The 52,114-nt window shown below is 72.2% G+C and carries 48 protein-coding genes and 1 pseudogene (1 of these 49 running past the window's edge); 21 read left to right on the top strand and 28 right to left on the bottom strand.

All coding sequences use genetic code 11. The features are described from left to right. A protein-coding gene (gene uvrC, locus AB0F77_RS21940) for an excinuclease ABC subunit UvrC (protein ID WP_361951064.1) crosses the window boundary here: on the bottom strand, positions 1–1,194 show its 5' portion. It extends 855 nt beyond the left edge of the window; 1,194 of the gene's 2,049 nt are visible here — the first part of the coding sequence; the start codon lies at positions 1,192–1,194; its stop codon lies off the left edge, out of view. Between the two features lie 546 nt (positions 1,195–1,740). On the opposite strand from uvrC, the gene AB0F77_RS21945 reads away from it, so the two are divergent. Further along, positions 1,741–2,688 carry a hypothetical protein gene (locus AB0F77_RS21945; protein ID WP_361951067.1) on the top strand — a complete coding sequence of 316 codons (948 nt, stop codon included), beginning with the start codon at positions 1,741–1,743 and terminating at the stop codon, positions 2,686–2,688. Positions 2,689–2,758: 70 nt separating this feature from the next. Here AB0F77_RS21945 and AB0F77_RS21950 read toward each other — a convergent pair whose 3' ends face one another. Beyond that, positions 2,759–3,190 (bottom strand): Rieske (2Fe-2S) protein, encoded by a 432-nt coding sequence (locus AB0F77_RS21950; RefSeq protein WP_361951070.1) that lies wholly within the window; start codon positions 3,188–3,190, stop codon positions 2,759–2,761. 243 nt (positions 3,191–3,433) lie between these two features. Between AB0F77_RS21950 and AB0F77_RS21955 the strand changes: the two genes are divergently transcribed. Both AB0F77_RS21955 and AB0F77_RS21960 read left to right on the top strand, forming a co-directional pair. Further along, on the top strand, positions 3,434–4,645 hold the full coding sequence (locus tag AB0F77_RS21955) for a LacI family DNA-binding transcriptional regulator (protein WP_361951073.1): 1,212 nt from the start codon (positions 3,434–3,436) through the stop codon (positions 4,643–4,645). Continuing rightward, the gene (locus AB0F77_RS21960; protein WP_361951076.1) at positions 4,642–5,553 is read left to right on the top strand and encodes a carbohydrate kinase; all 912 of its coding nucleotides are present in this window, start codon (positions 4,642–4,644) and stop codon (positions 5,551–5,553) included. Before AB0F77_RS21955 ends, AB0F77_RS21960 begins: the two co-directional genes overlap by 4 nt. 192 nt (positions 5,554–5,745) lie before the next feature. On the opposite strand, the gene uvrA is transcribed toward AB0F77_RS21960, so the two are convergent. Then, entirely contained in the window at positions 5,746–8,742 is a 2,997-nt protein-coding gene (gene uvrA / locus AB0F77_RS21965; protein WP_361951079.1) for an excinuclease ABC subunit UvrA, read from the bottom strand. Between the two features lie 223 nt (positions 8,743–8,965). Between uvrA and AB0F77_RS21970 the strand changes: the two genes are divergently transcribed. The 5 genes from AB0F77_RS21970 to AB0F77_RS21990 all read left to right on the top strand — a co-directional run bounded on the left by AB0F77_RS21970 (position 8,966) and on the right by AB0F77_RS21990 (position 13,176). Further along, a complete protein-coding gene (locus AB0F77_RS21970; protein WP_361951082.1) occupies positions 8,966–9,655 on the top strand; it encodes a maleylpyruvate isomerase family mycothiol-dependent enzyme in 690 nt (229 codons plus the stop codon). 46 nt (positions 9,656–9,701) lie between these two features. Next, positions 9,702–10,358, top strand: coding sequence for an MBL fold metallo-hydrolase (locus AB0F77_RS21975; protein WP_361951085.1), 657 nt, complete (start codon positions 9,702–9,704; stop codon positions 10,356–10,358). Positions 10,359–10,679: 321 nt separating this feature from the next. Further along, complete coding sequence (locus tag AB0F77_RS21980; protein WP_361951088.1) at positions 10,680–11,555, top strand: ABC transporter substrate-binding protein; 876 nt, start codon at positions 10,680–10,682, stop codon at positions 11,553–11,555. Further along, the gene (locus tag AB0F77_RS21985; RefSeq protein ID WP_361951091.1) at positions 11,552–12,427 is read left to right on the top strand and encodes an amino acid ABC transporter permease; all 876 of its coding nucleotides are present in this window, start codon (positions 11,552–11,554) and stop codon (positions 12,425–12,427) included. Before AB0F77_RS21980 ends, AB0F77_RS21985 begins: the two co-directional genes overlap by 4 nt. Beyond that, on the top strand, positions 12,424–13,176 hold the full coding sequence (locus AB0F77_RS21990; protein ID WP_361951094.1) for an amino acid ABC transporter ATP-binding protein: 753 nt from the start codon (positions 12,424–12,426) through the stop codon (positions 13,174–13,176). Before AB0F77_RS21985 ends, AB0F77_RS21990 begins: the two co-directional genes overlap by 4 nt. A 72-nt stretch (positions 13,177–13,248) precedes the next feature. On the opposite strand, the gene aroQ is transcribed toward AB0F77_RS21990, so the two are convergent. The 7 genes from aroQ to AB0F77_RS22025 form a co-directional block, all read right to left on the bottom strand. After that, a complete protein-coding gene (gene aroQ / locus AB0F77_RS21995) occupies positions 13,249–13,722 on the bottom strand; it encodes a type II 3-dehydroquinate dehydratase (protein WP_361951097.1) in 474 nt (157 codons plus the stop codon). Positions 13,723–13,884: 162 nt separating this feature from the next. Next, on the bottom strand, positions 13,885–14,985 hold the full coding sequence (locus AB0F77_RS22000; protein WP_361951100.1) for an ionic transporter y4hA: 1,101 nt from the start codon (positions 14,983–14,985) through the stop codon (positions 13,885–13,887). A 70-nt stretch (positions 14,986–15,055) separates the two neighbouring features. After that, the gene (locus AB0F77_RS22005; protein ID WP_361951103.1) at positions 15,056–16,099 is read right to left on the bottom strand and encodes a TerC/Alx family metal homeostasis membrane protein; all 1,044 of its coding nucleotides are present in this window, start codon (positions 16,097–16,099) and stop codon (positions 15,056–15,058) included. A 222-nt stretch (positions 16,100–16,321) separates the two neighbouring features. Continuing rightward, on the bottom strand, positions 16,322–18,397 hold the full coding sequence (locus tag AB0F77_RS22010) for a TerD family protein (protein ID WP_361951106.1): 2,076 nt from the start codon (positions 18,395–18,397) through the stop codon (positions 16,322–16,324). A 55-nt stretch (positions 18,398–18,452) separates the two neighbouring features. Then, a complete protein-coding gene (locus tag AB0F77_RS22015; protein ID WP_361951109.1) occupies positions 18,453–19,031 on the bottom strand; it encodes a TerD family protein in 579 nt (192 codons plus the stop codon). 157 nt (positions 19,032–19,188) lie between these two features. Next, positions 19,189–21,336, bottom strand: a complete 2,148-nt coding sequence (uvrB, locus tag AB0F77_RS22020) for an excinuclease ABC subunit UvrB (RefSeq protein ID WP_361951112.1) — start codon at positions 21,334–21,336, stop codon at positions 19,189–19,191. Positions 21,337–21,376: 40 nt separating this feature from the next. Further along, entirely contained in the window at positions 21,377–22,273 is an 897-nt protein-coding gene (locus tag AB0F77_RS22025) for an MHYT domain-containing protein (RefSeq protein ID WP_361951115.1), read from the bottom strand. 279 nt (positions 22,274–22,552) lie between these two features. Here AB0F77_RS22025 and AB0F77_RS22030 point away from each other — a divergent pair, with 279 nt between their 5' ends. Together AB0F77_RS22030 and AB0F77_RS22035 are read left to right on the top strand one after the other, a co-directional pair. Beyond that, on the top strand, positions 22,553–23,425 hold the full coding sequence (locus AB0F77_RS22030) for a glycerophosphodiester phosphodiesterase family protein (protein ID WP_361951118.1): 873 nt from the start codon (positions 22,553–22,555) through the stop codon (positions 23,423–23,425). A gap of 81 nt (positions 23,426–23,506) precedes the next feature. Further along, the gene (locus AB0F77_RS22035; protein ID WP_361951121.1) at positions 23,507–24,061 is read left to right on the top strand and encodes a methylated-DNA--[protein]-cysteine S-methyltransferase; all 555 of its coding nucleotides are present in this window, start codon (positions 23,507–23,509) and stop codon (positions 24,059–24,061) included. 9 nt (positions 24,062–24,070) lie between these two features. On the opposite strand, the gene AB0F77_RS22040 is transcribed toward AB0F77_RS22035, so the two are convergent. Next, on the bottom strand, positions 24,071–24,499 hold the full coding sequence (locus tag AB0F77_RS22040; RefSeq protein ID WP_361951124.1) for a VOC family protein: 429 nt from the start codon (positions 24,497–24,499) through the stop codon (positions 24,071–24,073). Between the two features lie 99 nt (positions 24,500–24,598). Here AB0F77_RS22040 and AB0F77_RS22045 point away from each other — a divergent pair, with 99 nt between their 5' ends. Both AB0F77_RS22045 and AB0F77_RS22050 read left to right on the top strand, forming a co-directional pair. After that, a complete protein-coding gene (locus AB0F77_RS22045; protein ID WP_361951127.1) occupies positions 24,599–25,507 on the top strand; it encodes a pseudouridine-5'-phosphate glycosidase in 909 nt (302 codons plus the stop codon). Continuing rightward, entirely contained in the window at positions 25,504–26,472 is a 969-nt protein-coding gene (locus AB0F77_RS22050; protein WP_361951130.1) for a sugar kinase, read from the top strand. Before AB0F77_RS22045 ends, AB0F77_RS22050 begins: the two co-directional genes overlap by 4 nt. A 74-nt stretch (positions 26,473–26,546) precedes the next feature. Here AB0F77_RS22050 and AB0F77_RS22055 read toward each other — a convergent pair whose 3' ends face one another. Then, positions 26,547–27,341, bottom strand: a complete 795-nt coding sequence (locus AB0F77_RS22055; protein WP_361951133.1) for a methyltransferase — start codon at positions 27,339–27,341, stop codon at positions 26,547–26,549. Between the two features lie 414 nt (positions 27,342–27,755). Between AB0F77_RS22055 and AB0F77_RS22060 the strand changes: the two genes are divergently transcribed. Next, entirely contained in the window at positions 27,756–28,883 is a 1,128-nt protein-coding gene (locus AB0F77_RS22060) for a magnesium and cobalt transport protein CorA (RefSeq protein ID WP_361951136.1), read from the top strand. A 34-nt stretch (positions 28,884–28,917) separates the two neighbouring features. Here the strand turns inward: AB0F77_RS22060 and AB0F77_RS22065 are convergent, their stop codons facing one another. Further along, positions 28,918–29,352, bottom strand: coding sequence for a CBS domain-containing protein (locus tag AB0F77_RS22065; RefSeq protein ID WP_361951139.1), 435 nt, complete (start codon positions 29,350–29,352; stop codon positions 28,918–28,920). A gap of 113 nt (positions 29,353–29,465) precedes the next feature. After that, positions 29,466–30,107, bottom strand: a complete 642-nt coding sequence (locus AB0F77_RS22070; protein WP_361951142.1) for a uridine kinase — start codon at positions 30,105–30,107, stop codon at positions 29,466–29,468. Between the two features lie 250 nt (positions 30,108–30,357). Between AB0F77_RS22070 and AB0F77_RS22075 the strand changes: the two genes are divergently transcribed. The 3 genes from AB0F77_RS22075 (at position 30,358) to AB0F77_RS22085 (ending at position 33,293) form a co-directional block, all read left to right on the top strand. After that, positions 30,358–31,059, top strand: a complete 702-nt coding sequence (locus tag AB0F77_RS22075) for a DUF2293 domain-containing protein (RefSeq protein ID WP_361951145.1) — start codon at positions 30,358–30,360, stop codon at positions 31,057–31,059. Positions 31,060–31,182: 123 nt separating this feature from the next. Then, on the top strand, positions 31,183–31,662 hold the full coding sequence (locus tag AB0F77_RS22080; protein WP_361951199.1) for an anthrone oxygenase family protein: 480 nt from the start codon (positions 31,183–31,185) through the stop codon (positions 31,660–31,662). Positions 31,663–31,802: 140 nt separating this feature from the next. Next, positions 31,803–33,293 (top strand): glutamate synthase subunit beta, encoded by a 1,491-nt coding sequence (locus AB0F77_RS22085; protein WP_361951148.1) that lies wholly within the window; start codon positions 31,803–31,805, stop codon positions 33,291–33,293. Positions 33,294–33,495: 202 nt separating this feature from the next. Here AB0F77_RS22085 and AB0F77_RS22090 read toward each other — a convergent pair whose 3' ends face one another. Further along, the gene (locus AB0F77_RS22090; protein WP_361951151.1) at positions 33,496–33,771 is read right to left on the bottom strand and encodes a DUF397 domain-containing protein; all 276 of its coding nucleotides are present in this window, start codon (positions 33,769–33,771) and stop codon (positions 33,496–33,498) included. Then, complete coding sequence (locus AB0F77_RS22095) at positions 33,772–34,632, bottom strand: helix-turn-helix transcriptional regulator (RefSeq protein WP_361951154.1); 861 nt, start codon at positions 34,630–34,632, stop codon at positions 33,772–33,774. A gap of 255 nt (positions 34,633–34,887) precedes the next feature. Between AB0F77_RS22095 and AB0F77_RS22100 the strand changes: the two genes are divergently transcribed. The 3 genes from AB0F77_RS22100 (at position 34,888) to AB0F77_RS22110 (ending at position 38,201) form a co-directional block, all read left to right on the top strand. Then, positions 34,888–35,538, top strand: coding sequence for an ATP-binding protein (locus tag AB0F77_RS22100; RefSeq protein WP_361951157.1), 651 nt, complete (start codon positions 34,888–34,890; stop codon positions 35,536–35,538). Then, entirely contained in the window at positions 35,529–35,963 is a 435-nt protein-coding gene (locus AB0F77_RS22105) for a hypothetical protein (RefSeq protein WP_361951160.1), read from the top strand. The genes AB0F77_RS22100 and AB0F77_RS22105 overlap by 10 nt, the downstream gene beginning before the upstream one ends. 309 nt (positions 35,964–36,272) lie before the next feature. Further along, positions 36,273–38,201 (top strand): ABC transporter ATP-binding protein, encoded by a 1,929-nt coding sequence (locus tag AB0F77_RS22110; RefSeq protein WP_361951202.1) that lies wholly within the window; start codon positions 36,273–36,275, stop codon positions 38,199–38,201. A 24-nt stretch (positions 38,202–38,225) separates the two neighbouring features. Here the strand turns inward: AB0F77_RS22110 and AB0F77_RS22115 are convergent, their stop codons facing one another. From AB0F77_RS22115 to AB0F77_RS22150, 8 genes are all read right to left on the bottom strand, one after another. Continuing rightward, entirely contained in the window at positions 38,226–38,396 is a 171-nt protein-coding gene (locus AB0F77_RS22115; RefSeq protein WP_361951162.1) for a hypothetical protein, read from the bottom strand. 160 nt (positions 38,397–38,556) lie between these two features. Next, positions 38,557–39,909, bottom strand: coding sequence for an amidohydrolase (locus AB0F77_RS22120; RefSeq protein WP_361951165.1), 1,353 nt, complete (start codon positions 39,907–39,909; stop codon positions 38,557–38,559). A gap of 479 nt (positions 39,910–40,388) precedes the next feature. After that, a complete protein-coding gene (locus AB0F77_RS22125; RefSeq protein ID WP_361951167.1) occupies positions 40,389–41,120 on the bottom strand; it encodes a hypothetical protein in 732 nt (243 codons plus the stop codon). A 64-nt stretch (positions 41,121–41,184) separates the two neighbouring features. Then, on the bottom strand, positions 41,185–41,658 hold the full coding sequence (locus AB0F77_RS22130; protein WP_361951170.1) for a DUF4913 domain-containing protein: 474 nt from the start codon (positions 41,656–41,658) through the stop codon (positions 41,185–41,187). A gap of 36 nt (positions 41,659–41,694) precedes the next feature. After that, entirely contained in the window at positions 41,695–45,957 is a 4,263-nt protein-coding gene (locus AB0F77_RS22135) for a hypothetical protein (RefSeq protein ID WP_361951173.1), read from the bottom strand. Between the two features lie 15 nt (positions 45,958–45,972). Then, entirely contained in the window at positions 45,973–46,281 is a 309-nt protein-coding gene (locus tag AB0F77_RS22140) for a trypco2 family protein (RefSeq protein WP_361951176.1), read from the bottom strand. A 141-nt stretch (positions 46,282–46,422) separates the two neighbouring features. Further along, positions 46,423–47,019, bottom strand: a complete 597-nt coding sequence (locus tag AB0F77_RS22145) for a hypothetical protein (RefSeq protein WP_361951205.1) — start codon at positions 47,017–47,019, stop codon at positions 46,423–46,425. A 4-nt stretch (positions 47,020–47,023) separates the two neighbouring features. Next, positions 47,024–47,539: a hypothetical protein gene (locus AB0F77_RS22150; protein ID WP_361951179.1), complete on the bottom strand. Its 516-nt coding sequence runs from the start codon at positions 47,537–47,539 to the stop codon at positions 47,024–47,026. 179 nt (positions 47,540–47,718) lie between these two features. On the opposite strand from AB0F77_RS22150, the pseudogene AB0F77_RS22155 reads away from it, so the two are divergent. Next, a pseudogene (locus tag AB0F77_RS22155) lies at positions 47,719–48,008 on the top strand (hypothetical protein). Here AB0F77_RS22155 and AB0F77_RS22160 read toward each other — a convergent pair. Then, positions 47,990–48,742 carry a uracil-DNA glycosylase gene (locus AB0F77_RS22160; RefSeq protein WP_361951182.1) on the bottom strand — a complete coding sequence of 251 codons (753 nt, stop codon included), beginning with the start codon at positions 48,740–48,742 and terminating at the stop codon, positions 47,990–47,992. The pseudogene AB0F77_RS22155 and the gene AB0F77_RS22160 overlap by 19 nt on opposite strands. Before the next feature lie 124 nt (positions 48,743–48,866). Between AB0F77_RS22160 and AB0F77_RS22165 the strand changes: the two genes are divergently transcribed. Next, positions 48,867–49,487: an RNA-binding S4 domain-containing protein gene (locus AB0F77_RS22165; RefSeq protein ID WP_361951185.1), complete on the top strand. Its 621-nt coding sequence runs from the start codon at positions 48,867–48,869 to the stop codon at positions 49,485–49,487. A gap of 114 nt (positions 49,488–49,601) precedes the next feature. On the opposite strand, the gene AB0F77_RS22170 is transcribed toward AB0F77_RS22165, so the two are convergent. The 3 genes from AB0F77_RS22170 to AB0F77_RS22180 form a co-directional block, all read right to left on the bottom strand. Next, positions 49,602–50,090: a DoxX family protein gene (locus tag AB0F77_RS22170; protein WP_361951188.1), complete on the bottom strand. Its 489-nt coding sequence runs from the start codon at positions 50,088–50,090 to the stop codon at positions 49,602–49,604. Between the two features lie 89 nt (positions 50,091–50,179). Next, positions 50,180–50,899, bottom strand: coding sequence for a class I SAM-dependent methyltransferase (locus AB0F77_RS22175; RefSeq protein ID WP_361951191.1), 720 nt, complete (start codon positions 50,897–50,899; stop codon positions 50,180–50,182). A 182-nt stretch (positions 50,900–51,081) separates the two neighbouring features. Beyond that, positions 51,082–51,987: an acyltransferase domain-containing protein gene (locus tag AB0F77_RS22180; protein ID WP_361951194.1), complete on the bottom strand. Its 906-nt coding sequence runs from the start codon at positions 51,985–51,987 to the stop codon at positions 51,082–51,084. Between the last annotated feature and the right edge of the window lie 127 nt (positions 51,988–52,114).

A 52,114-nucleotide genomic window follows, 5' to 3' on the forward strand; every position in this document is an offset into this window, starting at 1 on the left:
GTCCAGGTCGAGGGCGTCGGCGATCTCCTCCAGGGCGCGGGAGCGCGTCGTCAGGTCGGAGGCGCGCTTGGTCTTGTGCAGGGCGAGTGCCTGCTGGGCGTTGCGCTGCACGGTCTCCATGAGGGCCTTCTTGTCGCCGCGCTGCGGTATGCGCAGCGACACTCCGGAACCACGGCGGTCGGTCAGCCATTCCTGCACGGGCTCCACCGGCTCGGGCAGGGCGGGGACCAGGACCTCCTTGGGGACGCCCTCGCCGCTCTCCTCCCCGTACAGCTGCTGGAGCGCGTGCTCGACCAGGGCGCCGGTGGTGACCTCCTCGACCTTGTCGGTGACCCAGCCGCGCTGGCCGCGCACCCGTCCGCCGCGGACGTGGAAGATCTGGACGGCGGCCTCCAGCTCGTCCTCGGCGACCGCGATGAGGTCGGCGTCGGTCGCGTCGGCGAGCACGACCGCGTTCTTCTCCATGGCCTTCTTCAGGGCCTCGATGTCGTCGCGCAGCCGGGCGGCCCGCTCGTACTCCATCTCCTCGGCCGACTCCATCATCCGCTTCTCCAGACGGCGGAGATACGTGCCGGTGCGGCCGACCATGAAGTCGCAGAACTCCTCGGCCAGTTCGCGGTGCTCCTCGGCGGTGACCCGCTCGACGCAGGGGGCGGAGCACTTGCCGATGTACCCCAGCAGGCAGGGGCGGCCGGTGCGGGCGGCGTTCTTGAAGACGCCGGCGGAGCAGGTGCGGACGGGGAAGACGCGCAGCAGCAGGTCGACCGTGTCCCGGATGGCCCAGGCGTGTCCGTACGGCCCGAAGTACCTGACGCCCTTCTTCTTGTGACCGCGCATCACCTGCACACGCGGGAACTCCTCGTTCATCGTCACCGCGAGGTAGGGGTAGCTCTTGTCGTCGCGGTACTTGACGTTGAACCGGGGGTCGAACTCCTTGATCCAGGAGTACTCCAGCTGCAGGGCCTCGACCTCCGTGGACACCACGGTCCACTCCACGGACGCGGCCGTGGTGACCATCGTGCGGGTGCGCGGGTGGAGGTTCGCCAGGTCCTGGAAGTAGTTCGCCAGGCGCTGGCGCAGGCTCTTCGCCTTTCCGACGTAGATCACCCGGCGGTGCTCGTCGCGGAACTTGTAGACCCCGGGGGTGTCCGGGATCTCACCCGGCATGGGGCGGTAGCTGGAGGGGTCGGCCATGTCTCACACCCTACTGTCGTGGGCGGACACTCCGACGGGCCTGTGGACAGCCGACGCGCCGGGTCGGAAGCGGTCGGGCGCCGCGGGGCGGAGCCTGTGGACGGCCGCGGGGCTGGGCCCGTGGACGAGGACGTCCGTCGGCCGTCGTGGGGAGGGGCAGGGGCAGCCGTCCGGCCGGAGACCGGCGTCGGCCAGTTTCGGGTGCGCCCTCGGTGATCACCGGGCGGAGCGCGTCCGCCGTCCCGTCGGCCGTCGCCGCCGGAAGGGGACGTGGAAAGCGCTCACCGGGTGCCGGTCGCCGGGCCGGCACGGGGGCGGTGATCCCGCCCCGGAGGGTCGCCGCTCGGCCACGTGTTCGCCGCGGTGGGGCCCGAGGTGTTGTCGGGGATGGGTCAACACGCTTCAATGCGGGGGAACTCGGGGCCGTGAACCAGGCGGCCGGACTCGACGTACGGATCCGCGCGCCCCGGCGCCGACGGGTGGGCCCCGACGACTCGCGCCAACGGTCTGACCAGCCGTGGACATTCACAGAAAGGCCCCTGTGCAATGCGGCACGCCTCACAGCACACGGACGTCGCCACCGAGGAACTGGACAGCGCCCTGCGCGGCGGCCCGTTCCACGTCGCGCTGCGCGCCGCCATCGCCGCACGCGGGCTGCCGCTCCAGCGCGTCCAGCACCATCTGTCGCGCCACGGGGTCAAGGTCGGCGTCACGAGCCTGAGTTACTGGCAGCAGGGCGCCCGGCGCCCCCAGCGCCCCGAGTCGCTGCGGGCCGTGCGCGCCCTGGAGGAGATCCTGCGCCTGCCCGACGAGTCGCTGATCCGGCTGCTCACCGAGAGCGACACCCGCGCCACCGACGATCGCCCCGCCTCCCGCTCCTACCGCGCCCTGGTCGAGGCCACCGGTGTCCTCGACCGGCTCCAGGCCGACCTGGGCTGGTCCCTCGACGGCGGGCTCCACACCCTCGGCCACCACGAGCGCATACGGATCGGAGCGCGCCGCGAACTGGCCCAACGCGAGTCGCAGCACATCGTGCGGGCCCACCGGGACGGCGTGGACCGCTTCGTCACCGTCCACCACGGCGACCCCGGCTGCGCACCCGAGCGCATGACCGTCCGCGCCCTGGAGAACTGCCGCACCGGACGCGTCCGCGTGGACCGGGACACCGGCATCCTCGTGGCCGAACTCCTCTTCGGCCACCGGCTGCACGTCGGCGACACCTATCTGTTCCGCTACGCCGTCGAGGACGGCACCGCCGGGGCCTCCCGCGAGTACGTGCGCGGCTTCACCTTCCCCGGCGGCCAGTACGCCCTCCAGGTCGGCTTCGACGCCGGTGCCCTCCCGGTGCGCTGCCACCGCTTCACCCAGCACTCGGCGGCGGCACCGCGCAGCGGCCGTCACGAACTGCCCCTCACCAGCCCACACCGCTCGGTCCACCTGGTCGAGCCCCGGGTGCGGCCGGGTGTCGTGGGGATCGGCTGGGACTGGGAGTGACCGGACCGGGACGGAAGGGGAAGGGGAAGGGAGAGGACGAGGGGGCTGCGGCTCCCCCGACGTCCCGTGCTCAGGCGCTGCCCGGGCCGACGACGATCCTGCCGCCCTCGGTCCTGACCGGCAGTGCGTTCAGCGGCACCGTCGCCGGGTCCCGGACCACCTTTCCGGTGAGGGCGTCGAACTCACTGCCGTGACACGGGCAGATCAGCGTCGTCCCCCGGAGCTTGTTGATGGCGCACCCCGCGTGTGTGCAGACCGTGCTGTACGCCTTGAGGGCGCCCTGGGTGTCCCGGCCGACCACCACGTTGTGTTCCCGGTAGAGCTTGGCGCTCCCCTCGGCGACCTCGTTCTCGGCTCCCAGGTCCACCGGCGCGGTCGGCGTCGCGTCGGCCGTCATGCCGCCCCCGGGCGCGGAGCAGGCGGCGATCCCGAGCCCGGCGATCGGAGTGACGGCGGCGCCGCGCAGGACGGTACGGCGGCTCGCGGAGAGTCGGGCGGGCATGGGGTCTCCACTGGTCGGGGGCGGTACGGCAGCCCGACGATACCGGGGGGAATCATCCCGGATCCGGGCGGGTGGGACCTGGGAACGGGATCCGGGCGGAGACGGCCCGACACGAGGCGGTTCGGGTGTGGCGTGGGGACGTAAACGCTTGCGCAAGCGTTTACGCGCGGCCTCGGATGAGATACCTTCCCGGCCAGAAGGCCGCCGGACCGTCAACGATGCCGCCCTGGGGAGGGAACCGTCATGCCCACGATGGCCGACGTCGCACGCAGTGCCGGAGTCTCCGTGGCGACTGTGTCCCATGTGCTGAACGGCACGCGGCCCGTGCTGCCCCACACCCGCCAGGCCGTCCTGGACGCCGTCGACACGCTCGGTTACACACCCAACACCCTCGCCCGCTCCCTGGTGACCTCCCGCACCCGCTCCATCGGGCTCGCGGTGTCGGCGATCAGCAATCCGTACTTCACGGAGATCGTCCAGGGCGTGGAGGCAGGGGCCCTGGAGGCGGGCTACAGCCTGCTCATCGCCGACCCGCACGACGACCCCGGGCACGAGCGCAAGGTCGTCCAGCTGCTCCACGAGCGCCGTGTCGACGGCATGATCGTCGCCCCCTCCGCCGAGCCGGGCGACCTCGTCGCCTATCTGCGCCGGCACGCCGTGCCGACCGTGTTCCTGGACCGCCTGGTCGACCTCGGTGCCGAGGACTCGGCGGACAGCCCGCGCTTCGACCAGGTCGGCGCGGAGAACGAGGAGCCCATGGCCCGGCTCGTCACCCACCTCGCCGGGCTGGGGCACCGCCGCATCGGCCTGGTCGCGGGGCTGCCCGGACTCAGCACCACCAGCGAGCGGATCGCCGGCCATCGCCGTGGCCTGGCCGCCGCCGGCCTGCCCCACGACGACCGCCTCGTGGTCTCCGGCAACTCCGAGTCCGGCGGCGCCGAGCGGGCCACCGCCGCCCTGCTCTCCCTCGCCGAGCCGCCGACGGCGCTGGTCACCGCCAACAACGCCATGACCATCGGCGCACTGCGCGCACTGCGCGACCGCGGCCTGTCCGTGCCCGACGACATCGCCCTGTGCTGTTTCGACGACTTCGCCTGGGCCGATCTGTTCTCGCCCCGGCTCACCGCGATCGCCCAGCCCGGCCGGGAGATCGGCGCGCGGGCCGTCCAGGTGCTGCTGGAACGCCTTGCCGCGCCGGACCGCCCGGCGAGGACCGTGCGACTGCCGTGCGCCTTCGTGCACCGGACGTCGTGCGGGTGCGCGGAACCGCCCGACGGGACGGCCGGGGGCGACGGACACTCCGCGCGGTCGCCTCGTATCGAGCCGTACCCGTCGCCTCGTATCGAGCCGTACCCGTCCGTCCGGCTGCCCCCGGAACCGGACCGGAGCGAGCAGTCCGGCCGGTCCCAGCAAGCCGAGCAGTCCGAGCAGGTCAGGAAAGGAAGCGTCTCGTGATCGTCGTCGCCGGTGAGGCACTGATCGACCTGGTACCGCAGGGCCCCGGCGCCCTCGCCGGGCTGAAGCCGGCGCTCGGCGGTGGCCCGTACAACACCGCCGTGGCCCTGGGCCGGCTCGGCTCCCCCACGGCCTTCTGCTCCCGCGCCTCGAACGACGCCTTCGGTGAGGCGCTGCTCGACGGGCTGCGCGGCGCGGGTGTGGACGTCTCGGGCGTCCAGCGGGGCGCGGAGCCGACCACCCTCGCGGTCGCCACCGTCGACGGAGAGGGCTCGGCCGCCTACTCCTTTTATGTCGAGGGCACCGCCGACCGTCTGTTCTCGATGCCCGTCGCTCTGCCGGACACAACGCGCGCGGTGTCGTTCGGCACCTGTTCGCTCGTCCTGGAACCGGGGGCGAGCGCCTATGAGGAGCTGATGCGGAGCGCGGCGGGGCAGGGGCTGTTCACCGCGCTCGACCCGAACATCCGGGCCGGTCTCATTCCCGATGCCGACGCCTACCGGGAGCGCTTCAGGGGCTGGCTGCCGTCGGTCACGCTGCTGAAGCTCTCGGAGGAGGACGCGGAGTGGCTGGGCGGCACCCCGCGCGAGTGGCTGGCCGCGGGCCCCTCGGCCGTGGTGATCACCCGGGGCGGTGCGGGACTGACCGTGTTCACCCGGGACGGGGCGGAGTATGCCGTGCCGGGTGAGAAGGTCGCCGTCGTGGACACGATCGGCGCCGGGGACACGGTGAACGCGGCCCTGCTGCACGGACTCTCGGTGCGGGACGCCCTCTCCACCGGGTCTCTCGAAGGGCTGGGCGCGGACGGCTGGACACGGCTGCTGCGGTTCGCGGGGCGGGCGGCGGCGATCACTTGTTCACGGGCGGGTGCGGAGCCGCCGTACGCCGCAGAGTTGGGGGACTTCTAGCGGGGTGAGGCGCGGAACCGGGTCGGGATTCGCTCTCGGTTCTGTTGTCAAGGTACGGCCGGATCGGCGGTGCGTGGGACCGACCGTGCGCGGATCCGGTGTGGTTGTTGGTGGAACGAGCGGCGCCCCGCGAGGAGTTCCCGCGGGGCGCCGTATTTTTGAGGACTTGTCAGGACCGGGGCTTTCCGGGTATCAGGACCTCGCCCGCGTCGTCTTCTTCGCGGGTGTCGTCTTCTTCGTGGCCCCGGCGGCCTTCTTGGTCGCCGTGTTGTTGGCCGTCCTCGCCGTGGCCGTCTTCTTCGCCGCCGCCTTGCGCGGGGCCTTCACCGAGGCCGCGTCGCTGATCCGGTCGGCGCCGAGGACCTCGCGCAGGAACTTGCCGGTGTGGCTGGCCGGAACGCCCGCGACCTCCTCCGGTGTGCCCTCGGCGACGACGAGGCCGCCGCCCGCGCCGCCCTCCGGGCCCATGTCGACGACCCAGTCGGCGGTCTTGATCACATCGAGGTTGTGCTCGATGACGATGACCGAGTTGCCCTTGTCGACCAGGCCGGACAGCACCTTCAGCAGCTTGCTGATGTCCTCGAAGTGCAGACCGGTGGTCGGCTCGTCCAGCACGTACACCGTGCGTCCGGTGGAGCGGCGCTGGAGCTCGCTGGCGAGCTTGACGCGCTGGGCCTCACCGCCGGAGAGCGTGGTGGCGGACTGGCCGAGCCGGACGTAGCCGAGGCCGACGTCCTTGAGCGTGTTGAGGTGCCGGGCGATCGCGGGGACGGCCTCGAAGAACTCCGTCGCCTCCTCGATCGGCATGTTCAGGACCTCGGCGATGGACTTGCCCTTGTAGTGGACCTCCAGGGTCTCCCGGTTGTACCGGGCGCCGTGGCAGACCTCGCACGGGACGTACACGTCCGGGAGGAAGTTCATCTCGATCTTGATGGTGCCGTCGCCCGCGCAGTTCTCGCAGCGGCCGCCCTTGACGTTGAAGGAGAAGCGTCCGGGCAGATAGCCGCGGACCTTCGCCTCGGTGGTCTCGGCGAACAGCTTGCGGACGTGGTCGAAGACGCCGGTGTACGTCGCCGGGTTGGACCGCGGGGTGCGGCCGATGGGCGACTGGTCGACGTGCACGACCTTGTCGACGAGGTCGTCGCCCTCCACACGGGTGTGCCGGCCCGGCACGTTCCGGGCGCCGTTCAGCTCGCGGGCCAGGTGCGTGTAGAGGATGTCGTTGACCAGTGTCGACTTGCCGGAACCGGACACGCCCGTGACCGCCGTGAACACGCCCAGCGGGAAGGACACGTCGATGTCCTGGAGGTTGTTCTCCCGGGCGCCGTGGACCGTCAGCATGCGGGACGGGTCGTGCGGGCGCCGGACGTCGGGCAGCGGGATCGACTTCTTGCCCGCCAGGTACTGGCCGGTCTGCGACTCGTCGTTGACGAGCAGCTCCTTCAGGGAGCCGCTGTGCACGACCTTGCCGCCGTGCTCGCCCGCGCCGGGGCCGATGTCGACGACCCAGTCGGCGACCTTGATGGTGTCCTCGTCGTGCTCGACGACGATGAGCGTGTTGCCCATGTCGCGCAGCCGGACCAGGGTCTCGATCAGCCGGTGGTTGTCGCGCTGGTGGAGTCCGATGGACGGCTCGTCCAGGACGTACAGCACGCCGACGAGTCCGGAGCCGATCTGGGTGGCGAGCCGGATGCGCTGGGCCTCGCCGCCGGAGAGCGTGCCGGCCGCGCGGTTGAGCGAGAGGTAGTCCAGGCCGACGTCGACCAGGAAGCGCAGCCGCTCGTTGACCTCCTTGAGCACCCGCTCGGCGATCTTCTTGTCGCGCGCGCTGAGCTTCAGCTCGCCCAGGAAGTCCGCGCAGTCGCTGATGGACATGGCGGAGACCTCGGCGATCGACCTCCCCATGACCGTGACCGCGAGGACGATGGGCTTCAGCCGCGTGCCCTCACAGGTGGGGCAGGGCACCTCGCGCATGTAGCCCTCGAAGCGCTCGCGGCTGGCGTCGCTCTCCGCCTCGCTGTGCCGCCGTTTGACGAAGTTCACGGCGCCCTCGAAGGACGCCATGTACACGCGCTCGCGTCCGTACCGGTTGCGGTAGCGGATCTCGATCTGGGTCCGGTGGCCGTACAGCAGGGCCTTCCTGGCGCGCTGCGGCAGGCCCGCGAACGGGATGTCCGTACGGAACCCGAGGGCGTCGGCCAGGGCGTTGACCTGGCGGTCGAAGTAGTCCTTGGTGTGGCCGTGCGACCAGGGGTGGATGGCGCCCTCGTCGAGGGACTTGTCCTCGTCCGGGACGATCAGCTCCGGGTCGACCTCCATGCGCGTGCCGATGCCGGTGCAGTCCGGGCAGGCGCCGAAGGGCGAGTTGAAGGAGAAGGAGCGCGGCTCCAGCTCCTCGAAGGACAGGTCGTCGTACGCGCAGTAGAGGTGCTCGGAGTACATGCGCTCGCGCTCCGGGTCGTCCTCGGGGAGGTCGACGAAGTCGAGCACGACCATGCCTCCGGAGAGGCCGAGCGCGGTCTCCACGGAGTCGGTGAGCCGGCGCTTGGCGGAGTCCTTCACCGTGAGACGGTCGACGACCACCTCGATGGTGTGCTTCTCCTGCTTCTTCAGCGTGGGCGGGTCCGACAGCTGGACGGTCTCGCCGTCCACACGCGCGCGGCTGTAGCCCTTCGTCTGGAGGTCCGCGAAGAGGTCGACGAACTCGCCCTTGCGCTCGCGCACCAGCGGCGACAGCACCTGGAAGCGGCTGCCCTCGGACAGTTCGAGGACCTTGTCGACGATGGCCTGCGGCGACTGGCGCGAGATCGGGCGGCCGCACTCGGGGCAGTGCGGCTTGCCGATGCGCGCGAAGAGCAGACGCAGGTAGTCGTAGACCTCGGTGATGGTGCCGACCGTCGAGCGCGGGTTGCGCGAGGTCGACTTCTGGTCGATGGACACCGCCGGCGAGAGGCCCTCGATGAAGTCCACGTCCGGCTTGTCCATCTGGCCGAGGAACTGCCGGGCGTACGACGAGAGCGACTCCACGTAGCGCCGCTGTCCCTCGGCGAAGATGGTGTCGAAGGCCAGCGAGGACTTGCCCGACCCCGACAGGCCCGTGAAGACGATGAGCGAGTCGCGCGGCAGGTCGAGCGAGACGTTCTTCAGGTTGTGCTCGCGCGCGCCACGGACGATGAGACGGTCGGCCACGCCGGTCCGCACCTTTCTTGAGAGAAGTGACAGGGGCGAGGCCCCCGTCCTTCTTCAGACTAGGGGGAGCCACTGACAACGCCGGTCGGATTCCCGTTTGCGTAACAATCCCGGGCCATCCAGCATGCCCGACGCCGCTCCCGACGATATAGCACGCGCATTCGATTTGCGGCGTCGGTCCACCACCTTCACCCGAAGGTGTGGCGGGACTAGGGTCGGCGCCATGATTGATCACGCCCACGACCTGGCGTCTGTACGCGACGCGTCCGAGCGGCTTCTCACCGCAGTCGCCGGACTGCCCGACGCGGCCGTGACCGAACCGTCACGGCTGCCCGGCTGGACCCGCGGCCACATCCTCGCCCATCTCGCCCGCAACGCGGACGCGATCGTGAACGTCCTGGAGGGCCGCCCCATGTACGCCTCGGGCGATGCCCGGGTCGCGGACATCGAGCGGGACGCGCCCCGGCCCCTGGACGTGCAGCTGGCAGACCTGCGCGAGAGCACCGCCCGCTTCGACGCGGCGGGGGCGGTGCCCGCGGACTGGTCGCGCACGGTGGAGCTGCGCAACGGTGTCACCGACTCGCTGTCCCGGGTGCCGTTCCGGCGGTGGATCGAGGTGGAGCTGCACCACGTGGATCTCGGTATCGGCTACGAGCTGGAGGATCTTCCGGACGAGTTCACGGAACGGGAGATCGACTTCCTCGCGGAGCGCTTCGCCGGGCACCGGGAGGTGCCGTCCACCGGTCTTGTCGCCGAGGGCGGCCGGACCTGGACCACCGGGGGCGGCGCACCGGGCGGTCCGGTCTCGGTCGAGGGGACGGCCGCGGACCTGCTCGGCTGGCTCGCCGGGCGGCGGGACGGCTCCGGGCTGACGGTGAAGGGCGGCACGCTGCCGTCGCTCCCGCCGCTGTGACCCGCGCGTGGTCCGGCGCCCGCGCCCCCGCTATAGGCTGACGACCATGACGTACAGCGGTGAGGTCACGGTCGGCGGACCGGCGGACGTGCACGAGCTCAAGGACCTGATGATCACCAAGATCGCGGTGGGTCCGATGAACAACAACGCCTACCTGCTGCGCTGTCGGGCCACCGACGAGCAGTTGCTGATCGACGCCGCGAACGAGGCAGAGAGCCTGCTCGGGATGATCGGTGACGACGGCATCGCGTCCGTCGTCACCACCCACCGGCACGGCGACCACTGGCAGGCGCTCGCCGACGTCGTCTCGGCCACGCGCGCGCGTACGTACGCGGGGCGCGAGGACGCCGAGGGGATCCCGGTCGCGACCGACGTCCTCCTCGACGACGGCGACGTGATCCGCGTGGGCCAGGTCTCGCTCACCGCGCGCCACCTGGTGGGGCACACACCGGGTTCGATCGCGCTGGTCTACGACGATCCGCACGGCCACCCGCACGTCTTCACCGGCGACTGCCTCTTCCCGGGCGGAGTGGGCAACACCCGCAAGGACCCGGAGGCGTTCGCCAGTCTGATCCACGACGTGGAGACGAAGATCTTCGACGTGCTGCCGGACGAGACCTGGGTCTACCCGGGCCACGGCAACGACACCACGCTGGGCGACGAGCGCCCCCACCTTCCGGAGTGGCACGCGCGCGGGTGGTGATCGGCGACAGCGCTCCGCGTGGGTGACACACGCGGAGCGGACTTGAGGCGCGCGCACTCCCCCGGCGCGCGCCCCGTGTGAACGGTTCACTCGCACCGGCACTCCGCGCGCGCTCCCGCGCGTGGGTGATGCGCGGTCAACTGGGAAGTGCCCCGCGTGGGATGACGGCTTCTGCGCGGCAGGGGCCGCCGGTCCCCCGAATCCCCGCCCTCGACCGGCGGCCCGCCCCACTGTTCACACGCCCGCAACACCCGTTCCCACCATGCGGACTTGGGCTGTCGCGACCTCGACAAACGAGGGGTTCGCTGCCACTCTCCCGCCATGCGCCTCGCCCCCCGCCCGCTGCGCCGCGCCGCAGCCGCCGTCGTCACAGCCCTGCTCGCCACCGCCGTCGGATGTGCCCCGCAGCCCGAGGAGAAGCCGGACGCGGCACCGTCCGCGACCACGTGCGCCAAGGGGAAACTGGCGACCACGACGTCCGGGAAGCTGACGGTCGCCACCGACGAACCGGCGTACGAGCCGTGGTTCAAGGACGACAGGCCGGCGAGCGGCGAGGGCTTCGAGTCCGCCGTCGCGTATGCCGTGGCGGGCCGGCTCGGCTACGGCAAGGACGCGGTCGTCTGGCAGAGCGTCCCGTTCAACAAGGCGTTCGCGCCCGGCGTGAAGTCCTTCGACTTCGACATCAACCAGGTGTCGATCAGTGCGGAGCGCAGGAAGGCCGTGGACTTCTCGTCCGGCTACTACGACGTGCGCCAGGCCGTCATCGCGCTCAAGGGCACCAAGGCCGCCACGGCGACGAGCGTCGCGGACCTCCGGGGCCTCCACCTGGGCGCCCAGGTCGGCACCACCAGCCTCGACTACATCACCGACGTGGTGAAGCCGACGCGGCAGGCCGCCGTGTACGCCAAGAACGACCAGGCCAAGTCGGCGCTGAAGAACCGTCAGGTCGACGCGATCGTCACCGATCTGCCGACCGCCTTCTACATCACCGCGGCCGAGGTGACGGACGCGAAGATCGTGGGACAGTTCGAGAACCAGGGCGGCACGCCCGAGCAGTTCGGGCTCGTGCTCGACAAGGGCAGCGCGCTCACCCCCTGTGTGACCGCCGCCGTCGACGCCCTCCGCGCGGACGGCACCCTGGCGAAGATCGAGAAGCGGTGGCTCTCCGACGCCGTCGACGCCCCGGTGCTCAAGTGACCGTCGCGAAGGAGAAGCCGGAGACCGGCTACGTCCCCTCGCAGCGACGGCTCGAACGCGAGCGCCACCGGCGTGTCCGGGCCCGCCGCGCCACCGCGATCGCGGCGCTCTCGACCCTGGTCACCGGCGTCGTGCTCTACCTGGTCGTCGTCAACGCGCCCGGCTGGCCGCGGACCAGGGAGACGTTCTTCGACGGGCGGTACGCGCGCGAGGCCTTCCCGAAGGTCCTCGACGGGCTGTGGCTGAACGTCCGGCTGCTGGTCGTCTGCGGTGCCGCCGCCCTGGTGCTCGGCATGCTCATCGCCGTGGCACGCACACTGCGCGGCCCGGTCTCCTTCCCGCTGCGGGTGCTGGCCGCCGCGTACACCGACTTCTTCCGCGGGCTGCCGCTGATTGTCAACATCCTGATCGTGGTGCTGGGCGTGCCCGCGCTGCGGCTCCAGGGCGTGACCGTGGACCCGGTGCTGCTGGGCGGTACGGCGCTCACGCTGACGTACTCGGCGTACGTCGCCGAGGTGTTCCGCGCGGGCATCGAGTCGGTGCACCCCTCGCAGCGCGCCGCCGCCCGCTCGCTGGGCCTCACCAACCGGCAGGCCCTGCGCCACGTGGTGCTGCCGCAGGCCGTGCGCCGTCAGGTGCCGCCGCTGCTCAACGACCTGGTGTCGCTCCAGAAGGACACCGGGCTCGTGTCGATCGGCGGCGCGGTGGACGCCGTGCGCGCGGCCGACATCATCGTGGGCCGCAGTCTCAACTACACGCCGTACATCGTCGCGGGACTGGTCTTCGTGGCACTGACCATCCCGATGACCCGCTTCACGGACTGGCTGACGGCCAGGACGGAGCGGACGCGCGCCCAGGGAGGAGCGACATGAGCGACGTGCCCGTGCTGCGCATGGAGTCCGTCCGCAAGACCTTCGGCGGCTCGGTCGTGCTGCGCGACGTCGGCCTGGAGGTCGCCCCGCACACCGTGACCGCGCTGATCGGCGCCTCCGGCTCCGGCAAGTCCACACTGCTGCGCTGCGCCAACCTCCTGGAGGAGATCGACGACGGGGCGATCTGGCTGGACGGGGAGGAGATCACCGACCCACGCGCGGACCAGGACGCGGTGCGGCGCCGTATCGGCGTGGTCTTCCAGTCGTACAACCTCTTCCCGCACATGACCGTGCTGGAGAACATCACGCTCGCGCCGCGCCGGGTGCACGGCGTGCCCCGCGCGGAGGCCGAGGAACGCGCTGTGGGGCTCCTGGAGCGCCTCGGACTCGGGGGCAGGGCGCGTGAGTACCCGGACCGGCTCAGCGGCGGCCAGCAGCAGCGTGTGGCGATCGTGCGGGCCCTGGCCGTACGTCCCCGGCTGCTGCTGCTCGACGAGATCACCGCGGCCCTCGACCCGGAGCTGGTCGGAGAGGTCCTCGCCGTGGTGCGGGACCTGAAGGGGGACGGCATGACGATGGTGCTGGCCACGCACGAGATGGGCTTCGCCCGGGACGTGGCCGACCAGGTCTGCTTCCTGGACGGAGGTGTCGTGCTGGAGCGGGGCACCGCCGAGCAGGTGTTCGATGATCCGCAGCAGGAGCGGACGCGGCGCTTCCTGAGCCGCGTCGTGGAGGCCGGCCGTCTCTGAACGGTGCTCCTCCAGGGCCGAGTCGGCTTTTCCGACGCGCTCTCAGAGGGCGAGTTGGCTTCTCCGACGCGCTCAGGCGTCGGTGCGGGCCGCCCCCACCAGGGCGGCCACGCGCTCCACACCGAACACGTACCCCTGCGTGCCGCAGCCCGCGATGACGCCGTCCGCGCGCAGGGAGACGTACGAGTGGTGCCGGAACGACTCGCGCCGGTGGATGTTGGAGATGTGGACCTCGATCACCGGCATGCCGTCGCAGGTGTTGAGCGCGTCCAGGATCGCGACCGACGTGTGCGAGTAGGCGCCGGGGTTGATGACGATGCCGCAGTGGTCGAGCCGTGCCTCGTGGATCCAGTCGACCAACTGGCCCTCGTGGTTGGACTGCCGGAAGTCCACCGTGCCGCCGTGCGTGGCCGCCGCCTTGACGCACAGCGCCTCGATGTCGGCGAGCGTGTCGGAGCCGTAGATCTCGGGCTGGCGCCGGCCGAGCAGGTTCAGGTTGGGCCCGTTGAGAATCATGATCGGGGCGTTGGCCAGGGTGCGGGGCACGGTTCCTCCGGTCCGGTCGGGCGGCCCGACTGCGACCGCTGCTCGCTCCCGGTTTATCACGCTGCGCGCGCGGGGCCGTCCGCCGTGGCCTCCGGGGATGACGACGATCATGTACCCGCTGAAGCCCTCCCCGGGTGACCGCAAGCGGCGGGTGGGGTGGTGTCACGGGTTGATGGCCAGTTCCAGATAGGCCGCAAATATCACCAGGTGCACACCGCCCTGGAGGGGTGTCGCCCGGCCGGGCACCACGGTGAGGGAGCTGACGACCACGGTCAGGGCGAGCAGCAGCATGTGCGTGGCGCCGAGGCCGAGGACGAGGGGTCCGGACAGCCAGATCGAGGCGAGGGCGACGGCGGGGATGGTGAGGCCGATGCTGGCCATCGCCGAACCCAGCGCCAGGTTGAGGCTGGTCTGCACCCGGTCCCGGCGTGCCGAGCGGAGCGCGGCGATCGTCTCCGGGAGCAGCACGAGCAGGGCGATGATCACACCGACGACGGCGTGGTGCAGGCCCGCCGCCTCCACCCCGGACTCGATGGTCGGCGACACCCCCTTGGCGAGGCCGACCACGCCGACCAGGGCGAGGCCCAGCATGCCGAGGCTGATGCGGGCGGTGCGCAAGGAGGGGGCCAGGGCGTGGTCGTCCGCGGTGATCACCTCGCCCTGCCGGGTGATGGGCAGGAAGTAGTCGCGGTGCCGCACAGTCTGTGTGGCGACGAACAGGCCGTATAGGATCAGTGAGGACAGGGCCGCGAAGGTCAGTTGTACGCCGGAGAACTCAGGGCCCGGCTTGCTGGTGGTGAAGGTCGGCAGCACCAGGCTGAGCGTGGCCAGGGTCGCCACCGTCGCCAGGGCCGCGCCGGTGCCCTCGGGGTTGAAGACGGCCGTGCCGTGCCGGAGGGAGGCGACGAGGAGGCACAGGCCGACCACGCCGTTGCAGGTGATCATCACGGCCGCGAAGACCGTGTCCCGGGCGAGGGTGGCGCTCTTGGCGCCTCCGTCTGCCATGAGGGTGACGATCAGCGCGACCTCGATGACGGTGACCGCGACGGCGAGGACGAGGGAGCCGAAGGGCTCGCCGACGCGGTGGGCGACGACCTCGGCGTGGTGGACGGCGGCGAGGACGGATCCGGCGAGGACGACGGTCACCAGCGCGACGACGGCACCGGGGAGATCGCGTCCCCAGGTGAGGGCGAGCAGGACGACCGCGAGCACCGGCACTAGGAGCGTCCACTGGGTGGTGAGCGACCTGAGCCTGGTGATCATGCAGCGATGGTGGCAGACACGTACGGGGTTCGCATTCCGGTCCTTTCAGGCATCAGTCGACCGGGCGTCGTCAGACGTCGACGCTGTCCTTGCTGCCCTTGCCGCCCCCCGCAGCGTCCTCGCTGCCCTCCGGCGCGCCTTCTTCCGCCGCCTCGGCCGCAGCCTCGGCGGCCGCCTTCTTCCTGCTCGCCATCAGACTGGTGATCGTCGTGACGATCAGGACGGCGCAGATGACGCCCAGCGAGACCGGAATGCTGATCTCAGGGACGTGCACACCGGACTCGTGCAGGGCGTGCAGCACCAGCTTGACGCCGATGAAGCCGAGGATGACGGACAGACCGTAGGAGAGGTGGACCAGCTTCCTGAGCAGGCCGCCGATGAGGAAGTACAGCTGCCGCAGGCCCATCAGCGCGAAGGCGTTGGCGGTGAAGACGATGTACGGGTCCTGGGTCAGGCCGAAGATCGCGGGGATGGAGTCCAGCGCGAACAGCACGTCCGTCGTACCGATCGCGAGCATCACGACCAGCATGGGGGTCATGACGCGCTTGCCGTTCTGGCGTATCCACAGCTTGGTGCCGTGGTACCGGTCGGCCACGCCGAACCTGCGCTCGGCGGCCTTGAGCAGCCGGTTCTCCTCGTACTCCTCGTCCTCCTCCTCGGCCCGGGCCTCCTGGATCAGCTTCCAGGCGGTGTAGATCAGGAAGGCTCCGAAGAGGTAGAAGATCCAGGAGAAGCTGGCGATGATCGCGGCGCCGGCGGCGATGAAGACGGCCCGCAGGACCAGGGCTATGAGCACGCCGACGAGCAGGACCCGCTGCTGGTACTGCGAGGGCACCGCGAACTTCGCCATGATCAGGACGAAGACGAAGAGGTTGTCGACGCTGAGTGACTTCTCGGTGATGAATCCCGCGAAGAACTCGCCCGCCGGCTGCCCGCCGCCGAAGAGGAGCAGCCCGAGGCCGAAGATCCCGGCCAGAGCGATCCAGACGGCGGTCCAGATGCCGGCTTCCTTGATCGACACGTCGTGCGGCTTGCGGCCGATGAGGAAGTCGACCGCGACGAACGCGGCGAGCCCCACGATGGTCAGGACCCACAGGGTCACGGAAACGTCCACTGCTCCTCCGGTACGTAAACGGCAAAGAATCACGTCGTCACTGCCGGAGGTCTCTTCCACCCGGGACGGGCCGACGCCCCGGGACCGGATCCGATCCGTATTGACGGGTACGCCGCAGCAGACAGGGAGTACTCCCCTCCGTGCCGTCGAGAGTACCCCAATCACCAAGGAAAGGTAAAGCAATTGGTAAAGTTAGTACCAAGTTAGCAGCTCAGTGCGGCTTTACCAGTGCTTGGCCCGAGCCTCTGCCACCTGCGTCAGCACCCGCGTGAGCACCTGGCTGCCCGGCGGGAGCAGGGAGGGCTCATAGGTCCAGGCGTGCCCGACCCAGGGGTCGGCGAAGTGATCGTCGGGCACTGGCGTGAGTCGCATCAGCGAACGCCAGAGCGGATCGAGCAAAGGGCCGTACGCCGAGGCGTCCTCACGGTCGGCCACCAGCACCAGATGGACGCCGACAGACGGTCCCTCGTCGGCGAGATACCGCAGCTGGTTCACGGCGCGGTCGTCGAAACCGTGCGGGAAGTCGTTGACGACGAGCAGTTGGCGGGCCGGATCGACGCCGGGCGGCAGTGACTCGGCCGCGTCGGCGCGCAGCGCCATCTGCACCAGGTCGACACGCTGGGTGAGCCGGCCGAGGACGTCCGCGACTCCCGCGGCGCCGGCCGCGGGCGGGCCGGCGAGCACGCCCGCCCCCACCAGGGGCATGAGCGCGCGTGAACCGGAGCCCGCCGGGTCGATCACGTGGACCGAGAACTCTCCCGTCGGATGCACGGCGAGCATCCGGGCCGCGAGCGCGACCGCCATCTCCATCGCGAGCCGCCGGGTGTCGTCCGGTTCCGTGGATCGCCCGTCCTGATACCCCATCAGGTCGTCCTCCGTGCCGCTGTCGATCCACAGGCCCCGTTCCAGGGGCAGCCGGACCAGCATCGGGATGCGCAGCGGTGCGCTCTCGGGGAGGTGGAGGTCGCCGAGGCGCAGGGCGAGCGGGGACTCGGTGGGCACGCGGTAGCCGTGCCAGACGGGGTTGTCCCAGCGCGCGTACGCCGGCGGAAGAGCGGGCTCGACGACCTCGGCCTCGGCCGCGAGCTGGACGAGGTCCCGGTCGAGCACGGCCCGCGCCTGGTCGACGAGTTGGGCCCGTCTGGCGGCGGCCGCCTCACGGGCGGTGTCTCCGGCCGAGCCGAGTCGGCTGCGCGGATCGGACAGGATCCGGTCGATGTCCTTCTCCATGCGGGAGTCGGCGAAGTCGACGGCGCTGCGGTACGCGGCCGTCGTACGCGCCAGGTCCTCGAACATGCCCCAGACCTGGTTGTAGAGCCGCTCGTCCATGGACCAGCCGGCGGCGTCACCCGCGACGGGCTGCGCGGGCTGCCCCGGCGGAACGGGGGGCGCCTGCGGCGGGGGCGGTGGCGGGGCCGTGTGACGGCGGTCCGGATGGGTGTAGTCGATGCCGCCCACGGGGCGCTCGGTGTCGCCCGCGGGACGCGCGGTGTCGGGCGCGGCGGGGGCCGCGTGGTCGGAGGGGTCTGCTCCGGTCGTGTCCCTCACGCCGTCCGGAAGGGTCGCCCCGTGGGGCGTGTCGTAGGGCGACGCCGGCAGCGGTGCCACGGCCTCTGGGGCGCCCTGGGGCGAGGGGCCGGGCCGGTCGGGGCCGGCGGCCGGCCCTGACGTACCGCGGGTGCGGTCGGGTTCGCGGGTGCGGTCCGGTTCCGGGGTGCGCGGTGGTGGCGCCGGGACCGCGCGGGCCAGGCTCCTGGCCACCGCTTCCTGGATGCTGTCCGCGAGATCCGCGGCGGCGGCCAGGCCCTGGTCGGCGAAGAGCGCGGCGAGGCCACCCCCGTAGCCCTGCCCCACGGCGCGCACCTTCCAGGCGCCCTGTCTGCGGTACAGCTCCAGGGCGACGACGGCCGACTCGGCGTCAAGGCCGGCCAGGGTGTACCGCACGACTCCGGTGCCGTCGAGGCCGGTGAGCGTGACACTGGGGGCGCCGACCGCGCCGAAGCGGGACGGGCCGCCCGTCCGCGTGGGCAGGGCCAGCAGGACGTCGACGCGGTGCACGGCCTCCGGCACGGCGGCCAGGTCCACGGCGAGCCGGTGCTCGGCGGCGGCCTGGCGGGAGACCTCGACACCGGGCAGCGTGGGCGCCCCCGGGTGGGCCACCCACTCGGGGCCCGGCGCCGTGCCGTTCTCGTCGCCCAGCGTGGCCGCCGCCACGACCGGCACACCGGCCGAGATCCGGATCTCGAACCGGACCTGGGAGAGGGGGTGGTTCTGCCCCCGCACCAGTTCGGCCGTCATCGCCTTCGTCCCCCTGTGTGATGTTGTCGTGCGCCGGCCGCCGCAGCGGGCGGGGTTACAGGTGCGGCAGTATCGCCGGCAGCAGGTCCTGGAAGGTGCGGCCGTTGGCCGACGTGCCCAGCGCGGTCATCGCCCAGCCCTGGCCCACGCGGTGCACCTTCGCCATGACCTGGGCGGTGTACTGGCCACCGCCCGCGAGCGTGTAGCGGGCGAGCTCCTGGCCGTTGGTCTCGTCGACCAGGCGGCAGAACGCGTTCTGCACCTCCTGGAAGGTCTGGCCGGTGAAGGAGTTCACCGTGAAGATGATCTGGTCGATGTGGACGGGGACACGCTGGAGGTCGACGAGGATGGACTCGTCGTCACCGCCCTGGCCCGCGCCGCCGACCAGGTTGTCGCCGGTGTGACGCACGGAGCCGTCGTCGCTCACGAGGTGGCGGAAGAAGACGACGTCGACCGGCTGCTTGTCGGCGAACAGCACCGCCGAGGCGTCCAGGTCGATCTCCCGGGTGCGGGAACCGAAGAGGCCGCGCCGGGGCGCCGCCTGCCAGCCGAGACCCATACGGACCGCGGTCAGGGAGCCCCCGTCCTTCTTCTCCAGGCTGATGGCCTGACCCTTGGTCATGTTGACGGTCACGGCTGTGTCCCCTCTCTGCTGTCCCCTGTTGCCGCACAGTGCGCGGTTGTCCAGAACCCTATGCACCGGCGCCGACAGTGCCGAACCCCCACCCGCGCTTTGTGTCGGTGTTGCAACACTCCGCGCACGGGCGGAGTTTCGGCCGGGAGCGCACGGGTCAGCTCAGGCCCGCCTCCCTCATCTGGCGCAGCTCCTTCTTCATCTCGGAGACCTCGTCACGCAGCCGGGCCGCGATCTCGAACTGGAGGTCAGCGGCGGCCGCGCGCATACGCTCCGTCATCTCCTCGATCTGCTCGGCGAGTTCGGTCGCGGGCCGGTCCGTGGGCACCGCGTCCTTCGCCTTGCCCTTGGCGGCCTTGCCGGCCTTCGCGCCCTTGGCCGCCTTGTCGCCGAGCGAGGGGACGGGGGCCTTGGCGCCCCGGCCGTCCTTCGACTTGCGGTAGCCGGAGCCGAGCAGCTGCTCGGTGTCGACCTCCTCGCGGGCGATCTGCGCGACGATGTCGTTGATCTTCTTACGCAGCGGCTGCGGGTCGATGCCGTTGGCCCTGTTGTAGGCGACCTGCTTCTCCCGGCGGCGGTTGGTCTCGTCGATGGCCCGCTCCATCGCCGGGGTGATCTTGTCGGCGTACATATGGACCTGGCCGGAGACGTTGCGCGCGGCGCGGCCGATGGTCTGGATCAGGGAGGTGCCGGAGCGCAGGAAGCCCTCCTTGTCGGCGTCGAGGATCGCCACCAGGGACACCTCGGGCAGGTCGAGGCCCTCGCGCAGGAGGTTGATGCCGACCAGGACGTCGAACTCGCCGGAGCGCAGCTCGCGCAGCAGCTCGACGCGGCGCAGGGTGTCGACGTCGCTGTGGAGGTAGCGCACCTGGATGCCGAGTTCCAGGAAGTAGTCGGTGAGGTCCTCGGCCATCTTCTTGGTGAGGGTGGTGACCAGGACGCGTTCGTCCTTCTCGGTGCGCTTGCGGATCTCGTGCACCAGGTCGTCGATCTGGCCCTCGGTGGGCTTGACCACGACCTCGGGGTCGATGAGGCCGGTGGGGCGGATGATCTGTTCGACGACGCCGTCCGCGCGGGACAGTTCGTACTTGCCGGGGGTCGCGGACAGGTAGACCGTCTGGCCGATCCGCTCCTGGAACTCCTCCCACTTCAGGGGGCGGTTGTCCAGGGCGGAGGGCAGCCGGAAGCCGTGGTCGACGAGGGTGCGCTTGCGGGAGGCGTCGCCCTCGTACATGGCGCCGATCTGCGGGACCGTGTTGTGCGACTCGTCGATGACGAGCAGGAAGTCGTCGGGGAAGTAGTCGAGCAGGGTGTTGGGCGGGGAGCCGGGCAGCCGGCCGTCGAAGTGCATCGAGTAGTTCTCGACGCCGGAGCAGCTGCCGATCTGGCGGAGCATCTCGATGTCGTAGGTGGTGCGCATGCGCAGGCGCTGGACCTCCAGGAGCTTGCCCTGCTTCTCCAGTTCGGCCAGGCGCTCCCCCAGCTCCTTCTCGATGTCGTTGACGGCCCGCTCCATGCGCTCGGGGCCGGCGACGTAGTGCGAGGCGGGGAAGACGTACAGCTGCTGGTCGTCGCTGATGATCTCGCCGGTGAGCGGGTGCAGCGTGGACAGTGCCTCGATCTCGTCGCCGAACATCTCGATGCGGACGGCGAGCTCCTCGTAGACCGGGAAGATCTCGACGGTGTCGCCGCGCACCCGGAAGGTGCCGCGCGTGAACGCCAGGTCGTTGCGCGTGTACTGGATGTCGACGAAGCGGCGCAGCATCTCGTCCCGGTCGATCTCGTCACCCACGCGGAGGGGGACCATCCGGTCCACGTACTCCTGCGGTGTGCCGAGGCCGTAGATGCAGGAGACGGAGGCGACCACGACGACGTCGCGCCGGGTGAGCAGCGAGTTGGTGGCGGAGTGGCGCAGCCGCTCGACCTCCTCGTTGATCGAGGAGTCCTTCTCGATGTAGGTGTCCGACTGCGGGACGTACGCCTCGGGCTGGTAGTAGTCGTAGTACGAGACGAAGTACTCGACGGCGTTGTTCGGGAGCAGCTCGCGGAACTCGTTCGCCAGCTGGGCGGCCAGCGTCTTGTTCGGTGCCATCACGAGCGTGGGGCGCTGGAGCTTTTCGATCATCCACGCCGTGGTGGCGGACTTGCCGGTGCCGGTCGCGCCGAGCAGGACGACGTCCCTTTCACCGGCCTCGACACGCTTGGCCAGCTCGGCGATGGCCGCCGGCTGGTCGCCGTTGGGCTGGTAGGGACTGACGACCTCGAAGGGCGCCACCGTGCGTTCGATCTGGGAAACGGGCCGCATGCCATCCACCGTACGACCCCGCACTGACAACGGGTCCCGGTCAGCGGTTCTGCGGGGTCCGTGCGGTGCGGTGGCCGGTCTGCCGGGCCGGGTGCCGGACCGCTTCGCGCTCCCCGGAACGCGGATGCGGGATGCGGTCCGCGTAGGAGGAGGGAGCGGACGGGCGGGCGGGGACGCCCGGCTGCCGCTCGACCCGCGCGCGGACGGGACGGCCCGCGACCATCAGCGGGTCGAGGATCACGACGACGGCCGCGAGGAGGAGGAAGGCGACGGGGCCGATCAGCATGGGGGCGAGGAGGGACGTCGGCGCGGTGCCGGTGGCCGCGGGGGCGCCGTGGACGTGGACGGTGAGGGCGGCCATGCCGGTGAAGTGCATGCCGCTGACGGCGAGGCCCATGAGGAGGCTCGCGCCGACGCTCCAAAGGAGGCCCCCGCCCCGTCCGGCCGCCCACAGGGCGGTGGTGGCGGCCACGACGGCGATGACGACCGAGGCGGCGACGGTGAGCGTGTTGTAGGTGAACGTTCCGTCGAGGCTCATGCCCGCCATGCCGAGGTAGTGCATCGAGGCGATGCCCAGGCCGGTGACCGTGCCGCCGGTGAACAGGGCGGGTCCCGTGGCGCCCCGGTAGCCGACGATGAAGATGCCGACGCCCACCATGACGATCGCGAGGCCGAGGCTCGCGTAGGTGATGGCCTTGTCGTAGTGGATCGGGGCGCCCTCGACGGTGAAGCCCATCATGGCGACCAGGTGCATGGTCCAGATCCCGGAGCCGATCGCGCCGGCCCCGAGGGCGAGCCAGACGGGTCTCCGCGCGTGGGGCAGCAGCAGGGCTCTCGTCGTGCATCGCAGGCCGAGGGCGCCGCCGAGGCAGGCCATCAGAAAGGCCACCAACGGGGTGACTGCCCCGTAGTCGAATCCGTCGACCGTGCCCTGCATACGCGGCTGCCCCTCACCCTGTTGCGTCCCGGAAATTCCTGTTGTGCGCCCCCGTCCCAGGACCGCTCGGGCGGTCAGGGTTGTCGCAGAGAGTATGACCCCCACCGGAATGGTCGAACGATTATCCGGCAAAGAAACACGGCCTTGCCCCACTTGTGCGGCACCAGTGAGCGCAATTGGGCAACCCCATTCAATCTGTGGCCATCCTGCACACGTTTACCGATGACTCTCTGCTGTCACTCTGGTGCTGTCCGTATTCGGCCGGCATGAGGAGTACGCATGCACGCGCGCGCAGTCGCCGCCACGACCACGGCGTTCCTGGGAACGGTCACCCTGCTGGCCCCCGTCGGCACCGCACGGGCCGGCGACACCTTGGTGCCGCCCACGATCGTCGCCCACCGGGGGGCCTGCGCCCACGCGCCGGAGAACACGCTGCCGGCCGTCGACGAGGCGGCCCGCCGGGGTCTGCCCTGGGTGGAGAACGACGTCCAGCGCACCAAGGACGGTGAACTGGTCGTCATCCACGACGCCACCCTCGCGCGCACCACCGACGCCGAGGAGGTCTTCCCGGGACGGTCTCCCTGGAATGTGAAGGACTTCACCGCGGCAGAGATCGCCCGGCTCGACGCGGGCACGTGGTTCGGCCACGCGTACGCGGGCACGCGCGTGCCGACGCTCAAGGAGTACCTGCGCCGGGTCGAGCACCACCACGAGAAACTGCTCCTTGAGCTGAAGAACCCCGAGCTGTACCCGGGAGTCGAGCGGCAGGCCCTCAAGCTGCTGAGCAATGAGGGCTGGCTGGACCGGGACCACGGGAACCGGCTGATCGTGCAGAGCTTCGGCGCGGACAGCCTGCGGACCGTCCACAGGCTGAAGCCGGCCGTCACGACGGGTTTCCTGGGCACGCCCCCGGTGGCGGACCTGCGCGCCTACGCGGGGTTCGCCGACCTGATCAACCCCTCGTACAAGACCGTCTCGCCGGACTACGTCACCGCGGTGCGGGCGCTGGACGGGCCGCACGGCAGGCCGATGCGGCTGTTCGCCTGGACCGTGGACGACGCGGCCACCGCCCGCAGGCTGGCCGGGTACGGGGTCGACGGCATCATCACCAACCAGCCGGACGTGGTGCGGGACGCGCTGCAGGCCTCCTGAGCGGGAGCCGGGCGCCGCTCCCCCGGCGGCCGGACCGGTCGCGGGCGGGCGTTGTCAGTGGCGGGCCGTACGGTGGGGCGCATGGACAGCCATGGGCGGTACGAGCAGCGGGTCGTGTGGACCGTCGTGGAGAGCGACATCGGTCCGCTGCTGCTGGCCGCGACCCGCGACGGCCTGGTCAACGTCGTCTTCCACGCCACGGACGCGGTGCGCGACCGCGCGCTGGAGCGCCTTGCGGCCCGGCTGGGCACGGAACCCGTCGAGGCCCCCGGCTCACCCGTGCTGACCGAGGCGATACGCCAGGTCGAGGCGTACTTCGCGGGCAGGCGGCACGATTTCGAACTGCCCCTGGACTGGTCGCTGATCTCCGGCTTCAACCGGGAGGTGCTGCGCGAGCTGGCCTCCGGCGTGCCCTACGGCCAGGTCGTGGGGTACGGGGACCTGGCCGGGCGGGTCGGCCAGCCCGGGGCGGCGCAGGCGGTGGGCGCGGCCATGGGGGCGAATCCGCTGCCGGTCGTGGTGCCCTGCCACCGGGTCGTGGAGCGCGACGGCGGCATCGGCGGGTTCGGGGGCGGCCTGGAGACCAAGCGGAAGCTGCTGGCCCTGGAGGGTGTGCTGCCCGAGCCGCTGTTCTGACGCGGGCGGTCAGTCGTAGTGCCGTGCTTCGAGGACGTTGCCGTCCGGGTCGCGGAAGTAGAAGCTGCGGGTCGCGTTGCCGCGGGCGCCGTACGAGTCGTGGGTGATCCCGGACATGGGCACGCCCTGTCCGCCCAGGCGGGCCCGTAGGGCGTCGAAGCGGTCGCCCGGCAGGGCGAGGCAGACGTGGTTCACGGGGTGGCCCGCGCTCTCGGCCGAGCCGGGGAGCATCCTCATGTCGTCGGCCAGGGTGAGGGGCGTCAGGTCGAGGATGGTCTCGTCGTTGACGCGCACTGACGGGAAGGAGACGGTCCCGGCGGTGTATTCGGCGACCCTCAGGGGTTCCAGCCCGACCGCCCGCTCGTAGAACCCGGCCGCCGCGACCGGATCGCGCACCCAGAGGACGACGTGGTCGAGTCGGGTCGTGGTGTTCCTCATGGTGCCCAGGCTGGTCGCGGTCCGCGTGGCCCGCAAGCGTTTAGCAGGCCGGACGGCCCGCCAGAGATGAGGGAGGACCGACTGACAGGAGGCAGGCTCGTGGTGCTAGTGGTGTCGGAGGAAGTGCGCGAGGCGATCGCCGCGCGTCGGCCCGTGGTGGCCCTGGAGTCCACGATCATCGCGCACGGGCTGCCTCGTCCGCGCAACCTCCAGGTGGCACGGGAGCTGGAGGACGTCGTACGCCGTGAGGGTGCCGTGCCCGCCACGATCGCGGTGCTGGACGGCACACCCCATGTGGGCCTGGACAAGCAGCAGTTGGAGCGGATCGCCAACGAGGACGGGATCCGCAAGCTGGGGCACCGGGACCTGCCGCTCGCGGTGGCGGCGGGGGCGAGCGGGGCGACCACGGTGTCGGCGACGGCGCTGCTGGCGGCGCTGGCGGGCGTGCGGGTGTTCGCCACGGGCGGGCTCGGCGGTGTGCACCGGGAGTGGACGGTCGTGCAGGACGAGTCGGCCGACCTGGGGCTGCTGGCCCGGACGCGGATCACGGTGGTGTGCGCGGGGGTGAAGTCCATCCTGGACGTGCCGGCGACGCTGCAACGGCTGGAGACGCTGGGCGTGGCCGTCGCCGGATACGGCACGGACCGGTTCCCCGGCTTCTACCTGTCCGACTCCGGGCATCCGGTCGACTGGACGCTGGAGAGTCCCGAGGAGGCGGCGGAGGTCATGCGGGCACAGGACGCGCTGGACGTCCCCGCGTCGGCGCTGATCGTCGCCAATCCCGTTCCCGAGGCGGAGCAGCTCGATCCGGAGCTGCACGCGCGCGTGCTGGCCGACGCGCTGCGTGCCTGCGGGGAGGAGGGTGTCACCGGCCAGGCCGTGACGCCGTTCCTGCTGGACTACCTGGTCCGGCACACCGACGGGGCGTCGCTGAGCGCCAATCTGGCCGCGGTGCGCGGCAATGTGCGGCTGGCGGCGCGGATCGCGGCGGCGTGGTCCCGGGGGTGACGACACGGCCGGAGGGGACGGCATCACGGTCGGCGGGGGCGCTGCTGGTCGTCGGGGACGTCATCACCGATGTCGTGGCCCGGCACCGGGGAGCGCTGTCGGCCGGCACCGACACGGCCGCCGTGATCCGGACGCGGCCCGGCGGTGCCGGCGCCAATGTGGCGTGCTGGGCCGCCCACGCGGGGTGCGCGGACGTACGGCTGCTGGGGCGGGTGGGCGCGGACTCCGCGGCGTGGCACGAACGGGAGCTGGTGGCGGCCGGGGTGCGTCCCCGGCTCGTGGTCGACGCGACGGCCGCGACCGGGACGGTGATCTCCCTCGTGGACACGGAGGACTCGGCCGAGCGCACGTTCCTGACGGACAGCGGCGCCTCGCTGCGGCTCGAACCGGCCGACTGGTCGGACGCGTTGCTCGACGGTGTCGCCCGGCTGCATCTGTCGGGCTATCTGCTGTTCGCGGAGTCCGGCCGGGCCTTCGCCGGGGTCGCCCTGGCGGCGGCCCGCGCGCGTGGGGTGCCGGTGAGCCTGGACCCGGCGTCGGCGGGGTTCCTCCGCGAGCTGGGGGTGGAGCGTTTCCCGGACCTGGCGGACGGGCTGGACGTGCTGCTGCCGAGCCGGGACGAGGCGTGCCTGCTGACGGGGGTGTCCGATCCCGCTGAGGCGGCGGCCCGGCTGAACCGCCGGGTTCCGCTGGTGGTGGTGAAGCTGGGCACGAAGGGCGCGTTGGTGGCGCGGCCCGGTACGGTGCCGGTCCGGGTCCCCGCCGTGGTGGCGGCCGCGCGGGACACGACGGGGGCCGGTGACGCGTTCACCGGGGCGTTCCTCGCCGCGCTGCTCTCCGGTGCCGAGCCCGTGGCCGCGGCGCGGGAGGGGTGCCGGGCGGGGGCGTTGGCGGTGCAGCGGGTGGGTGCCCGGCCACCGGGCTCCGCCGAAGCGGGACGGGACGCCCGTTCACCCGTGGGTTGAGGCACCGGCGTCTGAAGGGCGAGGAACCGGCGCCCACGGGACGAGGGCACCGGCGGACGGCTCGGGTCCGCCGGTCATGCCTTGCGCCCCCAGGCGGAGATCATCGGGGCGGTGGCGAGGTCCATGCCGCCGCCGGCGACATTGGCCAGGTGCCGGTCGATCTCCTCGTCGGTGGCGAGGCCGGCGGTGACGAGCCGGTCGCGGATCTGGAGGACGGTCGCGGTCTCCAGCGCGGTGCAGGCGGGTGAAGCGACCGGGAAGTACGCGTCGGCCTCGACGCGGCGCAGTCCCGCCTCACGGAGCAGGCGCGGGAGTTTGCGGCCGTAGGACAGATCGGCGCCCCGGTCGGCGAGCAGGGCGCGGAAGCCCTGCCGCAGCCGGTTGGCGAGCCGCTGCTCGGGGCCGCTCTCGTCGGGGCAGAGCAGCGGCTGGAGGGCGGGGTCGGCGTCCTCGACCAGGAGTCGGCCGCCGGGCCGCAGCGCCTTGATCATCGAGTGCAACGCCCGGTCCCGGTCGGGGACATGGACGAGGACGAGCCGGGCGTGCACCAGGTCGAAGCCCTCCGCGGGCGGCTCCTCCTCGCCGACGTCGTGGACGCGTACCTCGACCGGTGTGCGCGCGACCGGGGTGAGCAGCGAGGTGTTGATGTCGGTCGCCAGGACCTTGCCGGTCGGGCCGACCTTCTTGGCCAGCCAGGACACGACGGAGGTGCCGCCGGCGCCGACCTCCCAGCAGCGCCAGCCCGGGCCGGTGCCGAGCGCTTCGAGGTGCCGGAACGTGGTCGGGTCGAAGAGGGTGGCGAAGGCGTCAAAGCGTTGGCCCGCCTCGGTCTGCCGGTTGTCGAGGAGGTATCCGTCGGATCGCGTCATGCGACGATCATCCCAGTTGCCGTCCTTGTCCGGGTCAGTCGACGCTCCGGCGCTCCGCCGTGACGGGGAGGCCGTGATGGGTAGGCCATGACGGGTGGGCCATGACGGGTGGGCCATGACGGGTGGGCCATGACGGGTGGGCGGCTGGCCGCCGGGCAGGCTGGTGGACAGTCGGGAGGGACGCGGCGGCCGACGCCGGTACGTCAAGGTGTCCGTGGCGGGCTCGGCAGGGCGCCCTCGGCGGGCGCGGCACCGTGTCCACGGTGGGCTCGACGCGGTGTCGCGGCGGCTCGGCACCGTGTCCACAGGCGGGAACAAAGCGGAACTCCCCGTTCCCACAGGCTCCCCCGCGATTCGGCCGGGACTGGCAGACTTCCGGTCGAGGCGCAAATGGTACGGCGCGAGGAGAACCAGATGTCCATGGCAGGGAATCTGCGGAAGGTCCGCGGGCTCGGCAGGGTCGGCGGGCTGCGCAGAGTGGCGCGGCTGGCGCGGCGGCGGCCCCGGGTCGACCTGAGCCATCCCGCCCGCTCGCCACTGGGTTCCTCGGTGGTCAACTGCGTGACCTACCGGGACGGGGTCCGGGTCCCCGGCGGCAGCGATCTGGTGGACACCGTGGAACAGGTGCGCAAGCACGGGGACGGCTTCGTCTGGCTGGGGCTGCACGAGCCGACGGACCGTGAGTTCGCGGGCATCGCCGAGTTGTTCGACCTGCATCCGCTGGCGGTCGAGGACGCGGTCGAGGCACATCAGCGCCCGAAGCTGGAGCGGTACGGGGAGACGCTGTTCGCGGTGTTCAAGACGGTCTGCTACGTCGAGCACGAGCAGTTGACGGCGACGAGCGAGGTCGTGGACACCGGCGAGATCATGGCGTTCGTGGGTGAGGACTTCGTGATCACAGTGCGGCACGGACGGCACGGCTCGCTCGGTCCGCTGCGCGAGGAGCTGGAGTCCGATCCGAAGCAGTTGACCAAGGGGCCGGCGGCGGTGCTGCACGCGCTGGCGGACCATGTGGTGGACGACTATCTGAACGTCACGGACGCGGTGCAGGCGGACATCGACCAGGTCGAGACCGATGTGTTCGCGGAGAACGGGGCGCGCGCCGACCCCGGCCGGATCTACCAGCTGAAGCGGGAACTCCTGGAGCTGAAGCGGGCGGTGGTGCCGCTCGCCCGGCCGATAGAGGATCTCGCCACGCGGCCGATACGGGTGGTGGACCCGGAGATACAGGCGTACTTCCGGGACGTCCTCGACCACCTGATGCGCGCCAAGGAGCAGATCGCCTCCTTCGACGAACTGCTCAACTCGATCCTCCAGGCGCACCTGGCGCAGGTGACCGTCGCACAGAACGAGGACATGCGGAAGATCACCGCGTGGGCGGCGGTGATCGCCGTGCCGACGATGGTGTGCGGGGTCTACGGCATGAACTTCGATCACATGCCGGAGCTGCACTGGCGGTTCGGCTATCCGCTGGTGATCGGGGTGATCTCCGTGGCGTGTCTGGTCCTGTACCGGGGGTTCCGGCGCAACGGCTGGCTGTGACCGGGGCGGGCGCCGGGCCCGGTGCGGACGGCGGTCAGTGGGTGGCCGGGGACGTCCTGGCGTAGACGCTCTCGGCGAAGGCGGCGATCTGGTCCTCGCCCAGGTGCTGGGCGAGGTCGGCCTCGCTGATCATGCCGACCAGGCGCTTGTCCTCGATCACGGGCAGCCGGCGGATCTGGTGCTCCCGCATCTCCCGCAGGACCTCGTCGACGTCGGCGCCCGCGTCGATCCAGCGGGGTGTGCCCTGGGCGAGGTCGCCGGCGGTGATCCGCGACGGGTCGTGCCCCACGGCCACACAGCCGACGACGATGTCGCGGTCGGTGAGGATGCCGCAGAGCCGTTCGTTCTCGTCGCTGATGGGCAGGGCTCCCACGTTGAGCTCGCGCATCAGCTGGGCGGCGCGGTCCAGGGTCTCGTGGGCGGGGATCCACTGGGCGCCGCGGTGCATGATGTCTCCGGCGGTGGTCATGAGGTACCTCCCGTGGCCGGACGGGCCGGCGCGGCGCGGAACGCGCCGCTGTCCCGGCGGACTTCATTCTCCCGCGCGGGGACGGGGGTGTGCACCCCGGCGGGGCCCCGGAGTCAGCCGTTCCAGGCCGGGTGGCGCGGATCGTCGGCGCGGACCAGGACGTCGGCCGTGGTGGCGGGGTCGGTCTCGGCCTCGTAGCGCTCGAAGGCGGGGAGGGTCCAGTGGTCGGTGTCGGGCGTGCGGCGGCGCAGGGCGCCGGGTGAGAGGAGGAGGTGGACGCTGAGGTCGAAGGGGAACCAGTGCCTCAGGAGGAGGGGGCCGTGCAGCAGGAGGAGGCCGCCGGGCGGGAGTTGGACGTAGTCGCTGCGGGTGGCGCGGTCGGCGACCGGGTCCCAGAGGTCGGGCAGGACACGGCCGTCGGCGCCGGGTTCGAGCGGACCGAAGACCTCGCGCCACAGGGCGGGGGTGTCGAACCAGCCGCTGTAGTACGACTCCACGTCGTGCCGTCCGTGTTCCAGCCGGAGCGAGGCGGGGCGCAGGAAGCCCTCGGCACCGACGACCAGGGAGGGCCGGCCGCGTAGGCGCAGCGCCTCTGCGACACGTTCGGCGAGGTCACCGGGGCGGGCGGCGGGGGCGCCGTCGAAGGCGACGCGGGGCCGGGCGCCGCCGTCCTCCGGTTTCAGGTCGAGCAGCCGCTCGGCCAGCGCGTCGGCCAGCCGCTCCCAGGTGATCGCTTCGAGTCGCACGGCTCCCATGATGCCGCGCGGGTGCGGAAGGGCCGGGGGCGGGCACGGGCCGGTGATCACGAGGGAGGAGGCGGGCGGAGGATGAGCGGAGAGGGGATGGCCATGGCGCGGGTTGTCGATCCGGCGTCGGCCGGTCGGTGTCAGTGTCGGTGTCAGTGTCGGTGTCAGTGTCAGTGTCGGTGTCAGTGTCGATGTCGGTGTCGATGTCGGTGTCGATGTCGGTGGGGAGAGAAGGGGTGCGCGGGGGAAGGAAGCGGGTGTGGCTCGGCTTGCGACTCCCCCTTCTTCCGGTGGGCTTGTGGTGGTTCAGGCGGCGCGGCGTCGGCGGCGGTGCGCCGCGTGCCGGGGCGGGCCGCTGTCGTTGCTGTTCGTCGAGGACGGTGCACCCCGCTGTCTGGACTGCGCCGATCTCGGTCACCTCGTGTTCCTGCCGCGCGGCGACACGGCGCTGACGCGCAGGTCGCGGGAGGAGAGCACGTTGTCGGCCGTGGTCGTGCGGTTCAACCGGCGCAGGAGCCGCTACGAACGGCAGGGCGTCCTGGTCGAGGAGGACGCCCTGGCCCGGGCCGAGGCGCGGTGTCTGGCCGACGCGGAGGCACGGCGGCGGCGCCGGGCACGGGACGCGCGGCGCAGGGCGGCGGAGGACGCCCGCTTCGTGGAGGCGTTCACGGCGGAGATCCTGCGGCTGTTCCCCGGCTGCCCGGCCGAGCGGGCGCGGGCGGTCGCGGCGCACGCGGCGGTGCGGGGCAGCGGGCGGGTGGGGCGCAGCGCGGCGGGGCGGGCGCTGGCGGAGGGGGCGGTGACGTACGCGGTGGTGGCCGCGGTGCGGCACATGGACACGCCGTACGACGAGTTGCTGATGAGGGGGGTGCCCCGGTTCGAGGCGCGGCGGCGGATCGCGGCGGGGGTGGAGACGGTGCTGCGGGAGTGGCGGTCGGCGGTGCCGGAGCGGGCCGGCTGAGAAGGAGGCGGGGCGGGGAGCGGGGCCGGATCTTTGTGCCGGGCCGGGTCTTGGCAGGGGGGCTCGGGCGGGAAGGCACTTGGGGTGACGGTGGCGGCGGGCGAGGCGGGAGTGAAGGTGGACATGATCGACGGGCCGTACTTCGTGCTGGTCGTGCTCGGGGTGCTCGGGACGGGACTGGTGGCGGGGGTGTTCTGCGGGTTCTCGACGTTCGTGATGCGGGGGCTCGCGGCACTGCCGCCCGCGCAGGGTGTCGCGGCGATGAACGCGATCAACGTGGCCGCCGTGACACCGGCGTTCATGCTGGTGTTCGCCGGGTCGGCGGTGCTGTGCGCGATGATCGCCGTGGTGACGTTCGTGCTGTGGCCGGACGACGGGAAGGTGGAGTTGCTGCTGGGCAGCGCGCTGTACCTGTTCGGTTCGTTCGGGCTGACGCTGGTGGCGAACGTGCCGCGCAACGAGGCCCTGGCGCGGTGGGAGCCGGGTACGCCGGAGGCCGCGGCGTACTGGCCGACGTATGTGCGCGAGTGGACGACGTGGAACCACGTCCGCACGCTCGCCTCGGCCGCCGCGGCGGTGGTGTACGTGCTGGCGCTCACCTGAGGGACGGCCCGGGCGTTGGGCCCGGGAGGGGGCGGTCCGCCGCTCTGCGGACGGTGTCCGGGCGACGTATGGTCGAAGGAGGTGCCGCCCGGTGGCGCACGGCGCGCGGTCGGGGGTGCGCGCACGCGAGGAAGTCGACCATGGCCGATCCCAAGGGTTTCATGACCACCCCGCGCCAGGAGTGGCCGCGGCGGCCCGTCGAGGAGCGGGTGCGGGACTGGGCCGAGGTGTACGTCCCCGGGGCGCTGCTGCCCATCGTCGGCGCGCAGGCGGACCGCTGCATGGACTGCGGTGTCCCCTTCTGCCACGAGGCCTGTCCGCTGGGCAATCTGATCCCCGAGTGGAACGACCTGGTGTCGCGCGAGGACTGGCGGGCGGCGAGCGACCGGCTGCACGCGACGAACAACTTCCCGGAGTTCACGGGGCGGTTGTGTCCGGCGCCGTGCGAGGCGGGGTGTGTGCTGGCCATCAACCAGCCGGCGGTGACGATCAAGAACGTCGAGTGCGCGATCGCCGACCGGGCGTGGGAGGACGGTCTCGCGCCGCCGAGGCCGCCGGAGCGGCTGTCGGGGCGCACGGTCGCGGTGATCGGTTCGGGGCCCACCGGGCTGGCCGCGGCGCAGCAGCTGACGCGGGCCGGGCACACGGTGGCGGTGTACGAGAGGGACGACCGGCTCGGCGGGCTGATGCGGTACGGCATCCCCGCGTTCAAGATGGAGAAGCGCCATCTGGAGCGGCGGCTCGGGCAGATGCGGGCGGAGGGGACGAAGTTCCGTACGTCGACGGTGGTGGGGCGGGACGTGGGGGCGGAGGAGCTGCGGACGCGGTACGACGCCGTGGTGATCGCCACGGGGGCGACGGCGTGGCGGGAACTTCCGGTGCCGGGACGGGAGTTGGCCGGGATCGAGCAGGCGATGGAGTATCTGCCGCTGGCGAACCGGGTGTGCGAGGGGGATCTGGAGGTCTCGCCGATGTCGGCGGCGGGGAAGCACGTCGTCATCGTGGGCGGCGGTGACACGGGGGCGGACTGTCTGGGGACGGCGGTGCGGGAGGGGGCGGCGTCCGTGACCCAGTTGGACATCTACGCGCAGCCGGGGGCCGAGCGGGACGACGATGTCGAGCCGTGGCCGACGTATCCGAAGGTCTACCGGCTGTCGGCGGCGCACGAGGAGGCGGGGGAGCTGCGGACGGCGCCGGCGGCGGACGCGGACGCGCGGCTGTTCGCGGCGTCGACGCTGCGGTTCGTGGGGGACGCGGCCGGGCACGTGCGGTCGTTGCACCTGGTCGAGGTGGACGAGCGGCGGCGGGCGCTGCCGGGGACCGGGCGGTCGTTGCCGGCCGACCTCGTGCTGCTCGCGCTGGGGTTCTCCGGGCCGGACCTCGGGGACGGGCTGATCGAGCAGTTGGGGGTGGCGATGCGGCCGCGCGGGACGATCGAGCGGGACGGGGAGTTCGCCACGAACGTGCCGGGGGTGTTCGCCGCGGGGGACGCCGCGCGGGGGCAGTCGTTGATCGTCTGGGCGATCGCGGAGGGCCGGGCGGTGGCGGCGGCGGTCGATCGGCGGCTGACGGGCGGCGACTCGCAGTTGCCGGCGCCGATCACGCCGTACGACCGGCCGATGAGGGTGTGAGACGAAGGGGGTGCTCGCGGTCGGGTCGGGGTTCGGGGTCGGGTCGGGTGTGGCCGCCGCCGACTCCTTGGGGGCGAAGTCGGCGGTGGCGTGGGACGGGCCGGGTGTTCCGTCCCGTGGTGTCGGTAGGTGTCAGTAGGTGCTCAAAGTCGGTGCCAGTTTAGGGAAGGTGCGTGAGAAGCAACATCAACGGACCGGTGGTTCAGGACAGCAGGAAGTCGGCCTCCCCCGCCTTCGCTCCTTCGATGAAGGCCGTCATCTCGGCCGAGGTGTAGATCAGCGCCGGGCCGTCGGGGTCGGTCGACTGGCGGACGGCGATGCGGCCGTCGGCCAGCTTCATCGCCTCCAGGCAGTTGCCCCCGTTGCCGCCGCTCCACGGCTTGTGCCAGCCCTCGCTGCCCAGCTCGCGCGCCGGCATGCCGTTGTAGATCCGCTGGGCGCGGAGCATCGGCTTGGGCTGGGACTTGATGCGATCCATTCACAACTCCTTGCGGAGATCCCGGAGGATCTCCTTCGTGCGATGTGCCGTAGCGGCCTGGGCCGCCATGCGGTCCATGACCTCGAGGTGGGTCGCCACCTCCGAGCGCGCGTCGAGATAGACGGCGCCGGTCAGGTACTCGCTGTAGACCATGTCCGGCAGTTCTGACATGGCAAATCGGAACAGCACGAAGGGCCCGTACGTGCCCGGGTGCGGCCCGTCGGCGAACGGGGCGACCTGGAGGGTCACGTTGGGCAGCTTCGTGGCGTCGAGCAGCTTGTCGATCTGCTCGCGCATCACCTCCGGTCCGCCGACCGGGCGGCGCAGGGCGGTCTCGTCCATGACGGCCCAGAAGCGGGGTGCGTCGGGCCGGGTGAGCAGGTCCTGGCGCTGCATGCGCAGCTGGACGTGGCGCTCGATGTCCTCGGGGCTGGTCTGGCCGACGGCGCCGGACTTCAGGACGCCACGCGCGTAGCCCTCGGTCTGGAGCAGGCCGGGCACGAAGTGCGGTTCGTAGGACCGGATCAGCGCGGCGGCGCCCTCCAGGCTGACGTACATCGAGAACCAGCCGGGCAGGATGTCGTGGTAGCGCTGCCACCAGCCGGGCCTGTTGGCGTCCTCGGCGAGCTGGACGAAGAGTTCGGCCTCGTCGTCGGCGACGCCGTAGGCCCTCAGGAGCAGCTGGAGGTACGGGATCTTGAGGGAGACCTCGGCCGTCTCCATGCGGCGGACGGTGGCGGGGGCGACCCGGAGGACGCGCGCCGCTTCCTCGCGCTTGATCCCGGCGCGTTCCCGCAGGTCCAGCAGGCGTCGGCCGAGGACCACCTGGCCCACGGTCGGCGCGGACCGCGGCTCGCTCACGCTCTCACCTCCACGAGGGAATCCCGGACAGAAGAACGGCGTAGAGCGACCACATGGTGACCGAACGCTGTCCGAATCCTGACAGCCCTACGGCGCCATTCGAAGGTGCATTCGAAGACCGATCGGTCTTCGAATCCTTCAAGTGGCGCCGCTGCACATGCTGTTGCGAGCAGTGTGCCACGGCGTCCGACCGCGTCACACAGCACTCTGCAATTTTCAGAGTGCCACTTGCCAAGTGTTCACGGCGGGGCGATAGTGGCAAGCGTGATTCCGTCCGCGCCCTTAGGAACAGACGCCGCCGCAGACCGCCCCGGTCTCGGTGCCGCTGCGGGAGTCTCCCCTGGTGGGAGCAGTCCCGCGCGCCGGTTCCGGTTCGAGCTGGCCGCACATCCGGGTTCTCCCGCGCAGGCAAGACGCCTGACGCGTGCCCGGTTGACCGGCTGGGCGGTGTGCGCGGACACCTGTGACACCGCCGCTCTGGTCATGTCCGAGCTGGTCACCAACGCGATCGTGCACACGGCGAGCAGCCGTGTGGTGTGCGAACTGCACGACCACGACGACGTGGTGCGCATAGCCGTGCGTGACGAGGGCTGTGCTCCGGGTGAGCCCCATCCGTCTCCGACGCAGCCCGAGGAGGAGCACGGGAGGGGGTTGCTCCTCGTCGACGCCCTGTGTGACGCGTGGGGTGCGCAGGAGCACGGTCCCGGTCTGCTGGTCTGGGCGGAGCTGCCGCGCCAGGGCGATGCGGCCGGGGACGCCGAGGAGCCGCGCAACGACCTGGGCTGGGGCGCACGCCCGCAGCCGGGGCAGTCGCGCGGCACGGGTGAGGACGAACGGGTGCAACGGCAGCGGGGCCCGCTGGCCGAGGACACGACGTGGCACCCGGTGAGGCCCGAATGGCTGTGAGCGGCGTTCACGGTTCCGGCCACGCACTGGGGCTGGACACGTTGGTGCAGATGCAGCGCGGCCGGCGCACCCCGCGCACGACGGGTTCCCTGCGACTGCCCGAGGGCATGACGGCGCCGCTGGGCTGCGACGCCGTGGCGATGCCCGCGCGCTTCGGACCACTGCTGCTGCCGCGGTTGCCGCGCGTGGGGTGTGTGTACGCCGACGCGTCGCACTGGTGGTGGATCGTGCCGTCCGACTCGGACTACGCCCTGCCGTGGCCGGCCCCGGCCCACTACGCCCCCGGCGCCCCAGTACCCGCCGTCGCCCGCCTCATCAACCGGCCGGAGGGCACGGTTCCCTACACCCCGCCGATCCCCCTGTACCTGGCGCTGTGCCGGGCGACGGGGACGACACCGGACTGGTCACGCCCCATCAGCGCGTGATCCCCGCGGGGCTCGGACGGGGCTGCCGGTGACCTCCACGGCGGTCTCCATGACGCCCCCCGCGACGGCCACCACAGCGCTCCCCACGGCGGGACGAGGTGGAGTCGTCCGCCGTCCGGGCCCGGAGGGTCGTGCGCCCCGCCGCCTCCTACGCCTCCGTGCGCGCCCTGCCCCGGGGCCTTCGCTCCCGCGATAGTGACCCTTCGTATGTCTCCGGGGGAGGTCGGCGTGGGGAAGAAACGCGGTCGGGTCACGCCCGAGGTGTCCGAGTCGGAGCGGCTGCTCTTCGGCGGGCCCCTGCGGTACGACATGGGGTGGAACCAGCACCGGGACGCCTTCCTGGAGCTGGACTTTCGCGCGATGGTCACCCGGCTGCCCGGCATGCTGGCCGCGAGCTTCCGGCTGGCCCGGCAGGCCGACGCGCGGGCCGCGCGGACCGTACTGCTCGCCGAGGCGGGCCGGGGCGCGGCCCAGGCCGTGAGCCTGCTCGCCGTCAACAGCGTGCTGGGGCGGCTGATCGGCGGCGGCACGATCGAGGACCGGCTGCGCGGCGCCGCGCCCGCGCTGGCCGCGATGGCCGCCGTCATGCTGCTGAGCGCGCTGCTGCGGGCCGCGTCGACGTACGCGACCGGCCGGCTCGAACCCAAGGTGGAGCGGGTCGCGACCGAGCTGTACCTGGAGCGGGCGGCCGCCGTGGAGCTGGCCGCGATCGAGGACCACGCCTTCCACAAGCTGCTGGACACAGCGCAGTACGGGGCCCAGTCCGCCCGTCGCATGATCGTGTACGGGACGCGGGTGGTGAACGCCGTGATCTCGCTGGTCGCCGCGGCCGGTGTGCTGACCGTGCTGCATCCGGCGCTGCTGCCGCTGCTGGTGACCATGACCCTGCCCAGCGCCTGGGGCGCCCTGACCAACGCGCGGCGCCGCTACGAGTCGTTCCACACGTGGGTGCAGCACGCCCGCGCCGGGCATCTGATCAGCAGTCTGCTCACCGAGCCCGAGGCCGCCCCGGAGATCCGGGTGCACGGCGTCGGACCGTTCCTGCTGCGGCACTTCCGGGCGATGTCGGAGACGGCGGAGGCGGAGCAGGCCCGGCTGTCCCGGCTCGCGGCGCGCACCGGTCTGATCGCGGCGGCCTGGACGGGGCTCGCGACCGTGGCGACGTACGCCACGCTGGGCGGTCTGCTGCTGTCCGGGGCGATGGCGCTGTCCGTGGCGGGTACGGCGGTCATCGCGATCCGCACCGGGTCCGCCAGCCTGGACACGCTGGTCCTGGAGGTCAACCAGTTGCACGAGGAGGCCCTGTTCGTGGGGGACCTCCAGCGGCTGTACGTGGAGGCGGCCGAGCGGGCGATCCCGGTCGGCGGGCAGCCGCTGCCGGAGGACCCGAAGGAGATCCGGTTCGAGAACGTCACGTTCGGCTATCCGGGCGAGGCCACGCGTCCGGCGCTCGACGACGTCACGCTCACCGTGCCGCTCGGCCGGATCGTGGCCCTGGTGGGTGAGAACGGCTCGGGCAAGACGACCCTGGTGAAGCTGCTCGCGGGGCTCTACACACCCGATCGGGGCCGCATCCTGTGGGGTGGCGTCGACACGGCGACCGCGGACCGGCACGCGCTGGCGGAGCGGATCGCCATGGTGGCGCAGGACTTCAAGCGCTGGCCGTTCACCGCGCGCGTCAACGTCGCCGTGGGCCGGTCCTCGGCGCCGATGACCGAGGAACGGCTGGCCGCGTCGGTCGCGGAGGCGGGCGCCGAGGACGTGGTGGCGGACCTGCCGCACGGCCTGGACACGCTGCTGGCGCGGCACTTCAGCGGCGGGCACGAGCTGTCCGGCGGCCAGTGGCAGCGGCTGGGCATCGCACGGGCCGCGTACCGGCGCGGGCGCGTCCTGATCGTGGACGAGCCGACCGCCGCGCTGGACGCCCGCGCCGAGCTGGAGGTCTTCGAGAAGATCCGCGCGCTGGCGGGCAGCGGGCAGACCGTGATCCTCATCACTCACCGGCTGGCGTCGGTGCGGCACGCGGACCTGGTGCACGTGCTGGAGCACGGCCGGCTGGTGGAGTCCGGCACTCCGGACGAGCTCCTGGCCACCGGCGGGGTCTACGCGGAGCTGTACGCGCTCCAGGCGGAGCAGTTCACGACGAAGGCGCCCGCTCCCGCGCCCGATCCGCGGCCCGAACCCGAGCCCGAGCCGGCCCGTACGCCCGCACCCGCGCCCGCGCCGAGGGCGGGCTGAGCCACGGGGTACGTGCCGACGGTGTCACTCCGTCCGGTCGCCGCGGACGATCACCAGGAACGTGTCCGTCGCCAGGTCCATCACGACCTCGGCGGGCAGGCCCTCCAGACGTCGCGCGTGCGCGAACTCCTCGGCCGGCCACGATCCGCGCGGGCCACCGGCGGGAAAGCGTTCGAGCACTGTTCGCCCGTTCACCACCCTGCACCTCCAGAAAGCGTCGTTCTTGCTAGGAGTTAACGCTCTGGAGAGGGAAATCACCTCGCCCGGTGACCGTACTGAGACGTACTCGACACCGGGTCGGCGCGGAGGGTGAGGGTCCGTTGACTTCACGTGTCGTACGGGCGGTCCACGACGCTCAGGTGGAGTACTCCTGGATGCGCCCGCCGTGTCCGCGGTCGATGAGCGCGGGCAGGCGCGACTCCAGTTCCTCCAGCACGGGCGGCAGATCGAGGGTGAGCAGTTCGCGGTCACGCATCAGGACCCGGCCGTCGACGACGGTGGTGCGGACGTCGGAGGAGCGGGCGCTGTGCACCAGGGTGGCGGCGAGGTCGTGGACGGGGCGGGTGTGCGGGGCGGTGAGGTCGACGAGGACGATGTCGGCGCGGTGGCCGGGGGCGAGGGTGCCGATGCGGTCGGCGAGGCCGAGGGCCCGCGCGCTCTGGAGGTGCGCGTGGTGGAGGGCCTGGCGTGCGGTCAGCCAGCGCGGGTCGCCCTCGGTGGACTTCTGGATCAGGGCGGTCAGGGCCATCGACTCCCAGACGTCCAGGGAGTTGTTGGAGGCGGCGCCGTCCGTGGCGAGGCCGACGGGCACCCCGGCCTCGGTGAGGGCCCGGATCGGGGTGGTGGTGGGCCAGCCGAACTTGAGGTAGCCGCGGGGCGCGGTCGCCACCGCCGTACGGCCGCCGGTGCGGGCGAGGAGGGGGAGGTCACGGTCGACGATGCCGGTGCCGTGGGCGATGAGCAGGTCGGTGTCGAGCAGTCCGGTGCGGTCCAGGACCTCGACGGGGGTGAGGCCGCGGCGGGCGAGGCTGGCGTCGGTCTGGTCGCGGTTCTCGGCGGCGTGGAGGTGGACGGGCAGCCCGTGTTCACGGGCGAGTTCGGCGGTGGCGGTGAGGTCGTCGTCGGTGACGGTGTAGGGGGCGTGCGGGGCGAGGGCGGTGGTGATGCGGCCGTCGGCGCCGCCCCGGTGGCGGAGCGCGAACTCCACCGACTTCTCCCGGCCCCGACGTCCCTGCGAGGAGAAGTACGCCTCCCCCAGATGGGCGCGGATGCCGCACTCGGCGACGACGGCGGCCACCGCGTCCATGGCGAAGTAGTGGTCGGCGAAGCAGGTCACGCCGGCGCGGATCATCTCGGCGCAGGCGAGGCGCGCGCCCAACTCCACGTCCTTCTCGGTGAGGTTGGTCTCGACGGGCCAGACGACGTCGTTGAACCACGCCTCGGTCGGCAGGTCCTCGGCGAGGCCGCGCAGCGCGACCATCGGGGCGTGGGTGTGGCAGTTGACGAGGCCGGGCATCGCGACCTGTCCGCGGGCGTCGATCCGTTCGGCGGCGGGCAGGTCCCGTACGTCCGCGGCGGCGGTCACGGACGCGACGGCGCCGTCCCGTACGACGATCGCGGCGTCGTCGCGGAACTCGATGCGCTCTTGGTCGTCGTGCACGAGGACCGTGCACCCGGTGATGAGGAGGTCGGCGGGAGCGGGGCTCATCGCCCCAACGTAGGGCTCGTCGGCGTCATGGGGAAACGGTCGGGGAGGCGGCCGGGGAGACGGAAGCGGGCCCGGGGCGGGAAAGAGGAGCGGGCCCGGGGGCGTAGCCTGCCCCCGGGCCCCGGGGTGCCGCCATGTGCACACGCCGGCGCGGTTGAGGACCCGGGTCAGTCGTGAACTCGCCGCGTCCTTCCTTTGGACCACCGCGTATCGAGCTACGCGGGCAGGACTTGAACCTGCATCTCGACGCGCTGGGGCCCGGGCCCGGTCGTACCGGCGATCGGCGGCGAATGCTGAGTCTGGAGCAAGAGTCTGAGATTCAGTACGGCAGCGCCGGAGCCGTTCGGCTCCGCCGGTGCCGCTGCGTCACGACAAGCCTCAGCTTCAGCTTGCGCTCCTCGCGCACCCCGGTCACCAAGGACCGGGGAGTCAGGTGGGTCAGGTGGGTCAGGTGGGTCAGGTGGGTCAGGTGGGTCAGGTCACCCGAAGAGGTATCCGAACACGGCGTCACCGACCCGCTGGTCCACGACGTCCGCGCCGTTGGCCTCCTCCCGGGCGAACTTCACGGCCTGCTGCAACCTCTCGACGCGGTCGAGGAGTTCGTTGACGCGCCGGGCGGGCAGTGCCCCGGAGAACTTCACGGTCGTCCAGGAGCCGACGGGGACGTCCTCGTAGTACACCTCGACCTGCGCCGGGTGCTTCTCGGTCGCCTCCGCCTTCACGTGGTTGCGCGGCACCTTCTTGGTCCGCAGCGTCCGCACGGACTCCGTCCGCCAGGAGTCGGTGGACGGGTCCTGCGCCCAGGACTCGGAGGCGTCGAGGACCGGCAGTCGGCGCACGAGGGCGTTGAGGTCGACCAACTGCTTCTCCAGGAACAGCAGATACGACACGGGGGCGCCGGCCACGAGCACCCGGCCGTCCACCGTCACGTCGGCACGCGCGGTGCAGTTGGCCCAGTCCTTCGTGGCGGTCACGTCGAACAGCCGGGTCAGGGTGGCCGCGGTGTCCCGCAGCACGTCCTCGGCCTTCACCTGCACCCGCGTGGACTCGGGCGGCAACTGCTCGCCCTCCTCGTCCTTCGGCTGGTACGTCCGCGAGATGCCGGCCAGCAACGCGGGCTTCTGCAGCCCCTGGTGGGCCGCCGTCAGGTCCTGGTGAGCCTTGGACTTGATGCCCTTCTCGACTGCGATGATCTGGTTGAGTTTCGCCACGGGAAGGACCGTAGCAGCGGCAACCGCCCTGTCTCGAAGGATTATTCGAGGGGTGCGGGCGGGCTCAGTCGAGGGCGAAGGGGTCCTTGGAGACCGGTGACCGCTGGTCGGTGAACAGCCCTTCCGGGGGCGTGGCGATCGGCAGCGGATCGTGGCCCTCGTGGCCGTCGACGCAGCGGGCGAACGGGCCGGTGACGGGGTCCGTCAGGGCGCGTACGTGCGGGTCGGCATGGTGCAGCCACCAGTTCGACATGCCGAGGCCCGCGTCCCAGCGCAGCGCCTCCCAGGCACGCCACACGGAGTCCAGCCGGGACAGCGCCTCGGGGTGCCGGTACCACTCGGGGCACCACACCCGACCGGACTCGGGCGTGGGACGGGGAACGAAGTAGATGAACCGGTTCTCGACGAACTCGGCGACGTGCGGGTAGAACAGCTCCGCCGGGCGGGCGGCGCCCTCCTCGTCCCGCCGGATCTCCGCGTCCCGCCGGACCTCCTCGGCCGTCTCGTCCCGCTCCTCGTCGTGGAGTGGTGATGTCATGGCGTCATACCCCTTCCTCGTGCTCCTCCGCGCACTTCATACCCCTCTGCGCAGCCGTACGTCGGCGGCCTCGTCGTGGCGGCCCACGCGGTCCAGAGCCCTGGCGAGGCCGGCGACGGCGTAGCGGAGATCGGCCTGTCTGCTCGGTTCCCGCTCCACCACCCGCTGGTAGAGGCGGACGGCCCGCCGTGCCGGTTCCAGCCCGCGGGCGGCCAGGCGTATGTCGTGCCGGCCGGCCAGGCTCAGCGTCCCGCCCAGCCGGTAGAGCAACCACGCCGTCCTGTCCGCCGGTTCACCGGGGCGGCGGGCGGGCAGTGCCGCGCACGCCCGCTCCGCCTCCAGCGCGGCGCGCCAGGCCGCCTCCGGCCGTCCGACCATCGCCAGCGCGTCGGCCAGGCGCAACAGTGCGTGGCAGAGGAGCCGTTCGTGGCGGTCCCGGTCCACGGCGAGCAACCCGCGCCTGAGGCGCACCTCGTGTTCCGCGACGCGGGCGGCGGCCGGGAAGCGGCTCGTCCGCAGCAGCGCGTGGCCCAGCTCCGCGCAGGTGTCGGACAGGTTCGCCTCCTGCTGCGGGTCACCGGCCGCCAGGTGGACGCGCAGCTCGTACGCCTCCCGCAGCACGGGAACCGCCCGGCCGGCCGTCGCCCAGGACGACGCGTAGCTGGTGCCCAGGTCGTGGAGGCAGTAGGCCAGTCCCTGGCGTCCCTCCTCGGTGCCGCTCGCCAGTCTGCGGTACTGCGGCAGCGCCTGGCGCAGCAGGATGCGGGCCGCCACCGGCCGGTCGTGCCTCCAGAACAGGTCGGAGCCGTCGTGCAGGCCGGTGGCGTGACTCTCCGTGTAGAGGCTGGGGGCGTACGCGCTCAGCCGTCTGCGGACGGCGAGGGCGTCGTTCAGGGTGGCGAGGGCGTCCGCCGAGCGGCCCAGGGCGTCGTAGGAGGCGACGAGTTTGAGGGCGATGCCGGACTGGTTGTTCAAGTCGCCCGCGCTGAGGGGTAGTTCGGAGCCCGCGTAGATCCGGAGGGCCTCCTCGAAACCCTCCGCCGCCGCACGGTGGTCGTCGACACGCGCGTGGAACGTGGCGCGGGTGCTCACCGAGTGGGCCAGGCCGGACACGCCGGTTCCGCGTGTGTCGCGCGCCTGGGCCCTGCGCAGCTCGATCGCCTCCCCGACGGTCCGCAGCGCGGCCTCGTGGTCGCCGTCGTCGAACTGGTCCCAGGCGAGGTTGTGCAACGTCTGGGCCAGGCTGGGGCGGTGGACCTCGGGAAGGTCCTGCGCGAGCGGGCGCAGCAGTGCGATCGCCTCGTGCTCCAGCGCCGCCGAATCGCCGGGCGGCCGGGCGGCGTTGTCGTAGGCGACCGCGAGGCCGAGCAGCGCGTCCGCGAGGTCGGCCGAGCAGGCGTCCGGGTTCTCCGTCGCGAGCCGGCGGGACGTCTGGACCGCCTCCTCGCTCAGCGACAGCGACTCCGCGTGGCGCGCGAACCGCCAGAGGTTCGTGCCGCGTTCCGTCAGCGCGGCGGTGAGGAGGAGCGGGTCCAGGTCGGGGTGGTCGGCGGCCAGGTCGCGAGCGCGCCGGACGGCCTCGTCCGTGTGGGCGTCGGACAGGGCGACCTGGTCGAAGGGGATGGCGCTAGGGTCGAGCCGCCAGACCACCCGTGACAGGTTGAGCAGCGCCCGGACCAGGCCGCGTTGCCGCTTCTCCCACTCCCCGCCGGTGTCGGTGTCGCCGGTGTCGGTGTCGGTGTCGGTGTCGGTGTCGGTGTCGCGAGCGTCCCGGCCGTCGTCCGTGGCGTGGGCGTCCCGGCCATCGCCGCTCTCGTCGGCGTCCTCGGCGGCCAGTTCGCGGAACAGGCTCAGCGCCAACTCGCCGGACCGGTACGCCTCCGTCAGGCGCCCGGTGACGCGCGCGGCGCGCGAGAGCACCAGCAGCGAGTCGGCCCACTCCGTGCGGTGGGTCGTCGTCCCGTCGTCCGCGAGCCGCCGGCGGATGGCCGCCGCGTCCTCGGCCGCGGCTCCGGCCTCCTCCCAGGCGCCGACCTCGAGTTGCCGCTCCGCGAGGTTGTGCAGCGCCCACGCACGGTCGCGGAGCGCCCGCGGGTCGTCGCCCGTGTCCCGGCACAGCCGGTCGAGTTCACGGGCGACATCGAGTGCGTAGTCGCGCAGCACATGGGTCTGGCGCGGCAGCGCGTCGGAGTGCGCGCGCAGCATGGCGGCGGTCAGCGGCGCCCGTGCCGGGACCGTGCGCAGGACCTCGCGCAGCCGGTCGACGACCTGCTGGGCCTCCCTCGTGCGGCCCTCGTTGGCGTGGGCCACGGCGGACCGGGCCAGGACGGTGAGGGTTCGCACCCGCTGGTGGTCGGGGGCGTCGGCGAACAGCCGCGGCAGCAGCTCCTGTTCGCGGACGATCTGCTCGGAGGCGTGGAACTCCGCCAGCCGGTCCGGCTCCAGCCGGCCCCAGTGGCGGCCCTCCGGCGGTGGGTACAGGTCGCGCAGCCAGGCGACCACGTCCGCCGAGCGGGCCGGCTCGTCCGGCAGCAGCCGGGCGATGGTGGCCCGTGCCTCCGGCCCGTCCTGCGCGGGACACAGGACGGCCGCCGCCACAGCCTGTTCGAGCAGTTCCGTGTCCCGGGCCCCCAGACCTCGCCCGCCGGCGGTGTCCGCCCAGTACGTCTTCTCGTGCGCCAGGAGCCGGGCCTCCAGCGCGCCCTCGTCCCGCTCGGGGACCCGCACATGGCGCAACAGCGCGGCCAGAGCGGCCATTTGCACGGTGAGGGCGGTCTCGGCGATGGAGTGGGCGCCGAGGTGTGGGCCGGGGGGCGCGGAACCGAGGTGTGGGCCGGGGGCCGCAGAACCGAGGTGTGCGCCGAGCGCCGTACCGACGTTCGTGCCAGGGGCCGCACCGCTCTGCGCGCCGACGGCCGTATCGAGGTGCGCGCCCGGGATCGTACCGAGGTGCGCTCCGAGGCGGTCGGAGGACGGAAGGGTGTCCGCCAGTCCGGGCCAGTCGACCTCCGTCCCGCCGGTCACCTCCGCGAGGCGGTGGGCGAGGTCCCGGGCCGCCGTGCGGAACGCCCGCTCCCGGTCGTCGGCGTCGGGGCTGAGCGCGTGCAGCCGGGTCTCGGGAAGGTGCCCGGTCGCCCTGGTCGCCCAGGAACCGAGTGAGCGGGCGAGCAGCAGGAGGCGCACGGGATGCCCGGACTCCCGGGTCTCCTCCCACAGCTCCCTGACCAGTTCGGGCCGGGTCTCGGCGTAGTCGACGACCAGCAGCACCGGGTGCTGGACCCTGCTCAGCGGCCGCAGGCCCCCCGGCCTGCGGAGGACCTGGCCCGCGACCCAGCCCCGGTCGCGCATCCGCGCCATCAACCGCCGTGCCAGCCGGGTCTTGCCCTGTCCTCCGGGGCCGGTGAGCACCCGGGCGGCGGGGGCGCCGTCGGGGTCCGCCAGACACCACCGCTCCAGCTCGGCGAGCGTGTCCTCCCTGCCGTGGAAGGAGACCACCTCCGCGTCGGCCCGGAGCAGCATGGCGGGAGAGGCGACCTCCAGCCGGGGCGGTGCCGGCTCCAACAGGCCGCCCAGTTCGGCGGGTTCGAGCTGCGGGTCGACCGAGGTCGCCTCCCGGAGCACCGCGCGGAAACCGGCGTGGGCCAGCAGGTCCTCGCTGCGGGTGTACGTCAGGCGTGTGCCCCGGTCCGGTCTGCGGTCCTCGCACACCACGCCGAGCAGCAGTTTCTCCTCCGACAGGAGGACGGCCGCGCCCGACATCCCGGACCAGTGGGTGGTCCTGCGGGCGGTGTCGGGGTCGAGCCCGGTGGCGTCGTACGCGGGCAGGCCGACGTCGTCGAGGATCTCGAAGGCCGCGCCGCCACCGTGCGGTCTGACCCTGCCGATCAGCGCCACCTGGCCGCGCTCGACCACCGTCTCCGGGCCGTGGCCTGCCACCGTCCGCTGCATCCGCGGGAATCCCGTGGCGGCGACGGACACCTCGACCCCGCTGGTCACACAACGGCCCCAGCGCTGGGGCCGCCGGCCCCGGGCGCCGCGCAGCGTGCCGGGCGGCACCCAGTCCCTGACCCCGGCCGGGACCTCCAGCAGGGCGGCGTCCACACCGCCCTCGTCGAGCCCCCACCACCGTACGACCACGGGGAACCGCGTGTCCGACTCCGGGAAGGCGACGGTGACCTCCCCCGGTGGGCCCGGCGGGGGCACCACGTGCGCGGCGGTCAGCACGAGCCGCGGCGCGACCAGATAGCCGCTGCCGAAGCCCGCAGCGCTGCGGACCTGGACGACCTGTCTCTGCTCCATCCGAATGCCGCCGGGCTACTCGACGTCGCCCACGGCCACGCTCCCGCCCCCGCGTTGCTCGGGGTTCAGGCGCAGGGTCAGACGCTGGGCGGACCGTGCCGAGCGCTCCCCGCGGGCGTTGGCCTCCACGACGCCGAACCGCAGCGCCCCGCCGCCGCCCCGCGTGCGCACCAGCTCGATCTCGAACTCCGCGGTGATCTCGCCGAGGACAAAGCGCAGTTGGGAGTCCTGGCCGCGCCGCTGCGCCTCCGACAACTGATCGCGCAGCACATCGATGGCGTCGGCCAGGTCCAACCAGTCCTCGTCGTGCTCGTCCCGCGCCACGCCCCAGCCTCCGTCGCCCAAGCCATTGATCCCGACGCGCCACATTGTCGCCCGTCACACCCACTCATGAACACCACTTGACTGATCGCACCGGACACCCGCCCCCGCGTGCACGGCACCGGGTGCCTGTCCCGGGGGAGTTCAGCCGCCCCTCGTCGCCCGACGGCCGGTCAGCAACTCGTGTACGGCGAAGCTCAGGTGCTGGGCGTGTCCCGCCCTGATCCACCACTCCGCGTTGCCCGAGCCCTTGGAGCCCTCGCCCTCGGCGCACTCGGTCAGCCAGCGCTCGCCTTCGCTGTAGTCGGGTCCGCGGAACGTGTCGGATCGGGTGATCGTCCGGGCCGTGGCCCGGACCCGGTCGGCGCGGTCTGGGCCGCCAGTAGGGACCCGCGCCATGACGAAGGCGTCCGGTGTGGTGTAGCGCAGCAGGCCCCAGCGCGGTCTCGGGGGCGGCACCTGAGGGATGCCGGCGCTGAAGGCGTGCTCCACCGAGTAGTCCCCGTAGACCAAGGCCCTCGGGAACTCGGGGCGCGCTTCACGGACCGCCTGATGGAGCAGTCGGTCGTAACGCGGGGCGCCGTGGACGGACCCCGTACCGGGGTCGTCCCGCGTGCGGGGGAAGGCACCGGACGTCAGGATCACCGTGCGCCACGGGAGGAGCGTGCCCAGTGCGTCGAGTGCCACGACGGCCTTCTTGCCGGCCTCCGTCGTGTCCTCGACCGCACCGACGTCCAGGATGAGGTCAGTGCGGAGGGGGGGACAGACAGAGCCGGTCGATCAAGTTCAGCAGTTCCGTCGATCGAGGCCCTCCTTCCTCCATGGTGTCGACCAGTACGCGTACTCCCATTCCGCGCCCGCTGAGGAAGGCCAGATCGGCGGCGTACCGCTGTAGTGCGGGATCGCGTTCGGGGCCGGTCACCAGGCGGAGGCGACTTCGTGTCATCAGCCGCCACAGGCTCACCGCGGACCCGTGCACACCGCCCTCGACATGGGCGGCGTCCACCCAGCCGGGCATTCCGTCCACGGCCTCGATCAGCTGGTCCATGCGTGGAGTGAGCCAGTGGTCGAGTGCCGGCTGCTCGCCGTCCCCGTCCACGGTCGGCACGGCGCGCTCACCGCGTGTGCGCTCCGGACCGACACGGGGCACCAGAGTCCACAGCGGTGCGATGCGACGCCGTACGCGGACGTCCAGTTGCGCGTAGGCGCTCCAGGCGCCCCGTCGGGCCGGCAGGACCGGTACGTACAACGGCTCGGTCATCGCGGCTCCCCCTCGCCTGCCGAATCGCCAACGCCCCTGGTCACAGGGTGAGTCGTCACACTTGGCTACGAAAGAGCGCGATTCCGGCCATAAGTGAGCAGTGGGAGGGACGAATCCGGAGGCGTCGGTCCGGGGTGGTTGTACGGTTGGCGGGTTGTCGGCGCCGGGGGGTTGCGGTCGTGAGCGGGGTGGTTCTTCGGCGGGCGGTCGCGGGGGATGCCGGTGGCGTCGCCGAGGTCTATCTGCGGTCCTTCGCCGTCGCGTTGCCGACCGTCGTGCGGCCGCGGTCCGACGACGAGGTGCGTGCGTACATCCGCGCCGCCCTCGGGGCCTGACCTTGTGGACCTTCCAGGTCAACAAGCCCGCCCACCGCTTCTACGAACGGCACGGCTTCGTCGCCGCCGAGTTCACCGACGGCACCGACAACGAGGAACGGGAACCGGACGTCCGCTACGTGTGGCGTCCCTGATCGCGCCCGACCTCTCCGACGCCCCGCGTACGTCCGTTCTCCTCCGGCAGGCCCGCCTCCTGGGCCGCCGTGCGCAGGACCTCCCTCAGCATCTCGGGGGTGAGTTTGCCGGTGAAGGTGTTGCGCTGGCTGACGTGGAAGCAGCCGAAGAGGGTGAGGTCGTCCAGGCGGACCCGGGCGCCGTGGGCGAAGGCGGGGCGCGGGCGGGGGACCGTCCAGCCCGCCTGGGCGAACGCGGGGAGCGCGGCCTGCCAGCCGTAGGCACCCAGGACGACGACGGCCCGGAGGCTCGGGCGCAGCAGCTCCAGCTCCCGCACCAGCCAGGGGCGGCAGGTGTCGCGTTCCCCGGGGGTCGGCTTGTTGTCGGGCGGCGCGCAGTGCACGGGCGCGGTGATCCGGACGCTGTACAGCTCCAGGCCGTCGTCCGCGCTCACGGAGGTCGGCCGGGAGGCGAGTCCGACGTCGTGGAGCGCCTGGTACAGCACGTCCCCGGAGCGGTCGCCGGTGAACATGCGGCCGGTGCGGTTGCCGCCGTGCGCGGCCGGGGCGAGGCCGACGATCAGGAGCCGGGCGTCCGGCGGGCCGAAGCCGGGCACCGGTCGCCCCCAGTACGTCCAGTCGGCGAAGGCTGCGCGCTTGGTACGGGCCACCTCCTCCCGCCAGGCGACCAGCCTCGGGCAGGCCCGGCACCCGGCGACACACCGGTCGAGGTCGGCGAGGCCGTCGCTGTTCACGCCCCCATTCGTGCCCCCATTCATGCCCCCACCGTATGCCGGGACCCTCGCACTCGACCGCGGGGCATCCCCGGGGCGGAAAACCGCTCCGGGGTGTCAGGTCCGGGGAGCTAAGGTCGGAGACATGGCTTCGCAGGACACGGACGAGTACGGCGATCACGGCACCGGCACACCCGACGCGGGGACCGACGCCGCCGGTGAGCAGGTCGGTGAGCAAGCCGGTGGCGGGACCGCCGCGGACACCGGCGCCGACGGCCGGGAGGCGGGCGCCGTCGATCCGAAGGTCGCCCTCGATCCGAAGGTCGCCGCCGCCGTCGCCGCCGCCGAGGCCGCCGGGCCCGGGAGCGGGGAGAGCGTCCGCATCGACAGCTGGATCTGGGCCGTGCGGCTGATCAAGACCCGGTCCCTGGGCGCCACCGCCTGCCGTGGTGGGCATGTGCATGTGAACGGCGAGCGGGTGAAGCCCGCGTACTCCGTGCGCGTCGGCGACGAGGTGCGGCTGCGGCACGAGGGCCGGGAGCGGGTCGTCATCGTCAAGCGACTGATCCGCAAGCGCGTCGGCGCCCCCGTCGCCGTCCAGTGCTACGTCGACAACAGCCCGCCGCCCCCGCCCCGCGAGGCCGTGGCCCCCGCCGGTCTCCGCGACCGCGGCGCAGGCCGTCCGACGAAGCGGGACCGCCGTGAGCTGGAGCGCCTGCGGGCCCTGCGCGGGCTCGGCCCGGACGGCCGCCCCAGGAACAAGTGACCCCTCTCCCGGCCCCCTGTCGCCGCCCTCTGTCCCGGCCCGCGTGAGCGTTCAGCGGTGACGTCCGGCGAGCCCCCCCGTGGCCCTCCGGACGTCACCGCGGTCCTGTGCGGATCAGGTCCGCCGTCGTACCAGCCGCAGCAGTTCGGCGTTCTGTTCGCGGCGGGCCCAGGCGATCAGGGCCAGCGGGACGATCAGGATGAGCGGGGTCGCCGCGTTCTGGCCGTCGAAGGCGGTGAGCTGGACGATGAACGCGCCCACCATCAGCGCGCTCAGCGCGACGGCCGCCACCGACTGCAGCCGGGGCACCAACAGCGCGACGGCACCGGCGAGTTCGAGGGCGCCGATGGTGTACATGCCCGCGCTGCCCCAGCCCATCCTGTCGAAGGACTCCACCGCCGACGGGTGCGCGATCAGCTTGGGCAGGGCGCTCGCGCCGGCGTAGAAGAGGGCGAGCACGATCTGGAGCCCGCGCAGGGCGATGCGGGCGCGTCGGCCACGCGCGGTCGCGGACTCGGCGACGACCTGACCGGAGCGGACGGACGCGACGGAAGCGGAGGCGGATACGGCGGATGCCGGGGCGGGTGCGGTGGAGTCGGACATGGTGGTCTCCCGGGTGAAGCGGTCCCTGTTGCTGTCACAGAGGTAGACCGGCCCCCGCCCGAGAACTCATCGCCACCCACCGGGACTTGTCAGACCGCCCGGACCGCCCGCACCCAGATCCGGTCCGGAGTCAGATAGCCGTCCACCTCCAGTCCCGCTTCCGCCAGTGCCTCCTCGAACTGTTCCTTCGTCAGCGGCCGGGCCAGGAAGGTCTGCGTCCAGACGGCGTCGGGGAACACATACTCCGCGCGGACCGAGTTCACCCCGTCCCCGACGGGCTCCGCCGACACCATCCGCACGGTGAAGCCGCTCGGGTCCGCTCTCTCCCCGTCTTCCGTCGGGGGGACCCACTTCGCGCTCCGTTCGCGCGGCAGGTTCGTGTGGTAGTCCTCCCCCTCCCGCTGGATCAGCACGCAGCCGCCGTCCTTCACATGCCGGGCACAGGCACGCAGCATGCCTCGCCGCACCTCGACGTCCCCGGCGTGCACCAGGAACGACCCGAGCATCACCACGTCGAACGTCTCCCCCAGGTCGAGGTCCTCGATGGGGGCGCATATCGTGCGCGCACCACGGACGCGCTCCAGCATCTCGGGGGACTCGTCCACCGCCGTGACCGTGAACCCCCGCTCCAGCAGGGCGTGCGTCACCCGGCCCACCCCGCTGCCCAGCTCCAGGATGTGCGCCCCGGCGGGCACCGCCCCCGCGACGACGTCCGGCTCGTCCCCCACCGGCAGTCGCGCGTACAGCTCGACCGCGCAGCCGTCCGGGGTGATCGCACCGGGTCCCGTTCCCTCGTACCCCTCACGCATGTCAGCCCTCATGCCCGGACAACGGCCCGCCTCCGCACGCCCGTTCCCCCACCGCACCGATTCACCCGATCGAGTAACCCCACGCCCTCACCCGGCGCCCACCGACGACCACCAACCACGGGCCACGGGCCACCGGCCACCGGCCACGGCGCCACCGATCGCCGATCACCGATCACCGACCCTCACAACGCGAACCACCCGTGCCCCATGTACCAGTGCCCGCCCGCCCTCAGATGGTCCCCCACCGCCCGCTCCACCGACGTCCGGCGCGGCAACTCCCCCACGGCCGCCCCGGGGTCGCCGAACACGAACCGCACCGGCATGTCGTCCGCGGGTTCCGTGTCCTCCCAGGCCACGTGGAACCGCTCCTGGAAGCGCACGATGTTGGAGTCGGCCGGCAGATGCCGCGCCAACTGGCGGTCCAGGAGCCAGGAGTGGCACACCGCGACCGTGTTGCGCTCCTCGGGGAAGTGCCGCGGGAAGAACTCCCGCGCCCACGCCACGGACCGGTCGCAGGCACCCGGCGTCAGCGGCCCGTGGAAGTCGGGGATGTGGATGTTCAGACAGGGCGCGCCCGGTACGGCGTCGAGGCCGGCCCGCGCGGCGAGCGCCGACGCCGTCCGCTCCCCGAGCGGCGCCCGCTCGAACTGGAGCCGCCCCAGGTGGTACAGCTCCCCGCGGAAGTGACGGGTGAGCCAGTCCACCGCGTGGATCCCGCCCCTGCCTAAGCGCCTCCGGTGGACGGCCATGTTGCGGCCGAGGTCGGCGAGGGTGCGCCGGGAGATCTCGGCGGGGATGCCGCGCGTCTCGTGGTAGGCGCGGGTGTGCGGGAGCGCGGCGAGGAAGACGTACACGGGAAAGTGGTCGCCGAGCGCCGCCGGGGCCTCCTCGCACCGCTCGGGCAGGTCGGACGTCCGGCCGGGCTCCCCCATGTCCCGGACCAGGTCCTCGACGCACTCGGCGAGCAGCCGGGCGGCGCCCGGGTCGGCGGTCAGGACGCGCCGCAGGGCGACGAGGTCGTTGACGTCCTCGTGCGGTACGGCCAGGTCGAGCAGCGGTTCGGGCAGGTCGTCGGCGTCGGGCAGCACGGCGCGGTCCCCCTTCGGTGCACACTTGAACCCCTAGGGCGTGTTTCGAAAGTCCCGCCTGGCCCGCGACGCCTGGCACGCACACTCGCCGCGTTGTCGGAACGCCCAAGTACATCCAGTACGAGGG

The organism is Streptomyces sp. NPDC026672, from assembly GCF_040638185.1.
GTDB lineage: Bacteria > Actinomycetota > Actinomycetes > Streptomycetales > Streptomycetaceae > Streptomyces.

What these genes read in the sequence shown, in the direction of transcription:
- AB0F77_RS22060 (WP_361951136.1), top strand. Translation starts at nt 27,756, where the DNA reads ATGTCCATGGCAGGGAATCTGCGGAAGGTCCGCGGGCTCGGCAGGGTC.
- AB0F77_RS21980 (WP_361951088.1), top strand. Translation starts at nt 10,680, where the DNA reads ATGCGCCTCGCCCCCCGCCCGCTGCGCCGCGCCGCAGCCGCCGTCGTC.
- AB0F77_RS21955 (WP_361951073.1), top strand. Translation starts at nt 3,434, where the DNA reads ATGCCCACGATGGCCGACGTCGCACGCAGTGCCGGAGTCTCCGTGGCG.
- AB0F77_RS22165 (WP_361951185.1), top strand. Translation starts at nt 48,867, where the DNA reads ATGGCTTCGCAGGACACGGACGAGTACGGCGATCACGGCACCGGCACA.
- AB0F77_RS22040 (WP_361951124.1), bottom strand. Translation starts at nt 24,499, where the DNA reads ATGAGGAACACCACGACCCGACTCGACCACGTCGTCCTCTGGGTGCGC.
- AB0F77_RS21990 (WP_361951094.1), top strand. Translation starts at nt 12,424, where the DNA reads ATGAGCGACGTGCCCGTGCTGCGCATGGAGTCCGTCCGCAAGACCTTC.
- AB0F77_RS22150 (WP_361951179.1), bottom strand. Translation starts at nt 47,539, where the DNA reads ATGACCGAGCCGTTGTACGTACCGGTCCTGCCGGCCCGACGGGGCGCC.
- AB0F77_RS22135 (WP_361951173.1), bottom strand. Translation starts at nt 45,957, where the DNA reads ATGGAGCAGAGACAGGTCGTCCAGGTCCGCAGCGCTGCGGGCTTCGGC.
- AB0F77_RS21945 (WP_361951067.1), top strand. Translation starts at nt 1,741, where the DNA reads ATGCGGCACGCCTCACAGCACACGGACGTCGCCACCGAGGAACTGGAC.
- AB0F77_RS22090 (WP_361951151.1), bottom strand. Translation starts at nt 33,771, where the DNA reads ATGGATCGCATCAAGTCCCAGCCCAAGCCGATGCTCCGCGCCCAGCGG.
- AB0F77_RS22010 (WP_361951106.1), bottom strand. Translation starts at nt 18,397, where the DNA reads ATGACGGCCGAACTGGTGCGGGGGCAGAACCACCCCCTCTCCCAGGTC.
- AB0F77_RS22130 (WP_361951170.1), bottom strand. Translation starts at nt 41,658, where the DNA reads ATGACATCACCACTCCACGACGAGGAGCGGGACGAGACGGCCGAGGAG.
- AB0F77_RS22000 (WP_361951100.1), bottom strand. Translation starts at nt 14,985, where the DNA reads ATGATCACCAGGCTCAGGTCGCTCACCACCCAGTGGACGCTCCTAGTG.
- AB0F77_RS22170 (WP_361951188.1), bottom strand. Translation starts at nt 50,090, where the DNA reads ATGTCCGACTCCACCGCACCCGCCCCGGCATCCGCCGTATCCGCCTCC.
- AB0F77_RS21970 (WP_361951082.1), top strand. Translation starts at nt 8,966, where the DNA reads ATGATTGATCACGCCCACGACCTGGCGTCTGTACGCGACGCGTCCGAG.
- AB0F77_RS21950 (WP_361951070.1), bottom strand. Translation starts at nt 3,190, where the DNA reads ATGCCCGCCCGACTCTCCGCGAGCCGCCGTACCGTCCTGCGCGGCGCC.
- uvrB (WP_361951112.1), bottom strand. Translation starts at nt 21,336, where the DNA reads ATGCGGCCCGTTTCCCAGATCGAACGCACGGTGGCGCCCTTCGAGGTC.
- AB0F77_RS21975 (WP_361951085.1), top strand. Translation starts at nt 9,702, where the DNA reads ATGACGTACAGCGGTGAGGTCACGGTCGGCGGACCGGCGGACGTGCAC.
- AB0F77_RS22035 (WP_361951121.1), top strand. Translation starts at nt 23,507, where the DNA reads ATGGACAGCCATGGGCGGTACGAGCAGCGGGTCGTGTGGACCGTCGTG.
- AB0F77_RS22025 (WP_361951115.1), bottom strand. Translation starts at nt 22,273, where the DNA reads ATGCAGGGCACGGTCGACGGATTCGACTACGGGGCAGTCACCCCGTTG.
- AB0F77_RS22030 (WP_361951118.1), top strand. Translation starts at nt 22,553, where the DNA reads ATGCACGCGCGCGCAGTCGCCGCCACGACCACGGCGTTCCTGGGAACG.
- AB0F77_RS22065 (WP_361951139.1), bottom strand. Translation starts at nt 29,352, where the DNA reads ATGACCACCGCCGGAGACATCATGCACCGCGGCGCCCAGTGGATCCCC.
- AB0F77_RS22080 (WP_361951199.1), top strand. Translation starts at nt 31,183, where the DNA reads ATGATCGACGGGCCGTACTTCGTGCTGGTCGTGCTCGGGGTGCTCGGG.
- AB0F77_RS22105 (WP_361951160.1), top strand. Translation starts at nt 35,529, where the DNA reads ATGGCTGTGAGCGGCGTTCACGGTTCCGGCCACGCACTGGGGCTGGAC.
- AB0F77_RS22110 (WP_361951202.1), top strand. Translation starts at nt 36,273, where the DNA reads ATGGGGTGGAACCAGCACCGGGACGCCTTCCTGGAGCTGGACTTTCGC.
- AB0F77_RS22175 (WP_361951191.1), bottom strand. Translation starts at nt 50,899, where the DNA reads ATGCGTGAGGGGTACGAGGGAACGGGACCCGGTGCGATCACCCCGGAC.
- AB0F77_RS22120 (WP_361951165.1), bottom strand. Translation starts at nt 39,909, where the DNA reads ATGAGCCCCGCTCCCGCCGACCTCCTCATCACCGGGTGCACGGTCCTC.
- AB0F77_RS22055 (WP_361951133.1), bottom strand. Translation starts at nt 27,341, where the DNA reads ATGACGCGATCCGACGGATACCTCCTCGACAACCGGCAGACCGAGGCG.
- AB0F77_RS22070 (WP_361951142.1), bottom strand. Translation starts at nt 30,107, where the DNA reads ATGGGAGCCGTGCGACTCGAAGCGATCACCTGGGAGCGGCTGGCCGAC.
- AB0F77_RS22085 (WP_361951148.1), top strand. Translation starts at nt 31,803, where the DNA reads ATGGCCGATCCCAAGGGTTTCATGACCACCCCGCGCCAGGAGTGGCCG.